The sequence below is a fragment of the Streptomyces sp. NPDC039423 genome (assembly GCF_055598725.1).
The window spans coordinates 731,079-786,363 of sequence record NZ_JBVKAH010000003.1 but is presented as its reverse complement, the minus strand read 5'-3'; the positions used below and the strand labels follow the sequence as shown (position 1 = coordinate 786,363).

The window sequence follows — 55,285 nt, the reverse complement described above, 5'->3', positions numbered from 1 at the left end:
AGGCCGCGGAAACCGCTCGGAGGGTTCGCTGAGGCGCTGCGGGACGGGGACCGGCAGGGGAAGACACGGGGCGAGAGCGGGAAGCCACTCGTGCTCCTTGCGCAGCAGCGCGTCCGCGGACTGCGTCGCCCAGGGCAGCCGGACAGCGAGGTCGTCGCCGAGCCGCCACAGCTGGTTGTCCCAGCCCCGCGCACCGAGCCTTACAGGGTGATCGGCCAGGTCGGGGTGCTGGTCGCGGAGCAGATCCCGGACCAACTCCGCGGTGATCTCGATCTCGGTGTGGGTCATGCGGAGCAACGGTAGCCGGGCGGCCCCGGCAAACCTCCCACCGTCGCTGAACGCCCCAGATCGGCAGCCGGCTCACTCGGCCCGGTTCTCAACGCAGTGGTGCTCGCGGACCGTCAACGCCCTCAAGAACTCCCGCCCCCCCCGTGACCGTCGCAGCGATCCGCCACCGGCTTCGGGGAGTAGATCCATTGTCCCCGCGCGGGGACGTGCCTGTCACCGTTCTCCGGAATGATCTTTCCGCCTGATTTACGCCTTTAGGCTTGCCGGTATCGGGCACAACACACCGATCTGAAAAAGGAGTTGAGAGTGGCGCACGACGTTGCCGCGCTGGCCGTGGAACTCGCGGAGATGGCCGCGGCGGATCACCGGTCAGCAGTCCGCGCGAACAGCGACGACCCCGCCGAACAGTTGGCCTGGCGGCGGCTGGCCGCACGGCACGGTGACCGGCTCGGCGAGATCATGGACGAGTACGGCTGGCCGACGGAGGAACTGGTCGGCGAGGAGGCCGCGCGCGCAGCGTGGCTGATCGCCCAGCACGCCGACCGGCAGCTCGACATTCAGCGACGCGCCCTGAAGCTGATGCAGCAGGCGGTGTCGGCAGGCTCGGCCGGCCCGCGCGAGCTGGCCTTCTTGCGCGACCGCACGCTGGTGAATGAGGGCCGCAAGCAGATCTACGGCACTCAGATCGCCGGCGTGAAGGACGGGGCACCGGTTCCCTGGCCCTGTGAAGAGCCGCAGCGCATGGACGAACTCCGTGCGGAAGTCGGCATCGAGCCCTTCGACGAATACGTCGCCAAGTTCGCGAAGGCCTGACCACCACCGGAGGTGCCGGGGCGGCCACGCGCAGGAGCTCGGCGAGCCGGGCACCTTGAGTGCCGGCGCCCCGCCGGATTCCTCATGACCCTGGGCCCTCTACCAGCGGTGCCGCACGAGAGCGCCGGTTCGGCGTCGTGGCCGAGCTCTCGCGGTGGGTATCCGCGGCGGGAACGCCAGGGGCGGGGAGGCACTCCATGAGCAGCCGGCTCCCCTGCCGGCTCACCGGATGGAACCCCGCCTTCGCCCAGGCTCGGACGGCGTGGCTGTTGGACGCTTCCGGGTCGACGGTCACCCGCGTCCAGCCCAGCACTGTCTGAAGGTGCCGGACAAGGGCGCGGGCGGCGTCGGGGCCGAGGCCGCTGCCTTGAGCCTGTGGCAGGAGGACCATGTCGATGCCGCCCTGGTCCGGGCCCGCGGGTACGTACTGCACATAGCCGACCGGGATGGCCTGGGCGAGGATCAGGAAGGACTCCACGCGTGGGCGGCGCCTTCCCGTGTACTTCGCGGCGACTTCCTCGCGGGTGAGAGGCTGCCCGCCCCAGTTCCGTACGAATTCGGGATCGGCGAACCAGCAGGCCAGCAGAGGCAGATGTGCTTCGGTCGCCGGGATGAGACAGGTCAAATTGCCTGCTATGACCCCGCCATCCGGCTTTCCGCGCATTGCCGTGCCTCTCCCGGTGGTGGTCTTCCGGGTTCATCGTCCCGGGAAGAGGGTGGCTGGGTGGCTCGGCAGCGGTACGACTCGGCGCCGTACCGGATCAGGGCGCACCGGAAGGGCATCCCGGCCGCCTCCCGCCGGACACGCTCGCAAGGCGCTTCTCGCCCGGGTCGGTGCCCACCCTGCGGATACCTCTGACGCGGACGGTGCGCCCGGCCCGGGGCACACGGCCGACCGACGGCGGCGCGGTCGCGCCCCCGGCCCCACCCCGATGAGGTGCGTCACAATGCCTTCCGGCGTGGCGACCCCCCTGGTAGAGGTGGCTGGGACCAGTGACTTCCCGTGTGAAGGTGCTCCGCGCATGAACGACAGCCCCGGCCACGACCCTGTGGCCTTCTCGCTCGACCTCACCCTGGAGGAGTCCCGCCGACGCGCCGCGGTGGTGGCCGCCCTCGGTGACGAGTGGGACCCCTTGGCCGTGCTCCGCTCGGAGGAGCAGGCGCAGCGCCTGCTCTACTCGGGTCTGGACGCGGAGCAGGAGCGGACGTACGCCATGCTGGTGGAGGCCGGCGTGCTGCCCGGACGGGACACGGGCGATGCGGCTTCCCATTGACCCGCAGGCGGACCGGGCCCGGCGGGCGTGGGTCCCGTGCCCGGGATGCGACGACGCCCGGGACTGCGTGACCTGTGCGCAACGGCGCAACTGCTCGGACCACTGGCGTTACCTCATAGCGAACGAGGGCGCGCGGGTGCACCTCCAGTGCCCCGGCTGCACCCATACCTGGACGCTGGACACGCGCCCCGGCAGGCGGGGCCTGACCGCCTGAACCCGCGGACGCGCGGGTTCAGGCGAAGGCGGGCACGGGCCGCTGGTCGGCGAGGCACCGATGAGGCCGGGCCCGGCGGGCGAGCACCGGTCAGCAGATCCGCGGGAGCTGCTCCCCGAGCGGCATGTCCACCACCCGCGTCCCGCCCAGGCCCGTCCGGGCCACGACCATCCCCGGGTGCTCGGCCACCGCCTCACCGACGACCGCCGACTCGGCGCCCAGAGGGTGCGCCCGCATCGCGGCGAGGACCGCGTCGGCGTGGTCCCGCGGCACGAACGCCACCAGCTTGCCCTCATTGGCCACGTACATCGGGTCGAGGCCCAGGACCGCGCAGGCGCTGGCCACCGGCGCGGGGACCGGGACGGCACGCTCCTGGACGACGACCCCGGTGCCCGAGGCCGCCGCGATCTCGTTGAGCGACGCGGCCAGACCCCCTCGGGTCGGGTCGCGCAGCACATGGAGATCCGGTGTGACGGCGAGCATCGCCTCGACCAGGCCGCCGAGCGCCGCGCAGTCGCTCTCGATGTCGACCTCGAACCGCAGATTCTCCCGCTCGCTCAGGATGGCCACACCATGGAGCCCGATCGCCCCGCTGACGATCACCACGTCACCGGGCACGACCCGCTCCGGACGCAGGTCGACCCCGGGCGGGACCAGTCCGATGCCCGAGGTGTTGATGTAGACGCCGTCGCCGTGACCGGCCTCCACCACCTTGGTGTCGCCCGTCACCACCCGCACACCGGCAGTACGGGCGGCGGCGCCCATAGCCTCGGCCACCCGGCCCACGGTGGCGATCTCGACGCCCTCCTCCAGGATGACGCCGCACGACAGGTAGGCGGCCCGGGCCCCGCTCATCGCCAGGTCGTTGACCGTGCCGTTGACGGCGAGGTCACCGATGCTGCCACCGGGGAAGAACAAGGGCCGCACCACGAACGAGTCGGTGGAGAACGCGAGCCGCGCCCCGCCGAGCTCGACGGTGGCCGAGTCGGTCAGCCCGCCGGGCGCCGGGCCCGCCAGGGCGGGGAGGAAGACCTGCTCCACCAGCTCGGCGGACAGCACGCCGCCTCCGCCGTGGCCCATCACCACCCGCGGCCGGTCCCGCAGCGGGGCGGGACAGGTCCAGGACAGGACGTCCGGCCCTGTGTACGTGTCAGACAACGGGGCTGCCCTCCAGGGTCTGGGCGGTGGTCGCCGGGGCCGTGACCGGCACCGGGCGGGCCGGCAGGTCGAGCCGCCGGTACAGGTAGTAGGCGGCGCACGCGCCCTCGCTGGAGACCATGGTGGCCCCGAGCGGGGTGCGCGGCGTGCACGTGGTGCCGAACGCCTCGCACTCGTGCGGCTTCAGCAGTCCTTGCAGCACCTCTCCGCTGCGGCACTCGGCCGGCTCACGGGTGGCGATGTCACCCACCTGGAAGCGGTGCTCGGCGTCGTGGTCCCGGTAGCGCGCGGACAGCCGCCACCCACTGGCGGGGATGACGCCGATGCCGCGCCAGGCCCGGTCGGTCACCTCGAAGACGTCGTCCAGCATCGCGCGCGCGGCAGGGTTGCCCTCCGGTCGGACGGCACGCTCGTAGGCGTTCTCCACCGTGTGCTCGCCCCGCTCGAGCTGGCGCACGGTGCGCCGTACGCCTTCGAGGATGTCGAGCGGCTCGAAACCGGTGACCACGATGGGCACCCCGAACCGTTCCGCGAGCCCGGGGTACTCCTCCGTCCCCATCACGCTGCACACGTGCCCGGCCGCGAGGAAGCCCTGGACACGGCAGTCCGGTGACTGCATGATCGCCTCGATCGCGGGCGGGACCCGGACGTGCGACACCAGCAGGCTGAAGTTGCCGATGCCGCGCTTGCGGGCCTGGTGGACGGCCATCGCGTTGGGCGGCGCGGTCGTCTCGAAGCCGATGCCGAAGAAGACGACCTCCCGGTCCGGGTTCTCCTCCGCGATCCGCAGCGCGTCCAGCGGCGAGTACACCACCCGGACGTCGCCGCCCTCCCCGCGTACCTGGAACAGGTCACGGCCGGTACCGGGCACCCGCAGCATGTCGCCGAAGGAGCAGAAGATCACGTCGGGACGCGAGGCGATCTCCAGGGCCTTGTCGATCACCTCCAGCGGGGTCACGCACACCGGACAGCCGGGCCCGTGGATCAACTCCACCTCGTCGGGCAGGAGTTGGTCGATGCCGTGGCGGATGATGGTGTGCGTCTGACCGCCGCACACCTCCATCAGCGCCCAGGGCCTGGTCACGGTGGCCCTGATCTCGTCGAGCAGCCGTGCCGCGAGCTCAGGATTCTGGAACTCGTCGATGTACTTCACCGCAGCACCTCCCCGGCCGTGGCGGCGCCGTCCGGCCCGTGTCCGTTCCCGCCCGCCTCCGCGGCGGCCTGCTCCCACGGGTCCCCGAACTCCTCCTGGAGCAAGCCGAGGTTCTCGAACAGCTCCAGCGTCCGGCGGGCCGACTCCTCGTCCAGCCGTTGCAGGGCGAAACCGACGTGGACGATCGCGTACTCGCCGACCTGAAGGTCCGGCAGGTACTCCAGGCACACCTCCTTGACCACACCGCCGAAGTCGACGCTGGCCATGCGGGTGCCGTTCCGTTCCTCGACCCCCAGTACCTTCCCTGGTACCGCCAGGCACATATGTGTCTCCTCACTCTCGCGCCACGGAATCCGTGGCCGATTCCGTGGCCGACTCCGTGGCCGTGGCCGTCGATTCCGCTCGGGCCGTGGCGCGGGCGGCCACCACGAGCTGACCGAGGGCCAGCCCCCCGTCGTTGGGCGGGACACGGCGGTGACGCAGTACGGTGAAACCGTCCGCCCGCAGCCCGCGTGCGCAGGCCGACGACAGCAGCGTGTTGGAGAAGACCCCACCGGTCAGCGCGGCCGTCTCCAGTCCGGTCGCCTCGCGGGCCAGCACGCAGACCGTCCGCACCATCCGGGCCACGGCCGCGTGGAACCGTGCCGCGACGACCGGGGCGGGAACACCCCGCCGTACGTCCTCGACGACCGCGGCCAGCAACGGCGCCGGATCGGCGGTCACCGGAGACGCACCGGCCGGGCCCCGCCCGGTCAGGCGGAAGACGTAGCGCGGATCCTCGTCGCAGGCCCAGGCGGCGACCGCGGCAGCCTCCAGCTCGATCGCGGCCCGGGCCTCGTACTCGGCGTGATGGCAGACGCCCGCAAGGGACGAGACGGCGTCGAAGAGCCGCCCCATACTGGACGTGGGCACGCAGTTCAGCCCCCGCTCCAACTGCCGGCCCAGCACCGCCCGTTCCTCCGGCGGGCAGGCGGCGACGCACGGCAGGTCCGCGTCCGGCGCGATGCCCGCCGCCCACAGGTGCGCCAGCGCCATGCGGTAGGGCCGCCGGACGGCCGCGTCACCCCCGGGCAGCGGTACGTAGGCCAAGTGCGCGAACCGTTGGTAACCCTCGTAGCCCGCGAGCAGGAGCTCCCCGCCCCACACCGCCCCGTCGTCCCCGTGGCCCGTGCCGTCGAACGCGACCCCGATCACCCGGTCGCCCTCGGCCACGCCGTGCTCGGCCATGACGGCGGCGACATGCGCGTGATGGTGCTGGACCCGCGCCACCGGGCGCCCCGCGGCGTGCCGCCGTGCCCACGCGCCCGAGCGGTACCCGGGGTGCGTGTCGGTGACGAGCAGCTCGGGGCGTACGCCCGTGATGGACTCCAGTTGCCGTTCGGCGCGGCCGAACGCGCGCTGGGTGGCGAGGTCGTCCATGTCCCCGACGTGGGCGGACAGCCATGCCCTGTCGCCCTCGGCGAGGCAGAAGACGTTCTTCAGATCACCGCCGACCGCGAGGGCGGGAACCACCGGTACCGGCAGCGTCAGCGGCAGCGGGGCGTAACCCCGGGAACGGCGCAGCACCAGCGGCTCACCGTCGCAGACGCGCACCACCGAGTCGTCGCACGGTACGTGGACGGGCCGGTCGTGCGTGAGCCAGGCGTCGGCCAGACCGGCCAGCCGGTCGAGGGCCTCGTCGTCGTCGGTGACGATGGGTTCGCCGGAGAGGTTGCCACTGGTCATCACCAGCAGCCGGGGCCCGCCCGCGCCTAGGTCGTGTCCGCAATGTCTCGCCTGGCCCGCGGTGTCCTGCACGCGCGCTCGCGGCGTTGTCGTCGGTCGCCATGACTCCGCCATGACTCCCTCCTCCGCCTTGCGATCGCACGCACCGGACACCGCGGCCCCCGCCCCCCGGGCGGACGCCGATACTTTCCGGACACTCCCGAGCAGCAGATGGTGCAACGGCGTGTAGGGCAGCATCACCCCGAGGTCGGGACTGCCGGGCGCGACCGCGTCGGCCGGCGCGAGGGCCCCCGGTGCGTCCGTGGCGCCGGTGCGCCGCCGCAACAGCACGACGGGGCGGACACGGCCGGTGAGCAACTCCCGCTCGGCGGGGCCGATGTGCACGAGGTGCGCCACATCGGCCACGTCCCGGGCCATCACCGCGAAGGGCTTGCCACCGCGTGCCTTGCGGCGGCGCAGCTCACCGACCGCCCGGCCGTCGGTGGCATCACACGCGAGGTGGTACCCGCCGATGCCCTTGACGGCGACGATCGCCCCCGCGGCGAGCAGCGCGCGCGCCCCGTCGACGGGGTCCTCGCCCTCCGGCCGCACGTGCGCGGCGGCCGTGACGAGCCGCAGGCGCGGGCCGCACGCGGGGCACGCCACGGGCTGCGCGTGGAAACGCCGGTCGGCGGGATCGTGGTACTCGCGATCACAGGCGGGGCACAGCGGGAAACCCGCCATCGTGGTGTGCTCGCGGTCGTAGGGCAGGCCGGTGACGATGGTGAACCGCGGCCCGCAGTGCGTACAGGTGATGAAGGGGTGGCGGTGGCGGCGGTCGGCGGGATCGGCGAGCTCGGCCAGGCAGTCGTCACAGGTGGCGGTGTCGGGGGCGACCAGCGTGCGCACGGGTCCCGACGTGCGGGAGGGGACGATGGCGAAACCGGTGCCCCCGGTGGGGGGCAGGTCGGTGGTGTCCACGGCCTCCACGACGGCCAGCGGCGGGGCCTCGGGCGCGATGCGCGCGCAGAACCGGTCGACGAGCGCCGCCTCGCCCTCGACCTCCACGACCACGCCCTCGCCGGTGTTGGTCACATGGCCGGCGAGCCGCAGCTCCGAGGCCAGGGCGTACAGATACGGCCGGAACCCGACCCCCTGCACCACCCCGCGCACGACGGCCCGGACGCGCCGCACCGGCGGAGCCACCACCTGCCGCGGCGCGGCCGCCTCGGGCGTCGCGTTCACGCCCCGGCCCGTGCCATCACCGGGGCGTGCACCTTCGCCCCCTCGGCCGCCGCCAGCGCCCGCTCCACCAGCAGACCGGCGCCCCGGGCACTCCGTACGGAGCTGAGGACGATCTCCACACCGGGGTTGACCTGCTGCACGTTGGCCCGGAAGGCGGCCTCGTCGAACTCGGCGGGACCGGCGAGATCGGCCTTGGTGACGATCACCAGGTGCGCGAGGCCGAACGCGGTGGGGTACTTCAGCGGCTTGTCCTCGCCCTCGGTCACCGAGGCGAGGACGACCCGCAGCGTCTCTCCGAGGTCGTACGACGCCGGGCACACGAGGTTGCCGACGTTCTCCACGAACAGCAGACGGGTGTCCTCGGGCAGCCAGTTGTGCAGGTGCCCCGCGAGCATGTCCGCCTCCAGATGGCACAGCCCGTCCGTGAGGACCTGCTTGACCGGCACGCCGGAACGGCCCAGGCGCACCGCGTCGTTCTCCGTCGCGAGGTCCGCCGTCAGCGCGGCGGCCGGGACGCCGCGTTCCCGGGCGATCGTCAGCTCCCGCTCCAGCAGGGCCGTCTTGCCGCTGCCGGGACTGGACAGGAGGTTCACCACGGTCGTGCCCCTGGCCGTCAGTTCACTGCGCAGGACGCCGGCCGCCATCGTGTTCTTGGCGAGCACCGCCTGCTGGAGGTCGACCACACGGCACATCGTCAGCTCTCCTCGAGGATGGTTGCGGGGGTTGCGCCGGGGGAGCCGGGAGCGGGGGTGCCCGCGGCCCAGCGCACTTCGGTGATGCGCAGTTCGCGGCCCGCCACCAGCTCGGTGGCGGCCGCGCGGCAGTGGGGGCAGAGCATGTCCGGGGGCATCCCGGTGTCCCAGGTCCGCCCGCACGGAGCGCACCGCGCGCTGCCGGGGACGGAACGGGTGACGAGCTCGGCACCCTCCAGGACGGTCCCGGCGCAGGCGAGTCCGAAGCAGAAGCGGAGCGAGTCGGAGACCACTCCGGCCAGCTCGCCGATCTCGAGGTGCACATGCTGGACGCCCCGCGCGCCGCGGGACCGTGCCGCCTGCTCGACCTGGTCCACCACGGACAGGGCGACGGACATCTCGTGCATGGGTCTCCGTCCGGGCCCGGGGATGTCGCTCCGGCCCCATTACACGGCCGTGACCCGGCGGCGCGCCGACCGGCGCGCCGGGGTCACACGGCTGCGTGGGCCGTTCGGCCCAGCCGGGTCCGCCGGGCCGGCGACGGGCGCCGGCCGGTGGGTCACATCCGGCGGATGCGCAGGTAGCGCCGGACGTCGGGCAGGACGTTCACGACGATGGCCGCGAGCGCGGCGGCGGTGGCGGTGGCGGCGGCCGCACCGCCGATGAGGCGCTTGTTCATGGTGCTCTCCGTGAAGGTCGGTGTGGGGGTGTCGCGCGGGCGGGTCGGTCTCCGGCGACGGCTTCGCCGCGGAGCGGTTCGGTGACCTGTTCCGTGACCAGTTCGGTCACCAGGCGTACCGCCTCCGGGAGGGCGGCGGCCACGGGCGGGCTGAGCCCGATGCCCTCCTCGACGGTGGCGGGCTCGCAGCCCACGACCAGGGTGCGTCCCGGTGGGGTGGCACCGGTACCCGCGCACAGGCTGTCCAGCAGCGCCAGTACGGCGTCGGGGGACATGCGGTGGCCGTCGAGGGGGACGCCTTCGGCCGGCTGCCGGGAGCCCGGCTCGGCGGCGTCGATCACGTACAGCGTCCCCGGCTCACCGCCCCGCGCCGTCGCGTCCAGGAGGACGAGGGTGTCGTACCCGTCGAGCAACTGGTACGCCAGGTGGACGCCGCGGATGCCGATGTCGGCGACCTCCACACCGGCGGGCAGATCCTGACGGGCCAGCACGCGTGCCGTCTCGACGCCGAAGCCGTCGTCGCCGAGGAAGATGTTCCCCGCCCCGGCGACCAGCGTGCGCGGACGGGGCCGGGTGGGGGCCATCACGTGTCCTCCGCGACATCGACCTCGTCGGGCTGGAAGTAGAGGAAGCGGCCCTGCTCACGGCGGATGTCGGCGCCCGGGTCGTCGTCGACGGTGACCGCGATGTGCACGCCGCCGTCCACGTCGTGCAGGACCGCTTCCACCAGGGCGAGCCGGCCGCTGAGGAACAGGTCCTGGGCGTCGCTGTGGCGCAGCCGGGGACGCAGCACGACGCGGCTGCCGGCCCGTACCGGCCGTCCGCCGACGAGGACGTGGTCGGTGGCCGGGTCCACGGACGCGTCCGCGCCCGGGTCCCACCAGGGGGTGTCCGGCCGCGTGACCCCGCTCTGCCCGAAGGGGTCGGACGGTACGGAGACGTTCGCCGCGACGGCCGGCGCGGTCACCTCGCGGAGGCCGCGCACGGCGCCGTGCAGGCGCTCCAGGACCTCCGGTGGCATGGAGTCGGCCAGCTCGATGACGGCCGCCGCCCGCACGTCCGTACCCCGGGCCTCGCGCTTCTCCTCGTCGGTCAGGGCGGCGGTGCGCAGCGCCAGGATCTCGTCGATCTCCGTCGCGTCGTACAGCGCGCCGGGGCTCTCGGGCGCGATCGCCGGGTGGTCCTCCAGAATGATCGGCGAGGAGAGCACCAGGTCGCCGCCGCCCGGCTCGCCGGCCAGCACCGGCCAGGTGTGCAGGTTGCGGCACGCGGCGGTGGCTCCCCGCGCCCACTCCGGCGGGTCCGTCATCGACAGGAAACGCCCCGAGTCCAGGCACAGCAGCGTATGACTGGCGACCAGGGACCGGGGCAGCGCCGCGTCGCGGTCCGCGTCGCCGTCCGGCGTCCAGTCGCTGGTGTTCTCCACGACCAGGCTCAGGCGGTGCGTGCGGTACGGGCCTTCCAGCTCGCTCGTCGACATCCGCAGCGCACCGGTGACCTCCTCGCGACGGCGCACGAGCCGGCCCACCACCTGCCCGGTGGAGTCCGGGACCGGTTCGGTCTCCTCGGACGCCGGGCGGGTGAACGGGATGACGATGCCCTCGCCCACCAGGCCGTCCACCGGAACGGTGAGCCGGACGACCTGCTCATGACCCTCGTCCCACGGGACGATCACCTGGTCGTCCAGGCGCAGTTCGCCCACCGTCTCGAAGGTGCCGTCCGGGCGCACCCGTTGCACGGTGCGCCGTTGCGTGTGCAGGAAGCGGACCTCGACGGCGAGCGTGGCTCCCCGTCGGGGTTCCATGAGCAGTTCGGTGTGCTGGAAGTCGTGTTCGTCGGCCCGCGCCGTCCAGGCCGGTGGCACGAGCACCCCGAACTGCCAGCGCAGGCGGTTCTTGGCGGCCGACGCGCGGTACGGGTAGAGCACGTACCCCTCGAAGAGCACGGCGTCGGCGACCTGGCGTGCCACGGCCAGCCGTGCCTCGGTCCCCGGGGAGAACGTGGTCGTGGTCGTGATCGTCGTCATGGTGTCCTCTCCCCGGCCGCGTCGAGGAGCGCCTCGACGGTCGCCTCCCAGGAGGGCAGGGCGCGCCGCGACCGGTGGGCGAGCAGCGCGTCCATGGTGTCCCGGGGCAGCCGGATCCAGCCGGATCCCGGGAAGTGCTGGTCGACCATCTCCCGCCAGGTCTTCACCGGCATGCGGAAAGCGGCCTCCTTGTCCCAGGGGACGGGCTCGACGCGGAAGCCGCCGGCGCCGGTGAAGGCGGTGCCGGAGAACAGCATCAGCAGCGGCACCTCCCCTTCCTCCAGGGCGTGGAAGTAACGGGTGGAGGCGATGTCCATGTCGTAGGTGCACGGCACCACCAGGTCGGTCTCGACGTCCCCGGTGAAGCCGGGAACCATCACCGAGACCTGGGCGAACTGCACCGGGTTCAGACTGCTGCCCCAGCGCGACCGCTCACCGAACAGGTCCGTCAGCCGCGTGGCCTCGGCGTCGCCGTAGCCGCGCCGGACGGGCTCGATGCGGATCTGGCAGCGCAGGGCCAGCGCGTGGACGCGGGCCCGCTCGGACGCGGTGACGCGCAGCCGGAACACCAGGGTGGGGCCCGCCGCGTACGGGTCGGCGCGCACCTCGGTGCAGGTGAAGGTGAAGTCGGTCATGACCCGCTCCCTCGGACGTCACGGGCACGGTCGCGTACGTGGGCGAAGAAGGCGTCCAGGTCGGCACGGGCCTCCGCGCCACCGTCGAAGCCCTGCCACCGCAGGCGCATGCGGCCCACCAGCTCGTAACAGATGTCGACGGGCACCAGGAAGCACTCCACCGAGCCCTCGTGGCGGCGCAGCAGCAGCGCCTCCACGTCGGGTTCGAGGAGTCCCGCCAGCGGCGAACCGGCCAGGACGGCCTGCCAGGAGGCCGGGTCCAGCTCGCTCTCGGTCGCCCCGGCCGGGCTCGGGTAGAGCGCGACGAGCCGGTCGAGCGCCGAGTTGCGGAAGAAGAACGCGACGCCGACGGGGATGCGCAGGTGCTCCCAGGACTGCTCGTCGATGCCGTGCCCCGGGTCGCTCAGGTAGCGGCCGGGGACCGCCCGGAAGCGGCCCCCCGCCCCGCCGGAGCCGTCCAGCAACTGGGCGCAGGGGGCACAGACACAGGCCAGCGCCCGCTTCTCGGTGTCGACGAGGTGCCGGTGACGCTCGCCGGTCAGAGGCACGGCGCACAGCTCGCACCGCTCCTCACGGGGCGGGGGCGGGCCCACGAAACGCCGCAGCCCCCGCGATCCGGGCCCCCGCGCCGCCCGCGCCGCGCCGACCGGGTGCGTGCCCCGGAGGGCCGCGGTGTCTGCGTCGGGTGGGCTCGCGGGGGCCGCGGTGCTTGCGGCGGGTGGGCCCGGGTGGGGTGCCGTGCTGGCGGCGGGTGGGCCCGGGTGGGGTGCCGTGTCCGGCCGGTGCGGGCTCTTGCGGGCCGTCCCGGCTCCGGGCGCGCTCACGGGGCCGTGGCCGGTGAGCGGCCGCCGCCGACGGCGTGTGGCGGGCCGGCGCCGATCTGGAGGAGCGCGGGCTCCCGGGCGGCCTCCTGGAGTTCCACCGCCGTCACTTCGGGCGCGAAGCACGCGACGGTGTCCCGCGCCGCCTGCTCGATGCCCTCCCGGGTGCTGGCGCAACCGCAGCCCGCCGACCCGGTGAGCCGCAGGCGCAGCACGCCGGTCGCGGCGTCGAAGCCGACGGTCTCGACCGGGTGGGGGAGGCCGTCGAGGGCGCGGTCGATGCGGCGGCGCACGTCGTCCGGGTGCAGCCCGTGCAGGACCAGCAGACCCGCGACGAGTTCATCGCCGAGGAGGGCGGCGAGGGTGTCGCGGGCCGTGGCGTCGGGGTGACGTCCGACCAGCTCGACCGCGCGGGCGAGCCCGGCCCCGTAGAACTCCATGAGGACCCGTACGAGTTCCTCGGCGGCCTCGCACGCCGCGCGGTCGCCGGACTCCGCCAGCCGGTCGAGGACCTCCTCGACCAGCCGGCCGGCCGTCTCCGCGTTCATCGCGCCGGACGCGGGCGGCGCGGCGGACACCGAGGGCGCGGCGCCCACGCCGGGGGCGCCGCTCATCCGGCCAGGCCGCTCAGGCCGGTGGGGACGTGCATGGACTTCACGGTCCTGCCGTCACCGACGTACATGTGCACACCGCAGGGCAGACACGGGTCGAAGCTGCGCACGGCACGCATGATGTCGATGCCCTTGAAGTTCTCGGGCGGGTTCTCCTCGAAGATGGGCGTGTTCTGCACGGCGTCCTCGTACGGTCCGGGCGTTCCGTAGGTGTCGCGGGTGGAGGCGTTCCACGGGGTCGGCGGGTACGGGTGGTAGTTGGCGATCTTGCCGTCCCGGATGACCATGTGGTGCGACAGGACCCCGCGTACCGCCTCGGTGAAACCGACACCGATGGACTCGTCCGGCACCTCGAACTTCTCCCAGGTCTGGGTGCGCCCGGCGCGCACCTCCGCGAGGCCCATCTCGGCGGAGTGCAGCGCGACGGCAGCGGCGTATGCCTGGAAGTAGGTGCGGGCGCGGTTGCGCTCCAGGGCGTTGCTCCAGCGGGGGATCTTCCACTCGAAGGTGGTCTCCGGCTTGGTGAGCGTACGGGGGAGGTTGATGACGACGCTGTGGCCGGTGGCCTTGACGTACCCGATGTCGACGAGTCCGGACAGCGCGGTCGACCACAGGCGGGCGAGGGGGCCGCCGCCCGTGTCCAGTGGCAGGTAGTCCTTGCCGTCGAACCAGCGCGGGGACATCACCCAGCTGTACTTGTCGTTGAAGTCCCGCTTCTGCGGGGCGGGGATGGTGTGCTGGTTCCACGGGTGCCGCGGGTCGACCGGGTTGCCGAGCGGGTCGTGGGTGACGAACTGCTCCTGACCGGCCCAGTCCTCGTAGTAGGAGCTGCCGAGCAGGATCCGGATGCCGAGGTTGATCTCGGTGAGGTCGTTGGTGACCAGCTTGCCGTCCACGATCACCCCGGGGGTGACGAGCATCCGCCGGCCCCAGTCCGTCATGTTGGCGTAGCTGAAGTCGCAGTACTCGGGGTCGTTGAACGCCCCCCAGCAGCCGAGCAGCACACGCCGGCGGCCGACCTCCTCGTAGCCGGGCAGCGCCTCGTAGAAGAAGTCGAACAGGTCGTCGTGCAGGGGCACGACGCGCTTCATGAACTCCACGTACCGCATCAGCCGGGACATGTAGTCCGTGAAGAGCTGTACGGACCCGATGGTGCCGACACCGCCCGGGTACAGGGTGGAGGGGTGCACATGGCGGCCCTCCATCAGGCAGAACATCTCCCGCGTGTACCGGCTGACCTGGAGCGCCTCGCGGTAGAACTCGCCCTCCAGGGGGTTGAGCGAGCGCATGATGTCGGCGATCGTGCGGTAGCCGTGGTCGGCGGCGTGCGGTGCCTCGGTGCGCTCGGCGAGTTCGAGCACTCCCGGGTTGGTCTCGCGGACCATCTTCTCGCAGTAGTCGACCCCGACCAGGTTCTCCTGGAAGATGTTGTGGTCGAACATGAACTCCGCGGACTCGCCGCAGTTGATGATCCACTCGGCGAGGTGGGGCGGCTTCACCCCGTACGCCATGTTCTGCGCGTACACCGAGCAGGTGGCGTGGTTGTCACCGCAGATGCCGCAGATGCGGCTGGTGATGAAGTGCGCGTCGCGCGGGTCCTTGCCCCGCATGAAGACGCTGTAGCCGCGGAAGACCGACGAGGTGCTGTAGCACTCGGCGACCCGCTTCTGCTTGAAGTCGATTTTCGTGTGGATGCCGAGGCTGCCCACGATCCGCGTGATCGGGTCCCACGCCATCTCCACCAGGCCGGTGCCGTCACCGGACGTCGTCGAGGTCGCCATTGTGTCTGTGATGCCCTTCGGTCAGCGCTGTGAGCGGGGGAGGGGGCCGGGAAGTGAGCCGGGGAGGGAACGGGGGCGTGGAGCGGATGCCGTGCCGGGCGCGATCACCACGGAGGCCGGTAGCCGGTGGTGATCTCCCGGCCCGTGTGCCGCCACTTGGGCTCCTTGTCCACGGTCCGGGCGGTGATCGTCCGGAGGCGGCGGATCACCGCGCCGTAGGCTCCGCTGGCGGTGCTGGAGAACTTTCCGCCAGGAGGTTCGTCCATGAACGGCATGAACTTGTCGGGGAAGCCGGGCATGGTGCACGCGATGCAGATGCCGCCCACGTTCGGACAGCCGCCGATGCCGGCCATCCAGCCACGCTTGGGCACGTTGCACTTGACGACGGGGCCCCAGCAGCCCAGCTTCACCAGGCACTTGGGCGAGTCGTACTCCATCGCGAACTGGCCCTGCTCGTAGTAGCCGGCCCGGTCGCAGCCCTCGTGGACCGTGGCTCCGAACAGCCAGGTGGGGCGCAGCTTGTCGTCGAGCGGGATCATCGGTGCCGACCCCGCCGCCTGGTAGAGCAGGTAGGTCAGGGTCTCGGCGAAGTTGTCCGGCTGGATGGGGCAGCCCGGTACGCAGACGATGGGGATGCCCGCCTTCGACTTCCAGTCCCAGCCCAGGTAGTCGGGCACGCCCATGGCGCCCGTGGGGTTTCCGGCCATGGCGTGGATGCCGCCGTAGGTGGCACAGGTGCCGATCGCCACCACGGCGAGAGCCTTGGGGGCCAGGCGGTCGATCCACTCGCTGGTGGTGATGGGCTGGCCGGTGTCCGGGTTGTCACCGAATCCGCACCAGTAACCCTCCTGCTTGATCGCCTCGTTCGGGATGGACCCCTCGATCACCAGGACGAACGGGTCGATCTCGCCCCGCTCACCCTTGAAGAACCACTCGATGAACGTGTCCGCCCCGTTCACCGGCCCGCACTCGAAGTCGATCAGCGGCCAGTGCACGGCGATCTTGGGCAGGCCGGGCAGGGCTCCGAGGGCGATCTCCTCGATGCTGGGCTGCATGGCGGCCGTGAGGGCGACCGAGTCACCGTCGCAGCTCAGCCCGGCGTTGATCCAGAGGATGTGGATCGGTTTCTCCTCGGCATCGGGCGCTCCGGAAGTGCCCGACTGTTCGACCGTGGTCGGCGACGCTGTGTTCATCGAAGCCCTCCTTGGGGAGGCAAACGGCAAAACCGCTCGAGTAAGCCTTTACCGGGCTAAGAGTCCGCCAGCGGTGCGCTCCTCGCACCCGCGGCGGTCCGTTCGGCGGCGCCCGGCTCCTTGCGGACGAAGGCCCTGCGCAGCGCGTGGTAGGGGGCGGCGGGGTTCTGGAAGATGTCCCGCATGCGTGCCAATTCCCGCTTCCGGATGTCCGCCAATGGGGTGACGGCCTCCCGGTGCTCGCTCTCCTCCTTCTTCGCGGCGAGGAGCGTCTGGGCGCGTGCGGAGGCGGCGAGGTGGGAGGCCAGCCCGGTGACCTCCGCGGTGAAGCGCGAAGGGGCGCACCCGACCACGCGGTCGATCAGGCCGATGTCCTGGGCGCGGACGGCGGTGACCGGGAGCGCCTCCTGGGTGAGCTGCTCGGCCATGGCGGCGCCCACCCGGCGGGGCAGGCTGTAGGTCCAGTACTCCGAGCCGAACAGCCCCATACGCCGGTAGTGCGGGTTGAGCACCGACCCCGAGCGGCACCACACCTCGTCGGCGGCCAGGGCGAGCATGACGCCCCCGGCGGCGGCGTTGCCGCCGATCGCGCTGACGACGAGGCGGTCGGTGGTGGCGAGGATCGCCTCGACGAGGTCGTCCATGGCATTGATGTTGGCCCACGACTCGGCCGCCGGATCGGCCGCGGCCTCGATGACGCCCAGGTGGATGCCGTTGGAGAAGAAGTCCCGGCCGCCGCCCAGGACCAGCACGGTGGTGGGCCGGGCGCACGCCGCCCGGTAGGCGTCCAGCAGACGCCGGCAGTGCCCGGTGGACATCGCGCCGCCCGGGAACGAGAACGACAGGACGCCCACCGGGCCGTCCTCCCGGTACCGGATGTCCGACCAGGTGCTGTCGTGGTCGGCGGGCGGGAGTGCGGGGGAGGGCAGCTCGGGCAGGTCCGGCAGTCCCGGGCAGTCCCTCAGGGCGAGGGTGGCGGGCAGCTTGCAGGCGCGCGGTGCACCGGGGCCGGTGCGCGCCCGCAGCTCGGGAATCCACACCGCCCCGTCGGCGGTGGCCCGGCAGATCGCGCCCGCCCGGGTCGCCAGCAGCTCGCCGGGGCGACCGCGCAGCCCGTGCTCGGGGTGGCCGCCGTGGAGGAACCACTCGCCGCCGAGGAGGTCGTCCAGGACACCTGGCTGGGAGTCGGCGGCACGCAGGGTGCGCAGCACCGTGTCGGTGGTGTCGTCGGTCCATGCGATACGCCGGTCCGCCTGGCGCATCGGGGGCCTGGTGCGCGCGCCCGCCGCCTTGGGGAGGGTGCTCTGGTCGAGAGGAACGTACTGGCCGGAGGCGAAGCGTCCGACCGCCAGGAGCACCGCTTCGACGGCCGCGTCGGCGAGTTCGTTGCGGTACAGATCGCTCTTGCCCACCGGCGGGGCGGCGAACGTCGCGGTCGCCCACACGGGCCCGGCGTCCATCTCCTCCTCCGCCTGGAGCACGGTGACGCCCCACTCGCCGGCGCCCTCGCGGACGGCCCAGTCCAGGGAGGACGGCCCCCGGTCGCCCACGGGCCCCGGGTGCACGATCAGGCACGTCCGGGCCGTCCACACGTCACGCGGTACTACCGCCTTCAGCATGGGCGCCACCACCAGCTCGGGCACGTGCCGGTCGACGGCGGCCCGTACGTCACCGCTGTTCGGTGTCACCTCGACGGCGACGGTGTGCCCCCGCTCGCGCAGCTCGGCGTGCAGGCGCTGGGTGAGACTGTTGTAGGCGCTGGCGACGAGCAGGATGCGCATGGCGACCCCTCCCAGGGTGCGGCGGTCGGTGGTGACGCGAACCGGCTGCCTGAGATGCTCCGCCACGGGCTCGACCGGACGTCGACACGAATCCCGTGCATCACTCGTACGGGTCGCGGGTTCGTGCCACATGGTCGGCATGGGCCGCCCCGTGACCGGCCGTCCCTCCGAATGCGGTCGATATGCCGTTTTTGTGGAGGAGTGGAAGAATCCTTACTGCCCTGGCACGGGAGACGTGCCTCCACCGCAGCGGACAGGCAGGTCGGCGCATGCCCAAGGAACAGAAGCCATCGAAGCCGTCACGCGACCAGGGGCCGAGCCGGCACCAGGGGACCGAGCACCACGGCTGGTCCCCCGATGTCGACGAGACCCGACAGCAGGAGAACCCCAGCGCTCGTCGCTCCTTCCACGCGGAGGACGCCCCGCCACCCGGCGCGGGCCGTAAGAGGTCCAAGGAGGAGCGCGCCTCGGTGCCCGGCGACAAGGCCGAGAGCGGCACCGCGCGGGGTGAGGAGTACGGGGAGAAGTCGGAGAAGGGCATGCGGGACACCGGCCGCAAGGGCCGCTCCGGACGCCCCTCCGGTACGAAGGACGACACCGCGTTCACCGGTGTCGACCCCAACGACACCGAGAGCGGCCCCCGCCCGGGCTGACGTTCCGGCGCGCCGGGTACCCCGGAGCCGGCCGGCCCGCACAGGCGGGAAGCCTCCTCGTCAGAGGGAAGCGATGTTCCTCACAGTCTTCGAGTCGGGTGCGTGCCAGTTGTAGGATGAAGGACGCCCTTGACCTGCACAAAGCAGGCAGGGAGCCGTCTTTCAGGAGTTCAACATGCTGCGCACCATGTTCAAGTCCAAGATCCACCGCGCCACCGTCACCCAGGCGGACCTCCATTACGTCGGGTCCGTCACCGTCGACGCCGAGCTGATGGAGGCGGCCGACCTGCTGCCGGGCGAGCTCGTGCACATCGTCGACATCGACAACGGGGCGCGTCTGGAGACGTACGTCATCGAGGGCGAGCGGGGGTCCGGTGTCATCGGGATCAACGGCGCCGCCGCGCACCTCGTGCACCCCGGTGACCTGGTGATCCTGATCAGCTACGCCCAGGTCGACGACGCCGAGGCGCGGGCGCTGGTGCCGCGGGTGGTGCACGTGGACGGGGCGAACAGGATCGTGCAGCTCGGGTCGGACGCCTCGGAGCCGGTTCCCGGGAGCGGCACCGCGCGGAGCCCGCAGGCCGTTCCGGCTGCGCGCGGCTGACGCGCGGGCGTTCCGGCGGCGCGCTGCTGATACGCGGGCGAGGGGCCGGCGCGGGTCGCGTTCACCCTGGTGCCGGGGCGGGTGGTCCTGATGAGTGATCCCGTCGGGCGGGGGAACGCGCAGCGGGAGAACCTGGAAGGTGCACGGTCGAACCGTCGAGGGAGCCCGTCATGACCAGCCCGAACCCGTACCCGCCCGACCCCGTACCGCCCGCGCCGACACCGCCGCCCGGCCCGCCGGACCCGGTGCCGCCGACGCCCGTGCCCCAGCCCGGCCCGCCGGGTCCCGAACCGGGCCCCGCCCCCGGGCCGGTGCCTCCGGCGCCGCCGCACCCCGGGCCCCCGCCGCCCGGACCGGCCCCGGACCCGGTGCCCAAGCCGCCCGGTCCCGACCCGGTGCCCGGCCCGGAACCGGAGCCCGGCCCCGCGAGCTGACCCCGCCGACCCGCACGGGCGCCGCCCGGCGGGCCCCGCACCGGGCCCGCCGGGGTCGCTCCGCCGAGGCGCGAGGCCTCAGCCCCCCGCCACCTCCCTGCGGTCGGCGTCGCCCCAGAGGGTGTGGAACGAGCCGTCCCGGTCGGTCCGCCGGTACGTGTGGGCGCCGAAGAAGTCCCGCTGGCCCTGGATCAGGGCGGCGGGCAGCCTCGGCGCCCGGAGCGCGTCGTAGTAGGCGAGCGCCGCCGAGAACCCCGGCGTCGGCACGCCCCGCCGCGCCGCCGTCGCCACCACCTCGCGCCAGTCGTCCTGGGCCTCCCCGACCTCCTCCGCGAAGCCCCTGTCGGCCAGCAGGCTCACCATCCCGGGCCGGGCGGCGAACGCGCCCCGGATCCGGTCCAGGAACGCCGCCCGGATGATGCACCCGGCCCGCCACAGCGACGCCACCGCCGCCAGGTCCACCTCCCACCCGTACGTCTCGCTGCCCGCCCGCACCTGGTGGAAGCCCTGCGTGTAGGAGACGACCTTCGAGGCGTACAGCGCCTGTTCCACCCGCGCGGCGAAGCGCTCCGCCTCCGCCACGTCCAGCGGTTCCGCCGCCGGGCCGGGCAGGCCCCGTGACGCCTCCCGCAGCTCCGCGTGCCCGGACAGCGAACGGGCGAACACCGCCTCCGCGATGCCCGGCACCGGCACTCCCAGGTCCAGCGCGATCTGCACCGTCCAGCGTCCCGTTCCCTTCTGCTCGGCACGGTCGGCCACGACGTCGACGAACGGCCGGCCGGTCGCCGCGTCCGCGTGCGCGAGGACCTCCGCCGTGATCTCCATCAGGTACGAGTCCAGCCGTCCCGCGTTCCAGCCGCGGAAGACGTCGGCGATCTTCGCGGGCGCGTACCCCGCCACCTCGCGCAGCAACTGGTACGCCTCCGCGATCAGCTGCATGTCGGCGTACTCGATGCCGTTGTGCACCATCTTGACGAAGTGCCCGGCACCGTCCGGGCCGACGTGCGCCACGCACGGAGTGCCGTCCGGGGCCCGGGCGGCGATCCGTTCCAGCAGCGGACCCAGCGACGCGTACGACTCGGCCGGCCCGCCCGGCATGATGCTCGGCCCGTGCAGCGCGCCCTCCTCACCGCCCGAGATGCCCGCCCCGACGAAGTGGACGCCCCGCTCGCGCAGCGCGCTCTCCCGGCGCCGGGTGTCGGCGAAGTGCGCGTTCCCGCCGTCGATGATGACGTCCCCCGGCTCCAGCAGCGGCGCGAACTCCTCGATCACCGCGTCCGTCGGCCCGCCCGCCTTCACCATGACGACCAGCCGCCGCGGCCGTTCCAGCGCCGCGACGAACTCCTCGGCGCTCCTCGCGGCCACGAAGGAGCCCTCGTCCCCGAACTCGGCCACCAGCGCCTCCGTCCGCGCGGGCGTCCGGTTGTGCACGGCGACGGTGAGGCCGTTGCGGGCGAGGTTCCGCGCGAGGTTGCGGCCCATGACCGCGAGCCCGGTGACGCCGATCTGGGCAGTGCCACTCATGTGCGTACTCCTGGTTTCCGGCGCGGACTTTCGTGCCCGCGTACGCCTGCATACGTGCCGTGCGAGCTGGACGTTCACCGGCCGACCCCCAACGCCCGGCGCCGAACGGGCATTTGACGAAACACGCGCCCCCTTGTCACCGCCTGTCAGGTACCTCTAGCTTGGGCCGCTGCTGACGTGTGCAAGGGGGGACCGACCCATGGCCGTACGCGGACGACACCGCCGGTACCAGCCGAGTCGCATCAACCGGGCATCGCTCACCGTCACGGCGAGCGGCGCCGGAATGGCGCTGCCCCTGATAGGAGCGGGCGCCGCCCACGCGGCCTCGGTGGACGTCTGGGAGAAGGTCGCGGCCTGCGAGTCGACCAACAACTGGAAGGTCAACACCGGCAACGGCTATTACGGCGGGCTCCAGTTCACCCAGTCGACCTGGGAGGCGTACGGCGGTACGCGCTACGCGCCGCGCGCCGACCTCGCGACCAAGGACCAGCAGATCGCCATCGCCGAGAAGGTGCTCAAGGGGCAGGGTCCGCGCGCCTGGCCCGCCTGCTCGGTCAAGGCGGGCCTCACCCGCGGCGGCGACGCGCCCGACATCGCGCCCCGCGGCGGCGGACCGGCGGCCGAAAGGTCACGGGCCGGGACCGAGCCCCGGGCGACCAGGACACCGCCCGCCACGCCCACCACCGTCCCCGGCAAGCGCGAGAGCTACACCGTGGCCCGCGGCGACTCGCTGTCCGGCATCGCCGAGGCGAAGAGGGTCAGGGGCGGCTGGCAGCGGCTGTACGAGGACAACCGCACGGTCATCGGCAGCGACCCCGACATCATCATGCCCGGGCAGAGACTCACGCTGCGCACCGCCGCCCCCCGGCCCGGCACCACCAGACCCGTGCCCGCCAAGCCGCCGACCGCGGCCCCGAAGCCGCCGACCGCGAGACCGGCCGCTCCCCGGCCCGCGCCCGCGAAACCCGCCACCGCCAAGCCCGCGCCCAAGCCCGCCACCGCCAAGCCCGCGACCGCGAGGCCGGCCGCGCCCAGGCCCCGGACCGCCGGCTTCAGCGCCCCCGTCGACGCGGGGCCCAGCACCGCCTACCGCAAGGCCGGATCCTCCTGGTCCAGCGGCTACCACACCGGCGTGGACTTCCCGGTCCCGACCGGCACCGCCGTGAAGGCCGTGGCGTCCGGCCGGGTCGTCTCGGCCGGCTGGGGCGGCGCGTACGGGTACCAGGTCGTCATCCGCCACGAGGACGGCAAGTACAGCCAGTACGCCCACCTCTCCGCGCTCACCGTCCGCGAGGGGCAGCGGGTCACCGGCGGCCAGCGGATCGCCCGGTCAGGGTCGACCGGCAACAGCACCGGGCCGCACCTCCACTTCGAGGTGCGCACGGGGCCGGGGTACGGCTCCGACATCGACCCGCTCGCCTACCTGCGAGCCGGCGGCGTCCGGCTGTGACGGCGGCGGCACGGCGCTGAGCAGGACCAGCCCGCCCGCCGCCACCACACCGCACCCCAGCGCGAGGACGGTGCCGGTCACCCCGTACCGGAACTGCTCGCCGAGCAGGGTGACGCCGACGGCGGCGGCCGCCACCGGGTTGACGACGGTCACGGTCGCCAGGGGCGCCGCCAGTCCGGCGCCCCGGTAGGCCGCCTGGGACAGCAGCAGCCCGGTGGCCGCCAGCGCAACGACCGCCACCAGATCCGGCCACCGGTCCGGCCACCGCGCCGGCGGCACCCCGGCCGCGAGGTCCGCCGCGACCGCCTTGGTGAACACCGACCCGATCCCGAACGCCCCGCCGGCCGCCGCCGCCAGCAGCACGCCGCGCACCACCGGGCGGCGCACGCCCCGGGCCGTCAGCGCCAGCGCCGCCACCGCCCCGGTCACCGCCACCACCAGCACCGGCCGGTCGCCACCGTCCAGCGGCCGGCCGCCGCCGCTCCCGGCCAGCGCCAGCAGCCCCGCGAGCCCGCCCGTCGCCATGACCGCGCCGCGCCACGCGGCGGCCCCGGCCCGCCGCCCGGCCAGGAGCGCGGCCAGCGGCAGGGCGAACACGACCGTCGACGCCCCCAGCGGCTGCACCAGGCTCAGCGGGCCGTACGCCAGGGCCACCACGTGCAGCGCGGCACCCCCGCCGTTCAGCGCGACGGCCGCCCACCAGGTGGCGGAGGACGCCGCGGGCACGGCGGCCGCGGCGACGCGCTCCTGCGCGATCGCCCCGGCCGCGTACGCGACCGCCGAGGCCAGCGACAGCAGGACGGACAGCGCGAGCGAGGTCATGGGGCAACGATGTCGGGCGGCACCGTCCCGCGTCGTCGTCCCTGGGCACCCTCTCGCTCCTACTGCCGTCGTAGTACGGGAGTACAAGGCCGCCCCCGCCCCCGGCGGACGGCCGTTTGGCGGGCGGGCCCCCCGCTGACGTAAAGTTCTGCTTTTGAAAAGTAAACGTGGCATACGAGTGATCGAGGAACGGCAGCGGCCATGACGGTGACTGAAGAGAACCAGGCGTACGGGCCGGGAATCGACCCCGAGCGCCTGGCCGTCTGCCTGAGCGTCCTCGAGGAGCTCGACACGATCGACGTCGACCACCCGGACGCCATCGCCGTCCGCCGGGCCACCGCCGGCGTCTACCGCACGGTGAAGCAGCGCCGCCGCCAGGAGCGCCGGGCCGCGAAGACCGCCCACGACAAGGCGGTCACCGAGGCCACCGCGACCGGTTCGGCCGAGCGGATCGACGACGAGACGCAGGGCCTGCTGCCGTCCTCCTCCGTCGTCGGCGAGATCGCGGGCGTGCTCCAGCGCCCCCGCTCCTGCTACATCTGCAAGACCCGGTACGTCGAGGTCGACGCCTTCTACCACCAGCTCTGCCAGAAGTGCGCCGCCGAGAACCGGGCCCGGCGCGACGCCCGCACCGACCTGACGGGCCGGCGCGCCCTGCTCACCGGCGGCCGCGCCAAGATCGGCATGTACATCGCGCTGCGGCTGCTGCGTGACGGTGCCCACACCACCATCACCACCCGCTTCCCCAACGACGCGATCCGCCGCTTCAAGGCGATGCCGGACAGCGACGAGTGGATCCACCGCCTGAAGATCGTGGGCATCGACCTCCGCGACCCGGCGCAGGTGGTCGCCCTCGCCGACTCGGTGGCCGCCGAGGGCCCCCTGGACATCCTGATCAACAACGCGGCCCAGACCGTACGCCGCTCCCCGCAGGCGTACAGCGAGCTGGTCGCCGCCGAGTCCGCCCCGCTGCCCGCGGGCGAGCTGCCGCCCGCCCAGGTCATCGGCACCTTCGGCAGCGGCGCCGTGGAGACCATGGCCGCGCTGCCCTCGCCCCGGAGCGGGGACGGGCTGACCGCGCAGGACGTCACCGAGCTCGCCCTGGTGAGCGGCTCGGCGTCGCTCGAGCGCATCGCCGCCGGCACCGCGATCGACGCGGGCGGCCTGGTGCCGGACCTGCACGACACCAACAGCTGGATCCAGACCGTTTCCGAGGTCGATCCGGTCGAACTTCTCGAAGTCCAGCTCTGCAACTCCACGGCCCCGTTCATCCTCATCAGCCGGCTCCGCCGGTCGATGGCCGCCTCCTCCGCGCGGCGCACGTACGTGGTGAACGTGTCCGCCATGGAGGGCGTCTTCAGCCGCGGCTACAAGGGCGCCGGCCACCCGCACACCAACATGGCCAAGGCCGCCCTCAACATGCTCACGCGCACCAGCGCCCAGGAGATGTTCGAGAGCGACCGCATCCTGATGACCGCGGTCGACACCGGGTGGATCACCGACGAGCGGCCGCACCCGGACAAGATGCGGCTCGCCGAGGCGGGTTTCCACGCCCCGCTGGACCTCGTCGACGGCGCGGCCCGGGTGTACGACCCGATCGTGCGCGGCGAGATGGGCGAGGACCTGTACGGCTGCTTCCTGAAGGACTACGCGCCCGCCAAGTGGTGAAGGCCACAGGGTCCGGCGCGCCGTGTCCGGAAGCGGGCAGCGTGTCCGGATCCTGTCCATGTGACGCGTTCCATCGAGCGGAAGCACGCTCATTTGGTTAACCTGAGGCGAACGGCCCGCCGCCAGGGATCCACGAAACCCCCTCAGGCGGGCCTCGGGGACAGGCCTGCACCAAGGCCGCGTTTCCGCCCGAGTACCGGCGCCACCGCGACCGAACGGCAGTACATGTCCTCATAGGTTCGCGACACGAAGGAGTGCGCGGTGACACCAGAACTCATGAAGCAGGAGCAGCGGCCGACGGAACGCGGAGACAGGTCCGCCGGCCCCGACACCCTCGGAAGCCTCGAAGTGTGGGCCCGTTCGGCCCCGATCCGGCTGGCCGGTTACGAGGAGGACCTCGCCGAGCCGCACATCCTGCCCGGCATCGACTGACGGCCGGGGGCCGCGCCGCGTGATGCGCGCGCCGGTTCCCACCGTGCACCCCGTGCCCCCCGCCCCCACAGGGCGGGGGGCACGCGTGCGTGCTCCCCGCCGTACCGGGCCGCACCGGGCCGCACCGGGGTCAGGACAACCGGGTGGGCGGCAGGAAGTCCCGCACGTACATCCGGTGCCACCAGGCGCCCGTCTCCCGCAGTTCCCGCCAGGTCGTGAACCGGTAGCGGTACAGCCGGGCCCGGATCCGTACGGGAGGGGCGTCCGGGAAGGGGTTGTGGCGCAGCAGCCGCAGCGTGTCGCGGTCCCCTTCGAGCAGCCGCTCCACGAAGGGCCCGAACCAGCCGTGCGCGTACGCGGGGGAGAGCGCCGCGAACCACATCATCCAGTCCAGGCGCAGGTGGTACGGGGCGAACTGGCGCGGCAGCCGTCGTACCCCGCCCGGTTTGCCCTTGAACTCGTACTCGCGCCACACGGTGCCGGGGTGGACGGTCGGCTCGTCGGTGCCCTCGATCACGATCTCGTGCCGGATCCTGCCCACCGTCCCGAACGCCCCGTAGGTGTTGACCAGGTGCAGCGGGTCGAAGGAGCGGTTCATGGCCTGGCGGCGGGACAGCAGGTTGCGCACCGGTCGCCGGCTGAGGAACAGCACCAGGGCGGTGACGCCGATGACCAGGATCCCGTACCAGAGCGGGGGGCGGGGGAGCGCGGGCGCGTCCGTCACCAGGGACCCGTCCACGGCCGACAGGGCGAGCACGATCGTGATCCAGTTCAGCCAGGAGAAGTTGCCCGACAGCACCAGCCACAACTGGGTCAGGACGATCAGGCCGGCCGCCGCGCTCGCGACCGGCTGGGGGGTGAAGAGCAGCACCGGGACGACGAGCTGCGTGACGTGGTTGGCCGCCGTCTCCACCTTGTGCAGGGGCTTGGGGAGGTGGTGGAAGAACCAGCTCAGCGGCCCCGGCATCGGCTGGGTCTCGTGGTGGTAGTACAGGCAGGTCAGGTCGCGCCAGCAGGCGTCGCCGCGCAGCTTGATCAGGCCGGCCCCGAACTCCACCCGGAACAGCAGCCACCGCAGCAGGAACAGCACCAGCACCGGTGGGGCCGTGTCCTCGTTGCCGAGGAAGACGGCGAGGAAGCCCGTCTCCAGGAGCAGTGACTCCCAGCCGAAGCCGTACCAGGTCTGCCCCACGTTGACGATCGACAGGTACAGCCCCCACAGCACCGCCCACATCAGCATGGCGACCGCGAGCGGCACGGCGTCCCCCGCCCCGGCGATGAGCGCGGCCGACAGCGCCGCGCCCGCCCAGGCGCAGAGCGCGAAGAACCGGTCGGAGTAGTGCAGGTGGAAGACGCTGGGCGCCGCCCGGGGCGGGACGCGGCGCAGGTACGCGGGCACCGGGAGCATGCCCCGCGCGCCGATCAGCGCCCTGAATTGGAGGGCGGCGCAGAGGAAGGCGACCAGATAGACCCCGGCGAGCGCCCGCTGGAAGACCAGCCGGCTCAGCCAGTAGTCGGACGAGGTGAACCAGAACCACTCCATCGGTTCCAGTATCGGCCGGTGCCCACCCCGTGGCGATCTTTCGCGGCGCCTCCGGTCGCGGCGCTTCCGGTTGCGGCGCCTCCGGTTGCGGGCCGGCCCGGCATCCGGCAGACAGGAACCACTGGAGAGGGAGGATCGCGTGCGTTCACCGATACGTCGTCGCCGCCCGCACGCCGCGCCCGCGGTCGTGCCCGTCACCGTGCCCGCCACCGTGCCCGCCGTCATGCTGCTGGCCGCCGTGCTGCTGCTCACGGGCTGCGGTGGCTCCGGGGGCGGCGGCGGGGGCGCGGCGACCGGCACCCGGGTGGTGGCGGACGCGCGGGACGTACGCCTCCAGCCGGCCGGCGACCGCGGGCCGCACCCCTTCACCGCGTCGACGGCGCGCCGCCCCCCGCGTGGTGCCTCGGCCCCGCATGCCCGCCGGGCGGCGGACGGCGGCGGCCCGCGTGCCGTGACCGGCTCCACGCCCGGCCTCTACGGCGGCGTCCCCTCCGCCCCAAGCTGCGACGTCGAGCGTCAGGTCCGCCTGCTGACCGAGGACGACACCAAGGTCCACGCCTTCGCACAGGCGGCCGGCATCGGGCCGGCGCGTACCGCTTCCTGGCTGCGCGGCCTGACCCCCGTGGTGCTGAGCGCCGACACCCGTGTCACCGCCCACGGCTACCGCGACGGCTCCGCCCTACCCTTCCCGTCCGTCCTCCAGGCCGGCACCGCCGTGCTGGTCGACCAGTACGGGGCGCCGCGCGTCCGCTGTGCGTCGGGGGCCCCGCTGCGGTCGCCGGTCCTCGCCCGCGAGGCCGCCGGGGCGCCCGGGTCCGCCGCGGCCGCCGTCGGCAGGGGCAGGGTCTGGGCCGGCTACGACCCCGGGCGGGTCGTGATGATCAGCCCCACCGAGCAGGTGGTCCACAGCCTGCTCCTCGTGAACCTTCTGGACCACACCTGGCTCGAACGCCTCACCGGCACCGGCGGGAACCGGGACCGGAAGCCCGAGGCGCCGCCGCCCTACGCCCCCGGTGAGCGCGACTTCCCGGCGCTCCCCGCGCCGACGGAGCCCCGGCAGCCCGTTCCCGTCGCACCGGCCGACTGCCCGACCTCGACCGACGGCGGCCGCACGGTCCCGCACGGCTGCCCCACGCCGCCGCCCCCGCCGCCACCGCCGGTCGTGCCGGACGCCCCGGACGGCCGGGACGCCCCGAACGGTCCAGGCGGCCCCGGCGGCTCCGGCGGCGAACCGCCCGCACCCGACGCACCCGGCACGCCCGACGCACCCGGCACGCCCGACGCGCCCGGCACGTCCGACGCACCCGGCGTACCCGACGGTCCCGGCGTACCGGACGGGGGAGGAGACCCCGGAGAGCAGCCCTCCGGCCCCGGCGGGCCGCCCGACGCGCCCATCGAGGTGCCGGCCGACGTGCCCGCCGAGCCGGAGCTCTACGAGGGCTGATGACTCCCCGACCGGTCGAAAAACCCGACAAATGATGGCAGAGTGGCTCCATGGTTGATCCGGCAGCGGATGCCCTGTCGCTCCCCGAGGACTGGCCCGCCCACCCGGATCAGAGCCTGGCACTCAACCGGATGGGCAGCTTCGACTGGGACCTCGACACAGGGCTCATGCACATGGACGGCACCGCCCTCGCCGTGTTCCAGGTGGACGCCACCGAGTACGACGGGCGGCCCGAGAGCCTCGCCCCCCGGGTGCCGCCCAGCGAGTCCGTCCGCCTCGACGGGATGGTGGCGCAGGCGCTCAAGAGCGGCGGCACGCACTACGGCACCTACTTCCGCATCCGCACCCGCGACGGCGGTCTGCGCTGGACGCACACCCAGGGGTTCATCCGGCGCGACGAGACGGGCCGCCCGCGCCGCATCATCGGCATCGTCCGCGACGCCACCCAGGAACTCGCCGAATCCACCGCGCGCCGCGAGGTCGACGAGGAGCGCCGCCGCCAGACCAGCGTCGTCGAATCGACCACCGCCGCCCTGGCCCACGCCCGCACCGTCCAGGACGTCATCGACGTGCTCAAGGACTCGCACGGCCTGGAACACCTCGGCGCCACCAGTCTGGTGATGGGGCTGCTGGAGGCGGGCCGCATCCACCTGGTCGCCGACGGCCCCGAAGGATCCTTCGTCCCCGGCACCCGCTACACCCGGGTGGACGAGCAGTACCCGATGAGTGAGGTGGTCCGCACCCTCGCGCCCCGCTTCATCGAGTCGCCCGAGGACTTCGCCGCCTCCTATCCCATCCTGTGGCCGAACATCAGCGGGCTGGGCATCACCTCCGCCGCCTACCTGCCGCTGATCGCCCAGGCCCGGCCCATCGGCGCCCTCGGCCTGCTCTACAACGACAAGAACGGCTTCTCGCCCGAGGACCGCAACGTCCTCGTCGCTCTCGGCAGCAGCATCGCCCAGAGCCTCCAGCGCGCCATGCTCTTCGAGCAGGAGCACGACCTCGCCGAGGGGCTCCAGCAGGCCATGCTCCCGCGCCGGATCCCCGACATCCCCGGCGCGCAGATCGCCGTCCGCTACCGCGCCGCCCGCCTCGGCCGGGACATCGGCGGCGACTGGTACGACATCATCCCGCTGCCCGGCGGGCGGGTCGGCGCCGTCATCGGGGACGTCCAGGGACACGACACCCACGCCGCCGCCGTGATGGGCCAGCTCCGCATCGTCCTCCGGGCGTACGCGGCGGAGGGGCACACGCCCGCCACCGTGATGGCGCGGGCCTCCTCCTTCCTGCATGAACTCGACACCGACCGGTTCGCCACCTGCACGTACCTGGAGGCCGACCTGGCGACGGGCGTCGTGCAGGTCGTACGGGCCGGCCACGTCGACCCGCTGCTGCGGGACACCGACGGGAGCTGCCGCCGGCTGCCCGTGCCGGGCGGGATGCCGCTCGGCCTGTCGGCGGAGTTCGGGCGGCTCGACTACCCCGTCGCCATCCTGGAACTGGACCCGGGACAGGCCCTGGTGCTGTACACCGACGGACTGGTCGAGCAGCCGGGCGCCGACCTGGACGAGGGCATGCAGTGGCTCGCCGCCCTCGTGCACGACGGGCCGGACGACCTCCAGGAGCTCGCCGACCTCATGTGCGACGTGGTCGACGAGCGCGGCGGGGACGACGACGTCGCCGTCCTGCTGCTGCGCCGCAGGGGCGGCTACACCCCGCAGGCCGGCGGACGGCTCCAGCAGCACGTGGCCCAGAGCGACCCCGAGGCACTCACTGCGGCCCGCCACATGATCAGGGCGGCGGTACGGGCCTGGGGCGCGGAGGAGCGGGCCGACGAGATCGAGCTGGTCGCGGACGAACTCATCACAAATGCCTTGCTCCACACCGACGGGGGCGCGATCGTCACCCTCCGGATGCTCGCCGGGCACGAGCGCCGCCTCAGGGCCGAGGTCGAGGACCGGTCCAGTGCCCTGCCGCGCCGCCGCGAGGCCGGCCTCTCGGGCGTCTCCGGCCGGGGCCTGCTGCTCGTCGACCGGCTGGCCGACGTGTGGGGCGTGGAATCGCGCGGCAGCGGCAAGTGCGTCTGGTGCGAGTTCACGGTCCCGGACCGGCCCGAAACCCGGACGACACGGGATGTTGACGGTGAGTGAGGTGTTCGTCCTTGACCGTGACCGACCGGAGGCGATTGACTGACGGCCTTCCCGGAGCCCTCAGGCACGTCCCGACGGCCCTCCGCGCCACCCGGCACTCCACGACATGGGGACCCCTTGAGCAGTGAGCCGCTGGCACCTCTCGACCTGGCCTTCTGGCACCTGGAGACGGCGGGGCACCCCATGCACCTGGGCGCCCTCGCCCGCTTCGACCCCGGCCCGGACGGTCCCGACGGGCCGGGCACCGTGCTGGACCTGCTCGCCGAGCGCGCCGCCGCCGTCCCCCGGCTCAGGATGCGCGTCCGTGACGTCCTGCTGCCCGTCGGGGGTGCCGTCTGGAGCGCCGACAAGACCTTCGACGTACGCCGGCACGTCCGGCACCTCCCCCTGCCGGACGGCGACGACCCCGGCGGCTTCACCGACCGGGCCACCCGGCTCGCCGGGGAGCTGATGGAACGTCCCCTCGAACGAGGACTGCCGCCCTGGGAGATGTACCTGCTGACCGGCGCCCCGGGCGGGCCCTTCGCCGTGCTCGTCAAGCTGCACCACGCGCTCGCCGACGGGATGCGGGCGGTCGCCATCGGTGCCGGGATCTTCGACCAGATCGCCGGCGCCCGGCCGCCCCGCCGCCGCCCCCGGCCCGTGCCGCCCCGCTCCTGGCTGCCCGGCCCGCTGACCGTCGCGGGCGCCGCACGCGGCCGCGTCGAGGAACTCGGCCGCGCCCTGGGCGTCGGCGCCTCCGTCGTACGGGCCGGCCGCCTCGACCCCCGCGGCACGCCCGCGCTTACCGCCGGCCCCAGCGGGACCCGGCGCCTGGCCACCGTCGACCTGGACCTGGCGGAGGTGCGCCGGGTCCGCCGCGCCGTGGGCGGCACCGCCAACGACGTCCTGCTCGCCGTGACCGCCGGGGCCCTGCGCCAGTGGATGGCGCAGCGGGGCGAGCCGCTGCCCACCGCCGACCCGCGCGCCCTCGTGCCGGTCTCCCGGCGGCGCCCCGGCGGCGCGCACGGCCCCGGCAACACCTTCTCCGCCTACCTCCTGGACCTCCCGGTCGCCGACCCCGACCCGCTGGGCAGGCTCGGCTCCGTACGCCGCGGCATGGACCGCAACAAGGCGGCCGGGCCGACCCGCGGGGCCGGGGCGGTCGCCGTCCTCGCCGACCAGCTCCCGCCGCTCGCCCACCGGTTCGGGGCGCCGCTGGCCTCGGGCGCGGCGCGGATGCTCTTCGACGTCCTCGTCACCAACGTGCCGCTGCCCCGCTCCACCCTCTCCCTCGGCGGCCACCCGCTGCGCTCCCTGCACCCCATGGCCCCGCTCGCCCGCGGCCACGCGCTGGCCGTGGCGATGTCCCCCTACGGCGGCCGCGTCCACACCGGGATCGTCGCCGACGGCAGGGCCGTGCCCGACGCTGACCGGCTCGCCGCCGCCATGGCCGACGAACTCACCGCGCTCGTCAAGGCCACCGACGGGCCGGAGCGACCGGACTACTGACCCGCCGGGCCCGGCCGGGGCGGCGCGCCGGGCCGCGCTGCGGCAGGCTGGAACCATGCCCGAACTGCCCGAGGTCGAAGCCCTCCGCGAGTTCCTCGACGAGAACCTGGTGGGCAAGGAGATCGCCCGCGCCCTCCCCGTCGCCATCAGCGTGCTCAAGACGTACGACCCGCCGCTGTCGGCGCTCGACGGCACCACCGTCACCGGCGTCGGCCGGTACGGCAAGTTCCTCGGCATCGAAGCGGGCGGGCTCCACCTCCTGATCCACCTGGCCCGGGCCGGCTGGCTCCAGTGGCGGGACGTCCTGCCGTCCGGACCGCCCCGGCCCGGCAAGGGCCCGCTCGCGCTGCGCGTCGCCCTCACCGGCGGCGACGGGTTCGACCTCACCGAGGCGGGCACCACCAAGCGCCTCGCCGTCCACCTCGTCCACGACCCGGCCGACGTCCCGGGCGTCGCCCGCCTCGGCCCCGACCCGCTCGCGCCCGGCTTCGACCGCGACGCCTTCGCCGCCCTGCTCGCCGACGAACGGCGCCAGGTCAAGGGCGCGCTGCGCGACCAGGGCCTGATCGCCGGCATCGGCAACGCGTACAGCGACGAGATCCTGCACGCCGCCCGGATGTCCCCCTTCAAAACCGTGCGCAATCTCAGCGACGAGGAGATCACCACGCTGTACGAGGCGATGCGCACCACACTGGGCGAGGCGGTGGAGCGGTCGCACGGGGTCGCGGCGGGCCGGCTCAAGGCCGAGAAGAAGAGCGGGCTGCGCGTCCACGGCCGCACCGGTGAGCCGTGCCCGGTCTGCGGTGACACGATCCGGGAGGTGTCCTTCAGCGATTCGTCGCTCCAGTACTGCCCGACGTGCCAGACCGGCGGCAAACCGCTCGCCGACCGCCGCCTGTCGCGCCTGCTGAAGTGACGCCGGTCCGACCAGTGGACCCGACCGGAGGGTCCGGACCGGCAGGCCCGGACCGGGCCGCGTGAGCCCGCGGGCCCCCCGCGTCCGCCTCCCGCCCCCGCGTTCGCCGCCGTCACCCGTCCCGCGCCCACCGCCCTCAGGGCCGTACCGACACCAGCCGCTCACCGCCCGCGGTCCGCACCTCCAGCCGCTCGATCTCACCGAGCCGCAGCGCGATACCGCCCTCCATCAGCGGCTTCTCGCCGTCGTCCGTCGCCCACGTCATCACCGGCCACGCCGTACCGTCCCTCCCCACCACGACCAGCTCGCACACATGGGGCCCCCGCACCCCGGCCACCCGCAGCGCGACCTCCGTGCCCCACTCACGCTCCCGCAGCGCGACCGACGCCGACGCCCCGGTCGCCGTGTCCGTCGCCGCCGCCCGCCGCACCCCCGGTTCGTCCCCGCCGGGCCCCGAACCGGCCAGCACCACGGCGCCCGGCACCGCGACCGCCAGCGCCGCCGCCACCCCCACGACCCGCGACCGCCACCGCCGCCCCGGCGGGCGGCGCGAACGACGGGCCCGCCTGCGCCCCGCCGGCGCCGCCGCCCCGCGCACCGGCCCCGGCGGACGCAGCGGCTCCCGCTCCGCGAGCTGCGCCAGCGCCGACGTGGCGAAGACGAAGTCCGGCAGGCAGGCCGCGCAGTCCGGGCACCGGGCCAGATGCTCCTCGCAGCTGAGGGCGTCCGCCGGTTCCAGCACGCCCAGCGCATAGGCGGCGACATCGTGATGCCGCTCCCGCAGACTCATGGGCGTGCCTCATTCCCGCGTACGCGTCCGTGTGCCGAATGCTCCCGGGACGCCGTGCCGACGCCCCGCCGAAGCCCTACGCCGAGGAGTACGCATCCGAGCCGTTTCTCGCTCAATCGACCCACCCCTACACTCCGCACCATGGTGCGCGTACTGGCCGTCGACGACGAGAAGCCCGCTCTGGAGGAACTGCTCTACCTCCTCCGCTCCGACCCGCGGGTGCGCAGCGCCGAAGGGGCCACCGACGCGACCGAGGCGCTCCGCCGCATCGGCCGCGCCCTGGACGCGGGCCCCGACGGCGAGGACGCCATCGACGTCGTCTTCCTCGACATCCACATGGCCGGCCTCACCGGCCTCGACATCGCCCGGCTGATAGCCGGGTTCGCCAGGCCGCCGCTGGTCGTGTTCGTCACCGCCCACGAGGGCTTCGCCCTCCAGGCGTTCGACCTCAAGGCCGTCGACTACCTCCTCAAGCCCGTACGCAAGGAACGCCTCGCCGAGGCGGTGCGGCGCGTCCGCGACCTCGCCGAACCCGCCGTCGCGGCCGGCGCGCCCGAGCAGATCCCCGTCGAACTGGGCGGCGTCACCCGCTTCGTGGCCGTCGACGACATCGCGTACGTCGAGGCGCGGGGCGACTACGCGCGGCTGCACACCGACGGAGGCAGCCACCTGGTGCGCATCCCGCTGTCCACACTGGAGGAGCGCTGGGCCGGGCACGGCTTCGTCCGCATCCACCGCAGCCACCTGGTCGCCCTGCGCCGCATCGACGAACTGCGCCTGGACGCCGGCACGACCACCGTCCGGGTGGGCAGCGCCGAGCTCGCCGTCAGCCGCCGGCACGCCCGGCAGCTACGGGACCTGCTGATGCGCCAGCCGCGCGGCTGACCCCGGCCCGGGACGGCGGCGGAACAGGGGTCTACCTTCGGTAATGGCTTCTGCGTAGACTCCACCCTCCCAGCCAGCCGCACCCGCCAGCCCACCCCGGACGCCGATGCCCGCAGAGCACGAACCCGCGCGCCGCCCGCGCCGTGAGACCGTCACCGGTGTGCCGCGCTCCGCCCGCCGCCCGCCCGGCCACGCGCCCGCCCGGTCCGAGATCAGCGAGCAGACCACCCTCGGCCACACCTACGTACGGTCCCTGATGCGCAGCCAGCTCCGTGCCGCCCTCTCCGCGCTCGCCGCCCTGGCGCTCCTCATCGGCTCGCTGCCCCTGTTGTTCACCCTCCCCGCCGCCCTGGGCCGCGGCACCGCCCAGCCGTTCGTGTGGGCCGCCCTGGGCGTCGGCGCCCACCCGGTCATGTGGCTCGTCGCCCGCTGGTACGTCCGCCGGGCCGAGCGCAACGAACGCGACTTCACCGGACTCGTGGAAGGCCGCTGAGCCCGTATGGAGCGGCCGTGAACCAGACCTACGCGGTGGCCGCGGTCACCGCCGTCGTTCTCGCCACCGTGCTCGTCGGCGCGCTCGGGCTGCGGGTCTCCCGCACCACCTCCGACTTCCTGGTCGCGTCCCGCACCGTGGGCCCCCGCCTCAACGCCGCGGCCATCAGCGGCGAGTACCTGTCCGCCGCCTCCTTCCTCGGCATCGCCGGACTCGTCCTCCTCCAGGGCCCCGACATGCTCTGGTACCCGGTCGGCTACACCGCCGGGTACCTGGTGCTGCTGGTCCTGGTCGCCGCCCCGCTGCGCCGCTCCGGCGCCTACACGCTCCCCGACTTCGCCGAGGCCCGCCTGGAGTCGCCCGAGGCCCGCCGGCTGGCCAGCCTCCTCGTCGTCGGCATCGGCTGGCTGTACCTGCTGCCGCAGCTCCAGGGCGCCGGCCTGACCCTGGAGATCCTGACCGGCGCGCCCGGCTGGGTCGGCGGACTCGTCGTCGCCGTCGTGGTGACGGGCGCGGTCGCGGCGGGCGGGATGCGCAGCATCACCTTCGTCCAGGCCTTCCAGTACTGGCTGAAGCTCACCGCGCTGCTCGTGCCCGCGCTGTTCCTGGTCACCGCCTGGTGGGGCGACGACGCCCCGCGCGCCCGGTTCGACGCGCCCGCGGTCCTCCGGGAGCACACCGCCGTCACCGTCGACGACACGGTACGCGTCGAGGTGGACGCCCCGCTGACCCTGACCGTCTCCGGGCGCGTCGACTCCACCGTGTACGACGGGGACCGCGTCACCCTCGACGAGGGCGCCCACCGGGTCGAGGCCGGCACCACGCTGCGCTTCCCGGCCGGGGCGGCCGTCCCCGAGCGGGCACCCACCGGCGGCGAACTCCCCCCGGCCCCGGGCCGCTGGTCGCAGCCGCTGGCCGGCGGACACGACGGCCACCAGCTCTACGCCACCTACGGGCTGATCCTCGCCACCTTCCTCGGCACCATGGGGCTGCCGCACGTCGCCGTCCGCTTCTACACCAGCCCCGACGGCCGCACCGCCCGCCGCACCACCCTGGTCGTCCTCGGCCTGGTGGGCGCCTTCTACCTGCTGCCTCCGGTGTACGGGGCGCTCGGCCGGATCTACGCGCCCGAACTCACCCTCACCGGCGCGGCGGACGCCGCCGTGCTCGTCCTGCCCGACCGGGTCCTGGGCGGTCCGGCCGGCGAGCTGCTGGGCGCGCTGCTGGCGGGCGGGGCGTTCGCCGCCTTCCTGTCGACCGCGTCGGGGCTGACCATGTCGGTCGCGGGGGTGCTCGGCCAGGACGTGCTGCCCTCGCGCGGGGTGCGGCACTTCCGGCTGGCGACCCTGCTCGCCATGGCCGTGCCGCTGGCCGCGAGCCTGGTGGCGACGAACGTGCCGGTCGCCGACGCCGTGGGGCTGGCGTTCGCCGTGTCGGCGTCCTCCTTCTGCCCGCTGCTGGTGCTCGGCATCTGGTGGCGGCGGCTCACCCCGCCCGGCGCCATGGCCGGACTCCTGGCGGGCGGCGGGGCCGCGCTCACCGCCGTGCTGGCGACCCGCGCGGGGCTCGCCCCGGAGGGCTGGCCGCACACCCTGATGGCCTGGCCGGCGGTCTGGTCGGTGCCGCTCGGGTTCCTCACCATGGTGGCCGTCTCCCTGGCCACGCCCCGGCGGGTACCGGCCGGGACCCCGGCCATCCTGGCCCGGCTCCACCTGCCCGAGGACCTGGCCGGGCGCCCCGGGCCCGGGCAGCCGGAAGGGGCCGGCCGGTGAGCGGGGCCACGGGCGTCGCCCTCGCGGCCCTCGCCGCGGCCGGGGCCGTCCTCCTCGCCGCCGGGTTCGCGCTCGGGCGCCTCAGCGCCCGCCGGGCCGGCAAGGACGTCCTGGACCTCGGCACCCCCGTCGAGCGGGCCACCTTCCACACCCTGCACACCGCGTCGCTCGCCGCCCCGCCGCTGCGCGCCGGGCTCACCGAGGACACCGCCCGCAAGGCCGCCCGCCGGCTGCGCCCCCTGCTCGGCACGGAGGCGCTGTGCCTGACCGACCGCACGGCGGTGCTCGCGTGGGACGGTCCCGGCGGCGACCACCACCGGGGTCAGGTGATGGAGCGGGTGGCCGAGGTGCTCGGCTCGGGGCGGGGCCAGAGCGTGCGCGCCGAGTGCGGCGTGCCGGACTGCCCGCTGCGCTGGGCGGTGATCGCGCCGCTGACCGGCGAGGAAGGGGTGCTCGGGGCGCTGGTGGCGTACGGCTCGCGCGAGTCGGCGGTGCTGGCCCGGGCGGCGACGGAGGTGGCCCGCTGGGTCTCCGTACAACTGGAGCTGGCCGAGCTGGACCGCTCCCGCACCCGGGCGATCGAGGCCGAGATCCGGGCCCTGCGCGCCCAGATCTCACCGCACTTCATCTTCAACTCGCTGGCCGCCATCGCCTCGTTCGTCCGCACCGACCCGGAGCGGGCGCGCGAACTGCTGCTGGAGTTCGCCGACTTCACCCGCTACTCGTTCCGGCGGCACGGCGAGTTCACCCAGCTCGCCGACGAACTGCGCTCCATCGAGCAGTACCTGGCGCTCGCGGGGGCCAGGTTCGGCGACCGGCTCCAGGTGACCCTCCAGGTGGCGCCCGAGGTGCTGCCGGTGACGCTGCCGTTCCTCTGCCTCCAGCCGCTGGTGGAGAACGCCGTCAAGCACGGCCTGGAGGACTCGCGCACCACCTGCCGGGTGACCATCGCCGCCCGGGACGCGGGCGCCGAGGCGGTCGTCACCGTCGAGGACGACGGCGTGGGCATGGACCCGGACGTGCTGCGCGCCGTCCTGGCGGGGGAGCGGCCGGGCTCGTCCGGCATCGGTCTGTGCAACGTCGACGAACGGCTGCGCCAGGTGTACGGGGACGCGTATGGGCTCGTCGCCGAGACGGCTGTCGGCGCGGGCATGAAGGTCACGGTGCGTGTCCCCAAGTACCGCGCGGGTGTCCACCGCGATCCCCCGGTGTCCGTTCAGGAATGAAAGGTCCCGGTTTGGGGACGCGGGTGCGTGGCGGTGAACGCGACCGGGAGGCAGCCATGCGCATACACGATCACTACGAACTGGACTTCGGGCGGGAGGACGTCGTGCTGGTGCACCGCACCGAGCGGACCGGCGCCGGCGGGCACCCCGTCTACTCGGACGACACCGGCATCGTCCTGGCCGAGATCAGCGACCGGGGCGAGGTCCGGATGCTCGCCAGCGGTGGTCAGCAGGACCTGCCGGCCAGGGTCCGGGCGCGTCCCGTCCAGCCGCACTGAACGCACTCCGTCCAGCCGCACCGAACCCCCGGCCGCGCGGAGCGGCGGAAGGACCCGTCCCGGGGAGCGGCCGTACGGGTCTCAGTACAGCCGCAGTGCCAGGTGCCCGAGCGGGAGGCCGAGGCGCCACGAGGGGAGCCACACCGCCTCCGACTCGTCGACCGTGAAGCCCGCGGCCGGCCCGGCCGACAGTGCCCCCAGGTCGGTGGCGAGCAGGTGGGTGCCCTCCAGGTGGCGCCAGGTCTCGCGGGCGAGGGCGAGGCCCTCGTCGTCGTCGCCGACGCGCTCCCGCCGGGCCGCCAGCCGCTCCCGTACCCAGTCCTCCCAGGGGTGGCCGTGCGCGGTACGGGTCAGCCACTCGTCCAGCCGGTCCTCGGCGCCCGCCCCCGGGTCGCCGTCGGTGCCATCGCCCAGGTAGACGGTGAGCGCGAGCGTCCGGCGGCCCGCCTGGTACTCCAGCGAGCCGGGTTCGACCAGGCCGCCGGCTCTCAGCAGTTCATCGGCGATGTACTCGGCACACAGCCAGGCCATCGGGACGGCCAGCCCGCCGCCCCCGCCGGTGCCGTTCGTGCTCTCGGGCCGCAACGTTCCCACCTTCTCCCGGACGTCCTGCGTGTGCGTGTGGTCCTCGACGACGAGCCTCTACCGTCAGGCACGGCCCGGGGCCGCTCTTTGCTCAACTCGGCGGTGTGGTTTCGCCTACATTTCGTCCGGGGCCGTGACACGCGGGTGGTGGCGTGTCCGAGGGTGAGGGTGGGGCGGGAGGGATCAGGCCGGAACCGATCCGGAGAGGGTCCGGCTGTACCCGGGGAGGCACCTGCCGAGCGCCCTGAGCGCGTAGTGCGACCGCGACTTGACCGTCCCGGCCGGTATGCCGAGGTCCGCGGCGGCCTCCTTCACGCTGAGCCCGTCGAAGTAGATCCGCACCAGCACCGCCCGGTGCTCGGGGCTCAGTTCCCGTACCGCCGCCCGGACGTCCAGCGCGGCGACGGCGGACTCGGTGACGTCCGACGGGTCGGGGGTGCCGGCGAGCACCCCGTCCCCGATCTCGGTGGGCCGGGCCATCCGGGACCGCCGGGCGTCGATCGCGAGGCGCCGGGCGACCGTGAAGAGCCAGGGACGCATCGACGCGTACGGGGCCTCGAAGGCCTCGGGGTGCTGCCAGGCGCGCAGCAGCGTCTCCTGGAGCAGGTCCTCGGCGCGCTGCCGGTCGCCGTAGGTGAGGCCGAGCAGGAAGGTCAGCAGCGCGGGCCCGTGGTCCCGCTGGAGTTCCGCCAAGGCCCGCTCGTCGGTGGTCGCCGTCGTCATCGTCACACCCTTCCGCGCCGTACTCACGCCCTCGAGGCGTATCCGAGCGCATCCCGGCCCGGAGGGACAGGCGCCGCACCGGGACGTGCGACGAGCGGTCGCACCGAGCGGCGAACGGTGCGGCGAACGGTCACCCGGAGCGGTCGGTCCTCTATCACTGCGTTTGTATGATTTTGTGTATTTAAGGATTGCCTGACCGGTTTTTCCCGTAGGGATCCAGGGAGCGGCCCACCCCCTTCCACGCCCCCGAAGCCCCACGGAGCCCCGCTGATGACCACCTCACCCATGCGACGGACCACGGTGGCGGTGGCCACCCTCCTCCTCTCCGCCGCCGCGGGCTGCGCGGGCGCGCGGCCCGAGCCGTCCGGTGCCGCCCCGGCGGACCGGCCGCGGCAGGCCACCCCCCGTTCCGCCGCCTCGTCGGCGGGCGGCGCCGCGGCCGCCCCGGAGCGCGGCTTCACCCTCGTGGCCAGCGGCGACGTCCTGCCGCACGCCTCGATCATCCGGCAGGCCCAGGCGGACGCGGGCGGCACCGGCTACGACTTCCGCCCCATGCTGTCCGGGGCGAAGCCCGTCGTGTCCGCCGCCGACCTGGCGATCTGTCACATGGAGACGGTGTACGGCAAGGAGGGCGGCCCCTACACCGGCTACCCGTCCTTCAAGTCGCCGCCCGAGGTCGCCACCGCCCTCGCCGCCACCGGCTACGACTCCTGCTCCACCGCCTCCAACCACACGCTGGACGACGGCGCCGCCGGCCTCGGCCGCACCCTGGACGCCCTCGACGCGGCGGGCGTGCGCCACGCCGGCTCCGCCCGCACCGCCGCCGAGTCCACCCGGCCCACCCTGCTGAAGGCGCGGGGCGCCACGGTCGCCCATCTGGCCTACACCTACGGCACCAACGGCATCCCGCTGCCCCAGGGCCGCCCCTGGGCGGTCAACCTCATCGACGAGAACAAGATCCTCGCCGACGCCCGGGCGGCCCGCGGCGCCGGTGCCGACGTCGTCGTGGTCAGCCTGCACTGGGGCAGCGAGTGGCAGACCGAGCCCGACCGGCAGCAGCTCGACCTCGGCCGGAGCCTCACCGGCTCCGCCACCGGCGGCCGCCCCGACATCGACCTGATCCTCGGCACCCACGCCCACGTCCCGCAGGCGTACGAGAAGGTCAACGGCACCTGGATCATCTACGGCATGGGCGACCAGATCGCCGGCGACATGATCAACCACAGCGGTTCCTTCGACCCGCGCGGCAACCAGGGCACCATCGGCCGCTTCACCTTCACGCCGCCCGCCCGGCCCGGCGGCAGATGGGCCGTGGCCAAGGCGGAGTTCCTCCCGCAGTGGTTCAACACCGGTACGGGACGCGTGGTCAACCTCAACGCCGCGATCAAGAACGGCGAGAACCTCACCGAGGTGCGCGACCGCATCCAGCGGGTCGTCCTCGGCCGGGGTGCGGCCGGGGACGGCCTGCTCATGGGGGAGTGACCGCCGGGGTGGCGGCGCCCTCCGTCAGGGCGCGGAGGGCCCGTCCGTCCCCGCCCGGTCGCGGGCCTCCGCCCTGGCGAGATTCGACTTGCGGTACGAGTAGCCGAAGTAGACCACCAGCCCGACCAGGAACCACACCGCGAACCGGACCCAGGTCTGCCACTGGAGGAACGTGATCAGCCAGATGGAGAAGACCACGCCGATCGCCGGCACCACCGGCATCCCCGGTGTGCGGAACGTCCGCGGCAGCTCGGGCCGCTTGTAGCGGAGCACGATCACCGCGACGCACACCACGACGAACGCCAGCAGGATGCCGATGTTGGTCAGCTCGGCCGCCTCGCCGATCGGCAGGAACCCCGCGATGAGCGCCGACGCGGCGCCGACGATCCAGGTCACCCGGGTCGGCACGTGCCGCGTCGGGTGCGTCTTGGCGAACCAGTGCGGCAGCAGGCCGTCCCGGGACATGGAGAACCACACGCGGGTGCAGCCCAGCATGAAGGTGAACATCACCGTGAGGATGCCGATGATCGCGCCCACCGCGATGACGTCCGCCAGCGCGTCCAGCCCCACCGACTTGAACGCGGTGGAGAAGCCGCTCTCCGGGTCGATCTCCGTGTAGTTCTGCATCCCGGTGAGGACCAGGCAGGCCAGCACGTAGAGCACCATCGAGATGGCCAGCGAGTACAGGATCGCCTTGGGCATGTGCCGCTGGGCGTCCTTGGACTCCTCGGCCGCCGTCGACATCGCGTCGTAGCCGAACACGGCGAAGAACACCGTCGCGGCACCGGTGAACGCGCCGCTGATCCCGAAGGGGAAGAAGGGCGTGTAGTTGTCGGTGGTGATGTGGAAGAAGCCGACCACGATCACCAGCAGTACCACCAGCACCTTCAGTACCACGACGACCGTCTCGAAGCGGGCCGCGTTCTTGATGCCGAGCGTCAGCAGGTAGGCGATCAGCAGGCACAGCAGCGCCGCGAACAGGTCCACCGTGTGGCCCTCGCCCGTTCCCGGAGCGCCGAGCATCCAGGCGGGCAGTTCGGCCCCCACCTCGCCGAGCAGGAAGTTGAAGTAGCCGGAGATGCCGATGGCGACGACCGCGACGATGGCGGTGTACTCCAGCAGCAGGTCCCAGCCGATGAACCATCCCACGAGCTCGCCGAGCACGGCGTAGCCGTAGGTGTACGCCGATCCCGCCTTGGGGATCAGCCCCGCGAACTCGGCGTAGCTGAACGCGGCGGCCGCGCTGGCCACCCCCGCGATCAGGAACGAGATCAGTACGGCGGGCCCCGCCGTACCGTTGGCGACCGTCCCGGCGAGGGTGAAGATGCCCGCGCCGATGATGCCGCCGACGCCGATGGCGGTGAGCTGCCACAGTCCCAGCGTCCTGGTGAGCCGCTCCTCCTCGGGGCCCTCGTCGATCAGTGCGATGGGTTTGCGGCGCAGAATTCCCTGCCCCGCGCGGATTCGGGCCACGAGCGTCACCTCTTTGCAGACGGCATCGGCTGACGGCGGATCATGATGGCCCACCGGCGGTCCCGGGGGAAGACGACACACACCGCCGCCGGCGGCCGGTCGAGGACCGCCCGTCCGCTGGTCCCATCGGGTGCAATCGCCCGCCCGGCCGGTGTGGGTCAGGGGCGCGGGACATCCGCCATGCGAGTCATAAGTCATGAAAAACGATCAACTGCCCACGGGGCGGCGGATGGTGCTGCGCATCGCCGCCGCGCTCGGGGCCACCACGACCTTCGGGCTCTTCGCCCTGGAACGCGCGGGCACACCGCCATCGGCCGCCCCTCCCGCACCGCCCACCGTCCCCCCGCCGCCCGTACGGTCCGGCGCCGCCGGCGCCGCCGGGGCCCAGGGGGGCGCCCGGCCGGCCGGCCCGCGCCTGGCGGCCTCCTCGTACCGGCTCCAGCCGATGACCGCCCACACCCCGCCCCGATACCGGCGCGCCCTGCCGCCGGTACGGCAGCGGCCCTTCCTCCGGGTCTCCGGCGCCGGCCGGACGATGGTCCTCTCCTTCGACGACGGACCCGACCCCCGCTACACCCCGGCCGTCCTCCGGATCCTGCGCGAGCACGGCGTACGCGCCATGTTCTTCGTCTGCGGCGAGATGGCGGCCGCCCGCCCCGACCTCCTCCGGGAGATGGCCGACGACGGCCACGTGGTGGGCAACCACTCCTGGTCCCACCCGCTGATCCCCCGCCTCAAGCCCTCCCGCATCCGCGACGAACTGGGCCGCACCAGCGACCTCGTCGCGCGGACCGTCGGCTCCCCGCCCCTGTGGTACCGGGCCCCCTACGGCGCCTGGAACCGGCACTCGTTCGAGATCGGCGCCGAACTGGGCATGGAACCGCTCGCCTGGACCGTGGACTCCCTGGACTGGAAGGAACCCGGAGCCCCCCTGATCGTGCGCCGCGTGCTGGACGGCGCCGCACCCGGTGTCGTCGTCCTCTCCCACGACTCGGGCGGCGACCGCTCCCAGAGCGTCACCGCCCTGCGCGCCTACCTGCCGGAACTGCTGGCCGCCGGCTACCACCTCACCGTGCCGCGCCGGTGACGCGCCGCACGGGAACCGCCGGGCGGGCCGGGCCGGGGCCCGCTCAGCGTGTGGCCACCATCCGGGCGAACACCACCACGTTGCCGTCGTACCCGTGGGCCTTGGAGTAGCCGCCGCCGCAGGTGATCACCCGCAGCTCCGGGTGCCCGGTGTCGCCGTACACCCGCACACCGGGGAAGTCCTCCTTGGAGAAGACCTCGATGCCGTACACCTCGAAGACGGCCACCCGCCCGTCGTAGCGCGTCACCTCCACCCGGCTGCCCTTCTTGAGCGAGCCCAGACCGTAGAAGACCGCCGGGCCCGCCTCGTTGTCGACGTGACCGACGATCACCGACGTACCGCGCTGCCCCGGGGAGATGCCGTTCTGGTACCAGCCCGCCATGTTCGGGTCCTGGGCGGGCGGCGCGTCGATCCAGCCGTCGCGGTCCAGCCCGACGTCCATCACCGGTGCGTCCACGTCGATCGACTCGATCCGGATCCGCGACGCCGGTGCGTACGCCAGCGGCAGCAGCCCGACGGGCGCGACGGGCGCGGCGCCGGCGCGGCGGCCCTCCGAGACGGCGGCGGGAGCCGGCTGGGGCGGGCCGGGCCGGTCGTCGACGCCGTTCCGCATCATCGCGAGACCGGTGAGCATCACGAGAGCCAGCGCTCCCCACGGCGAGCGGTTCCTCAGCGCGAAGCCACTGCGGTCCAGGCCCCTGCCCATGCTTCTCCCTTCGCGGCGTAGTACGCACGCTAAGCGCGCCGGACCGCACCGGCGATCAGGAGAGGGGCGAACGGGTGGCGCCCGCCAGGGGTGATGACCCATCCGAGTCATCGTCGCGCGGAACCTCCCGAGCCGTCTCTGACGGTCCGTGACCTGGGACTCCGTCAGGTACGGGGGTGCGACGACGGCGTGTCGGCTCACCGGGGTGGACGAGTGCCGAAATGCGGTAATACGAACGGCTTGTGAAGGTTCGTCGTGGAAGGCGTACTCGTCGAATCTCCCGGAGCGCCGCTCCGGGGCGTCTTCCACTGGAGGTTCAACGATGCGTGCTTCACGCGCCCTCGCGGTGGCCGCCACCGCCGGCGCGGCCATCGGGCTCTTCGCCCCCGTGGCCGTCGCCAACAACGGTCCCACCAACGTCACCGTCTCCCCGAGCCGCGTCCACCAGGGCGGACAGCTCGCCGTCAGCGCCATGGGGTGCGGCCACGGCGGCACGGTCACGTCCAACGCCTTCCCCAAGACGGCCCTGACCGTCAACGCGTCCGGCCACTCGGCCGCCACCCCCCGGATCTACGACCACGCCACGCCGGGGCAGTACAACCTGGCGGTCAAGTGCAGCGACAACCCGATGGTGGTCACCCGGACCTTCACCGTCACCCGCGGCCACGGCGCACGCGGCGGCCTCGGGGGCTCCATGGCCCCGACCTCCACCGAGATGGCCGTCGGCGGCGCCCTGGTCGCCACGGCGGCCGTCGGCGGCGGCCTCTTCATCGCCCGCCGTCGCCGTATGAGCGGCGGAACGGTCTGACCGGCCGAACCTCCCGGTCGGCCGCACACGCCCGTCGCCCCGAGTCCTGGTCGGTCAGGACTCGGGGCGACGGGCGTGCGGGGGGCCGGACCGTCAGTGGCGCCGGCTCTCGGCCCGGCGGCGCAGCAGGTAGACCACCCCGGTGGCGGCGGCCACCACCAGACCCGTCCCGGCCGCGAGCTCCCCGGTGTCGAGGCCGCCGATGCTGCCGCCCTGGCCGCCGCGTACGCCCTGGCTGGGCGCCGCGGTCGTCACCGTCCGGGTGGCGGTCACCGTGGGCACGGCGGTGGAGCTGGTGGTCGGGGTGACGGTGGCACGCAAGATGGTGAGGTCGACGGTGCCCGGGGTGCCCCCCGCGCACGTGAAGGACACCGTGTAGACCGCGCCCTGCCGGGCGTCCCGGTCGACGGTGGCCGTCACCGAGCGGCCGGCCGGGATGGTGACCGTGTCGAAGACGCCCGAGGAGGCCATCGCGGTACCGGAGCAGCCGGGGGCCGTGAGCACCACCCGGCCCCCCGGCAGGACGGCCGAGGGACCGATCGCGAAGTCACCGGGGGCGAATTTTCCGGAAGCCACCGCCGGAGCGGGGGCGGTCAGGGCGAGAGCGGCCGCTCCGAGCAGAGCGGCGGAGGCGGCACCTATCGCGCGCATCGTCAATCCTCCGGGTCCCGAGGGGCAGCTGCGGAACGGATTTCCACAAAGCGTCTGATATGCACCTCGATGCCGGAAACGCTAGGAGCGCCTTACCACAACCGCGATCGGAGAAGGGCGAATGGGGCACCGAGGTCCCCCGGACGGCGGACGCCGAGCCCCGCCCCCGGTCAGTCCCCCAGGGCCTCGATGTGCGGGAAGAGGTTCAGGAAGGGGTCCGGGGTCGCGGAGATGCCACGGCCGAACGGCGCGTCGAAGGCCCAGATCAGGAACAGCAGGAAGGCGATCAGCGCGCTGAAGAGCCCGGCCAGCAGCAGCTCCCGGAACGTACGCCGGATCTGGAGCGTGAAGATCAGCCCCACCGTGATCAGCGCACCGGTGATCAGGCCGAACCAGACCACACCCGGCATGGTGGCGCCCGCGTTCTCCCCGCGCGAGCTGCGGGCGTCGTCCGCGACCGCCACCTGGTCCACCATCGGCTGGTACGCCTCGCCCTCGTGGGGGTCGGCCGGCCGGTAGTCCGACACGCTGCGGCGCACCCGCTCCAGCAGCGCGGTGCCCTCCTCGGTCAGCTCGCCCCGGTCGGCCATCGACCGCCACTCGGTGTCGACGACGTGCGTGACATAGGCGTCCACGTCGGCACGGATGCGGGCACGGACCCCGGCGGGCCAGACCTCCGCCCGGGCCGACACCTCGTGCAGCGCCTGGGCCTCCTGACGGACGCTCTCCTGCGCGGCGCTGCGCCCCTCCCAGACGCCGGCGATCGCCAGGCCCAGCACGATGGCGTACACCACGCCGATCATCATCGTCATGTACTCGAGGACGTCCGGGGTCTCGGACGGGTCGTCGTCGTCGCCGATCCGGCGGTTGTTGATGACGACGATGGTCAGGACGACCGCGCAGGCGGCGGCCATCGCGATGGACAGGACAAGCCATTCCGACAAGGTGTTCTCCGGGGCGGTCGGTACCGAGGTGGGCGTGCTGGGGGTGTGTCGTCGATCGGGCCGGGCTCGCGGCGTCCGGCACCCCTAGGGGAGTGTCCGGAAAGCATCGGCGTCCGGCACACCGCGGGCCGGGCGAGACTTTGCGGACACGACCTAGCGGGACGAACGGGGGCGCAGGATCGCCGCGCCGAACACCGCGGGCGCCATGATCAGGAGCATCACGGTGACGGTGGACGGCCCGCTCGTCCGCTCGGCGCGCCGCGCCCGCTGGTAGGCCGGCAGCGGCACCGGGGCGGGCGGGCCCGGGTGGGGCCGCGCCGAGCGGGTGGGCGACGGGGCCGGCGGGGAAGGCGGGGCGGGGGCCCGGGGCGGCGCCGGGAGTGCCGGTTCCGGCGCGGGTGGTACGGCCGCGGGCGGCGGGGCCGGCGCGGGGGGTGGCGGGGGAGCGGGGGGTCGCGGCGGGGCCGGCGGCTCGGCCTCCTCGGGCGGCGGCGTGGGCGCCGGTGGCGGAGGCGGCGGCGGCGGAGGAGCCGGTGGCGGGGGCGGCTGCGGCGGGGGCGGGGGCTTCGGGGTGGGCGACGGGCTCGTCGTGCAGCCCCCGCCGCCCGCGACCGACACCACCGGGGCGCCGGTGCCGGTGTGGGCGACCGCGCAACTGTCGGCCGCCGCGGGCAGGGGGGCGGTCAGCAGCCAGCCGAGCGCGGTGGCCGCCAGGAGACGCGCGACGTGGGTTCCGTACACGCGCAAGAGCATGATCGCTTCCAGCGCCCGGGGGGCCGGAAACCGCCGTAATTCCCCTGATGGTGGGGTTTTCCGGCGACCGCCGTGACCACCGCCGTGACCACCGGCGGAGAAAATTTCCCGGAGCGTTGAACACCCGCCGCCCCGCCACCCGTACATAGGGCCATGAACGGCGCACCTGGGCGTCGCCAAAGTACCTCAATACAACGGGAGTTGACATGAAGACCTGGCGGAACGCCTCGCTCGCGCTGTCCGCGGCGGCCGTGCTCGCGCTGACGACGGCGTGCGGTCAGGACAAGGGCGACCAGACGCCCGCCGGATCGGTCGGCGCCGCCGCGCCGGCCGGCGCACCCGCCGACAACGGCGCCGGTTACGGCTCCGGCGCGGGCTACGGATCGGGTGCGGGTTCCGGGGGAGGGGCGGCCGCCGCCGCCAAGCCGGCCGGCCAGCTCGCGATCTGGGACAGCAAGGAACTCGGCAAGGTCGTCACCGACAGCGAGGGGCTCACGCTCTACCGCTTCGACAAGGACACCCCCAACCCGCCCAAGTCCAACTGCGAGGGCGACTGCGCGAAGGCCTGGCCGGTGGTGTCCGCCGAGGGCGCCAAGCCCCCGGCCGGTGTCGACGCCTCCCTGATGGGCGAGGTCACCCGCGAGGACGGCACCAAGCAACTCACCATCGACGGCTGGCCGATGTACCGGTACGCCAAGGACAGCAAGCCGGGTGACACCAACGGCCAGGGTGTGGGCGGCACCTGGTTCGCTGCGGCCCCCGACGGCAAGAAGGCGGCCCTGTCGGGCGGCGGCGACGAGGGGGCCGCCGAGGACGAGGGAACCGGCGAGGAGGAGGGTGCGGCCGAGGACCAGGGCGGGGCGGCCGCCGATCTGGCCGGCCTGTCCGTCCGCAAGGACCCCAAGCTCGGTGAGATCGTGGTGGACAAGAACGGCATGACGGTCTACCGGTTCGAGAAGGACTCGGCGTGGCCGATGAAGACCGCCTGCACCGGCGACTGCCTGAAGAAGTGGCCGGTCGTCGCCCCGGTCGACAAGAACGACACCGAGGGCATCAGCACCAAGGGGTACGTCACCTTCAACCGCCCCGACGGCCTCAAGCAGCAGACCATCGACTGCTGGCCGCTCTACACCTTCGCGGGCGACAAGAAGCCCGGTGACACCAACGGTCAGGGCGTCGGCGGCACCTGGTACGCCATCTCGCCCGCCGGGAAGATGGTCGGGGCGTCCAAGTAGAGTCCCCACGCAACGCCCCGACTCCGGGGGTCCGGCCCGGCCGGCCCGGACCTCCCGACGGCCCGCCGCCCCACGCGCCCCGCGTGGGCGGCGGGCCGCTCGCACGTGCCCCGGGGAGCCGTGGGCGACGCCGTCCGGAGCCCGCGACGTGTGACCAAGAACGGATCGATTATTTCCGTTTCCCCTCGCCCTCCCGGCGGGCGATCAGTAGCCTCGGCTCGAACACCGGCCATGAACATGGCCGCTTACCGTGGCGACTTGTTGGAGACATCGATGGAGCGTCCCGCCTGGGCCCCGCCGGGCATCGACATTTCGGTGCCGAGCGTGTCCCGCATCTACGACTACTACCTGGGCGGCTCGCACAACTTCGAAGTGGACCGGGAGGCGGCCCGCAAGGCGATGGAGTTCGTGCCCGGCCTGCCCAAGGTCATGCAGGCCAACCGCGCCTTCATGCGGCGCGCGGTGCGGTACGCGGTCGGTGAGGGCGTCGACCAGTTCCTCGACATAGGCTCGGGCATCCCCACCTTCGGCAACGTGCACGAAGTGGCGCAGGGGGCCGACCCGGACGCGCGTGTCCTGTACGTCGACCACGACCCCGTCGCCGTCGCCCACAGCCAGGCCGTGCTGGAGGGCAACGAGAACGCCGGGGTGACCGCCGCCGACCTGCGCAAGCCGCACGACGTCCTGGCCGCCCCCGAGGCCGCCCGCCTGCTGGACCTCGACCGGCCGGTGGCCCTGCTGCTGGTCTCCGTCCTGCACTTCGTCGAGGACACGGACGAGCCGCACCGCGCCGTCGCCGAGCTGCGCGACGCCCTGCCGTCCGGCAGCCTGCTGATCATCAGCCACGCCGCGTACGAGTGCATGCCGCTGCCGCAGGAACGGGTGGGCGGCGCCGTGGGCGTCTACCGCGACATCCGCAACCCGCTGGTGATGCGGACGCGCGCGGAGATCGCGCGCTTCTTCGACGGGTTCGACATGGTGGAACCGGGGCTCGTCAAGATGCCGGAGTGGCGGCCGGAGAACCCGGTCGACCAGGAGGATCCATATGCCTTCTCGGGCTTCGCAGGGGTGGGGCGCAAGGCGTGAGCATGCCGGCGCAGGCCCCCGGTTCCGCCGCGGAACCGGACGGTCTGGAGGACAGACTCCAGCGGTTCGCGACCATCTGGAGCCGGGCCGTCTTCCCCGTCACGGCCACCTCGCTGACCCGTTCCGAGATAGAGCGGCACCTGCTGCCGCTGGCGCGTGACCTGAGCGACGCCCTGCACGCGCGGCCCTTCGACCCGGCGCCCGCGCACCGCGTGGGCGCCGCTCTGGTGGCCGCCCACTGCACCGACCCGGACACCCTCGGCCGCACCCTCGGCGTGGTCGACTCCTACCTGGTGCTGTACTGCGGGGGCGCCGGGCAGAGCGCCGCCGCCGAGGAGCTGCGGGCCCGCTGCGCCCGGCTCCAGCACGCCCTGGCGACCGGTTTCGCCCAGGCGCTGCGCGAACGGACCCTCACCGAGCAGGAGGCCATCGCCCGCTCGGCGCTGAACGCCCGTACGTACGCCGAACAGGCCCTGCACGCCACCGAGGCCCGCTTCCGCGCCGTCTTCGAGGACGCCGCCATCGGCATCGGCATCGCCGACCTCGACGGCAACGTCCTGGAGGTCAACGACGCCCTCACCCGCATGTTCGGCGGTCTGGAGCACCATGTGCGCGGCCGCAGGGTCAGCGAGTGGGTGCACCCGGAGGACGCGCCGCAGGTCTGGAAGCTGTACGAGGAACTGGTGAGCGGCGAGCGCGACCACTTCCAGGTGGAGAAGCCCTTCTACCGGGGTGACGGCACCGTCCTGTGGACCAACCTGACGGTCTCCCTGCTGCGGGACGCCGAGGGCAACCCGCAGTACCAGCTGGCGCTGATGGAGGACACCACCGAGCGCCGGCTGCTCAACCTGCGGCTGCGGTACGAGGCGACGCACGACGCGCTGACCGGTCTGCCCAACCGGACCCTGTTCTTCGAACGGCTCGACAAGGTGCTGTCCTCGCCCGACGGCACCCGGTTCGGGCTGTGCTACCTGGACCTGGACGGCTTCAAGGCCATCAACGACAGCCTCGGCCACGCGGCCGGCGACCGGCTGCTCGTCGAGGTCGCCGACCGGCTCCAGAGCGTCGCCACCCGGCCGGGCGAGATGGTGGCCCGGCTCGGCGGCGACGAGTTCGTGGCGCTCACCACCGGCACGGACACCGAGCAACAGGCCGACGAGCTCGCCCACCGCATCCTGGCCGCCCTGGCCACCCCCGTCCGGCTGGACGGCCGCGAGCTGACCGTGCGCGGCAGCGTCGGCATCGTCGAGGGGCCGGCCGGCGAGCGCGGGCCGGCGGAGGTGCTGCGCAGCGCCGATATCACCATGTACCGGGCCAAAGCGGCGGGCGGCAACCGCTTCGAGCGGGCGGACCCCGAGGCCGACGCCCGGGCCATCACCCGCCACGGCCTGACGACCGCGCTCCCCGCCGCCCTGGACCGGGGCGAGTTCTTCATCGAGTACCAGCCGCTGGTGCACCTCGGCGACGGCAGCGTGCACGGCGCGGAGGCGCTGGTGCGCTGGTGCCATCCGCAGCACGGCGTCCTCGGCCCCGACCGGTTCATCCCGCTCGCCGAGCACACCGGGCTGATCGTGCCGCTCGGCCGCTGGGTGCTCCAGGAGGCGGTGCGCCAGGCCCGGTTCTGGAACCGGAGCCACGCGGACGGCGGCCCCCTGCGCATCAACGTCAACCTGTCGCCGACGCAACTGCACCACCCCAACCTGGTCGCCGACACCGTCGACGTCCTGGAGCGCTCCGGTCTCGACCCGGGCGCGCTGTGCCTGGAGGTGACCGAGTCCGCGCTGATCGGCGCCGACGAGGACCTGCTCAAGCCGCTGCGGCAGCTTGCCGAGATGGGCGTGGACATAGCCCTGGACGACTTCGGCACCGGCTACTCCAACCTGGCCAACCTGCGGCGGCTCCCGGTCAGCGTGCTGAAGCTGGACCGCTCCTTCACCCAGAGCATGCAGCGGCACCCGATCGACCCGGTCGACCTGAAGATCGTCGAAGGCATCGTGTCGCTCGCCCACAGCCTGGAGCTCGCGGTGACGGTGGAGGGCGTGGAGACGGGCGCGCAGGCGGAACAGCTCCGTGAGCTGGGCTGCGACACGGCCCAGGGCTGGTACTACGCCCGGCCCGGCGCCCCGGACCGGATCCACTCCCTGGTGCTGGCCGACGCGGTGTGACGGACGGCCCGGTCAGGACCACGGGGGAGGGGCCCGGGGGGAGAAGCCCGGGGGGGAGAAGCCACGGGGGGAGAGAAGCCACGGGGGAGGGGCCCCGGCTCAGGGCCGCCCCCGGTGGGCCAGCAGGAGCCGCTGGAGCTCCCGGGCCGCCCGGGGCGGCGCCACGTCGCTGCGGTGGGCCAGCGCGATCGTCCGGCGCAGTCCCGGCCGGGCCAGGGCCGTGACCCGCACGTCGCGGCCCGCCCGCGCGGCGACCATCGCGGGCACCACCGCCAGGCCCAGCCCCGCCCGGACGAACCCGAGCACCGCGTCCATCTCGCCGCCCTCCACCGTGAACGACGGCTCGAAGCCCTCCGCCCGGCACGCGGCCACCGTCAGCTCCCGCAGGTCGTAGCCGTGCCGGAACATCACCAGCGGCTGCCCCTCCAGGTCCGCGATCCGCACCGGCCGGCGCGGGGCGGGGGACGCCGCCGAGGAGACCACCACGAGGTCCTCCTGGAGCAGCTCGACGGTGGTGAGCGCCGGTGACGGGGCCGGCAGCGGCAGCACCACCAGGGCCAGGTCGAGCGCCCCGCGGGCCAGCTCGCGCACGAGGTCGTGGGAGCCGCTCTCCTCGATCAGCAGCCGGATCCCCGGGTGCAGGTCGTGGAAGGTGCGCAGCACGTCGGGCAGCAGCCCGGTGCACAGGCTCGGGGTCGCCCCCAGCCGCACCCGCCCGCGCCGCAGCTGGGCCAGCTCCTGGACCTCGTGCCGCGCGGTGTCGGTGTCCGCCAGGATGCGGCGGGCCAGCGGCAGCAGTGCCTCCCCCGCGTCCGTCAGCGCGATGTTCCCGCGCGCCCGGCTGAAGAGCTCGGCGCCCAGCTCCTTCTCCAGCGCCCTGATCTGCTGCGACAGCGAGGGCTGGGAGACGTGCACGCGCTCGGCGGCCCGGGTGAAGTGACGGGTCTCGGCCACCGCCACGAAGTACTGGAGCTGCTGGAACTGCATGGCACCAGCCTAGCCCCGGCCATAGGCGCTGCCTATGGATATCAGCCGCACCATGTCTTGGACCTCTGGGCCGGCCCCCGCCTACCGTCGATCCCATGGCTCTGGCAACGCGGACGGATCGCAAGCCGTCCCTCCCGCGCACGTTCTGGCGGTCGACCGTCGGCAAGAAGACGGTCATGGCCGTCAGCGGCCTGATCATGATCGGCTACCTCGTCGCCCATGTGATGGGCAACCTGAAGGTCTTCTTCGGCCCCGGCGAGTTCAACGCGTACGGTCACTGGCTGCGCACCATGGGCGAGCCGGTCCTGCACTACGAGTGGGGCCTGTGGATCGCCCGGGTGCTGCTGCTCACGGCCGTGATCGCGCACGGCGTCTCCGCGTACCAGCTCAGCCGGCGCGACCTCGCGGCCCGCCCCACCGCGTACGTGCACAAGCGCCGCCGCGCGAGCTACGCGACCCGCACCATGCGCTGGGGCGGGGTGATCGTCGCGCTGTTCATCGTCTGGCACCTCCTGGACCTGACGACCCTGACCGTGAACCCCCACGCCCAGCCGGGCCACCCCTACGAGAACGTCGTCGCCACCTTCTCCACCTGGTACGGCAACGTCGTCTACATCGTCGCCATGCTCGCCGTCGGGCTGCACGTGCGCCACGGCTTCTGGTCCGCCGCCCAGACCCTCGGCGTGGGCAACGCGCGGCGCGACCGCGCGCTCAAGGCCCTCGCGAACGTCCTCGCGCTCGCCCTGACCGCGGGCTTCGTCTCCGTACCCGTCGCCGTCATGACCGGAGTGGTGAGCTGACATGAGCTACCTGGATTACGAGACCGGCGCCCCGCTCGCCGACGACAAGGCCCCCGGGGGCCCGATCGCCGAGCGCTGGGACAAGCGCCGCTTCGAGGCGAAGCTGGTCAACCCGGCCAACCGCCGCAAGCACACGGTCATCGTGGTCGGCACCGGCCTTGCGGGCGGGTCCGCCGGCGCGACCCTCGCGGAGCAGGGCTACCACGTCGTCCAGTTCTGCTACCAGGACTCGCCGCGCCGCGCCCACTCCATCGCCGCGCAGGGCGGCATCAACGCCGCGAAGAACTACCGCAACGACGGCGACTCCGTCCACCGGCTCTTCTACGACACCGTCAAGGGCGGCGACTTCCGGGCCCGCGAGTCCAACGTCCACCGGCTCGCGCAGATCTCCGTCGAGATCATCGACCAGTGCGTGGCGCAGGGCGTGCCCTTCGCCCGCGAGTACGGCGGTCTGCTCGACACCCGCTCCTTCGGCGGCGTCCAGGTGTCCCGCACCTTCTACGCCCGCGGCCAGACGGGCCAGCAACTGCTGCTCGGCGCCTACCAGGCGCTGTCCCGGCAGATCGCGGCGGGCAACGTGGAGATGCACCCGCGCACCGAGATGCTCGACCTGGTCGTGATCGACGGACGGGCGCGCGGCATCGTCGCCCGCGACCTGATCACCGGGAAGGTCTCCACCCACGTCGCGGACGCGGTGGTCCTGGCGACCGGCGGCTACGGCAACGTCTTCTACCTCTCGACGAACGCCATGAACTCCAACGCCACCGCGGTGTGGCGGGCGCACCGGCGCGGCGCGTACTTCGCCAACCCCTGCTTCACCCAGATCCACCCCACGTGCATCCCGCGCACCGGCGACCACCAGTCCAAGCTGACCCTGATGAGCGAGTCGCTGCGCAACGACGGCCGCATCTGGGTGCCCAAGGCGCGCGGCGACCGGCGCCCGCCGCACGAGATCCCCGAGGACGAGCGCGACTACTACCTGGAGCGGATCTACCCCTCCTTCGGCAACCTCGTCCCGCGCGACATCGCCTCCCGCGCCGCCAAGAACGTCTGCGACGAGGGCCGCGGGGTCGGCCCCGGCGGCCAGGGCGTCTACCTGGACTTCGCCGACGCCATCCGGCGCATGGGCAGGGACCGGGTCGAGGAGAAGTACGGCA

The 55,285-nt window shown here is 73.5% G+C and carries 54 protein-coding genes (2 of these 54 only partly in view); 25 read left to right on the top strand and 29 right to left on the bottom strand.

Features of this window, described 5'->3' with window-relative positions; translation table 11 throughout:
• Nucleotides 1-288, bottom strand: the 5' portion of a protein-coding gene (locus tag ACZ7LK_RS14195; protein WP_471140589.1) for an aminoglycoside phosphotransferase family protein. Its footprint begins 630 nt before the window's first position; only the first 288 of its 918 coding nucleotides appear in the window; it begins with the start codon at nt 286-288; its stop codon lies off the left edge, out of view.
• Between the two features lie 306 nt (nt 289-594).
• On the opposite strand from ACZ7LK_RS14195, the gene ACZ7LK_RS14190 reads away from it, so the two are divergent.
• On the top strand, nt 595-1,101 hold the full coding sequence (locus ACZ7LK_RS14190) for a DUF6624 domain-containing protein (RefSeq protein ID WP_471140586.1): 507 nt from the start codon (nt 595-597) through the stop codon (nt 1,099-1,101).
• An 82-nt stretch (nt 1,102-1,183) separates the two neighbouring features.
• Here ACZ7LK_RS14190 and ACZ7LK_RS14185 read toward each other — a convergent pair whose 3' ends face one another.
• Nucleotides 1,184-1,765 (bottom strand): GNAT family N-acetyltransferase, encoded by a 582-nt coding sequence (locus tag ACZ7LK_RS14185; RefSeq protein WP_471140583.1) that lies wholly within the window; start codon nt 1,763-1,765, stop codon nt 1,184-1,186.
• Between the two features lie 358 nt (nt 1,766-2,123).
• On the opposite strand from ACZ7LK_RS14185, the gene ACZ7LK_RS14180 reads away from it, so the two are divergent.
• Nucleotides 2,124-2,375 carry a DUF6400 family protein gene (locus tag ACZ7LK_RS14180; RefSeq protein ID WP_469461670.1) on the top strand — a complete coding sequence of 84 codons (252 nt, stop codon included), beginning with the start codon at nt 2,124-2,126 and terminating at the stop codon, nt 2,373-2,375.
• On the top strand, nt 2,359-2,589 hold the full coding sequence (locus ACZ7LK_RS14175) for a hypothetical protein (RefSeq protein ID WP_392277327.1): 231 nt from the start codon (nt 2,359-2,361) through the stop codon (nt 2,587-2,589). The genes ACZ7LK_RS14180 and ACZ7LK_RS14175 overlap by 17 nt, the downstream gene beginning before the upstream one ends.
• A 90-nt stretch (nt 2,590-2,679) precedes the next feature.
• Here the strand turns inward: ACZ7LK_RS14175 and hypE are convergent, their stop codons facing one another.
• The 15 genes from hypE to ACZ7LK_RS14100 form a co-directional block, all read right to left on the bottom strand.
• On the bottom strand, nt 2,680-3,669 hold the full coding sequence (hypE, locus tag ACZ7LK_RS14170) for a hydrogenase expression/formation protein HypE (protein ID WP_392277423.1): 990 nt from the start codon (nt 3,667-3,669) through the stop codon (nt 2,680-2,682).
• A gap of 70 nt (nt 3,670-3,739) precedes the next feature.
• The gene (hypD, locus tag ACZ7LK_RS14165; protein WP_392277328.1) at nt 3,740-4,900 is read right to left on the bottom strand and encodes a hydrogenase formation protein HypD; all 1,161 of its coding nucleotides are present in this window, start codon (nt 4,898-4,900) and stop codon (nt 3,740-3,742) included.
• Nucleotides 4,897-5,223: a HypC/HybG/HupF family hydrogenase formation chaperone gene (locus tag ACZ7LK_RS14160; RefSeq protein WP_392277329.1), complete on the bottom strand. Its 327-nt coding sequence runs from the start codon at nt 5,221-5,223 to the stop codon at nt 4,897-4,899. Before ACZ7LK_RS14160 ends, hypD begins: the two co-directional genes overlap by 4 nt.
• Nucleotides 5,224-5,233: 10 nt before the next feature.
• Nucleotides 5,234-7,849 (bottom strand): carbamoyltransferase HypF, encoded by a 2,616-nt coding sequence (locus ACZ7LK_RS14155; protein WP_471140579.1) that lies wholly within the window; start codon nt 7,847-7,849, stop codon nt 5,234-5,236.
• On the bottom strand, nt 7,846-8,541 hold the full coding sequence (gene hypB / locus ACZ7LK_RS14150; protein WP_471140576.1) for a hydrogenase nickel incorporation protein HypB: 696 nt from the start codon (nt 8,539-8,541) through the stop codon (nt 7,846-7,848). Before hypB ends, ACZ7LK_RS14155 begins: the two co-directional genes overlap by 4 nt.
• Nucleotides 8,542-8,543: 2 nt before the next feature.
• Nucleotides 8,544-8,948: a hydrogenase maturation nickel metallochaperone HypA gene (gene hypA, locus ACZ7LK_RS14145; protein WP_392277332.1), complete on the bottom strand. Its 405-nt coding sequence runs from the start codon at nt 8,946-8,948 to the stop codon at nt 8,544-8,546.
• A gap of 152 nt (nt 8,949-9,100) precedes the next feature.
• Nucleotides 9,101-9,220, bottom strand: a complete 120-nt coding sequence (locus ACZ7LK_RS14140) for a DUF6893 family small protein (RefSeq protein ID WP_392277333.1) — start codon at nt 9,218-9,220, stop codon at nt 9,101-9,103.
• Entirely contained in the window at nt 9,217-9,804 is a 588-nt protein-coding gene (locus tag ACZ7LK_RS14135; protein WP_469461678.1) for a hydrogenase maturation protease, read from the bottom strand. The genes ACZ7LK_RS14140 and ACZ7LK_RS14135 overlap by 4 nt, the downstream gene beginning before the upstream one ends.
• Nucleotides 9,804-11,246 carry a hypothetical protein gene (locus ACZ7LK_RS14130; RefSeq protein WP_392277335.1) on the bottom strand — a complete coding sequence of 481 codons (1,443 nt, stop codon included), beginning with the start codon at nt 11,244-11,246 and terminating at the stop codon, nt 9,804-9,806. Before ACZ7LK_RS14130 ends, ACZ7LK_RS14135 begins: the two co-directional genes overlap by 1 nt.
• Entirely contained in the window at nt 11,243-11,881 is a 639-nt protein-coding gene (locus ACZ7LK_RS14125; RefSeq protein WP_471140572.1) for a DUF6084 family protein, read from the bottom strand. Before ACZ7LK_RS14125 ends, ACZ7LK_RS14130 begins: the two co-directional genes overlap by 4 nt.
• Nucleotides 11,878-12,486 (bottom strand): DUF5947 family protein, encoded by a 609-nt coding sequence (locus tag ACZ7LK_RS14120; RefSeq protein WP_469461939.1) that lies wholly within the window; start codon nt 12,484-12,486, stop codon nt 11,878-11,880. Before ACZ7LK_RS14120 ends, ACZ7LK_RS14125 begins: the two co-directional genes overlap by 4 nt.
• A 215-nt stretch (nt 12,487-12,701) precedes the next feature.
• Nucleotides 12,702-13,316, bottom strand: a complete 615-nt coding sequence (locus tag ACZ7LK_RS14115; protein WP_471140569.1) for a hypothetical protein — start codon at nt 13,314-13,316, stop codon at nt 12,702-12,704.
• Nucleotides 13,313-15,094, bottom strand: a complete 1,782-nt coding sequence (locus ACZ7LK_RS14110; protein ID WP_392277338.1) for a nickel-dependent hydrogenase large subunit — start codon at nt 15,092-15,094, stop codon at nt 13,313-13,315. The genes ACZ7LK_RS14115 and ACZ7LK_RS14110 overlap by 4 nt, the downstream gene beginning before the upstream one ends.
• Nucleotides 15,095-15,198: 104 nt before the next feature.
• Nucleotides 15,199-16,287 carry an NADH-quinone oxidoreductase subunit B family protein gene (locus tag ACZ7LK_RS14105; protein WP_392277339.1) on the bottom strand — a complete coding sequence of 363 codons (1,089 nt, stop codon included), beginning with the start codon at nt 16,285-16,287 and terminating at the stop codon, nt 15,199-15,201.
• 56 nt (nt 16,288-16,343) lie between these two features.
• Nucleotides 16,344-18,068, bottom strand: a complete 1,725-nt coding sequence (locus ACZ7LK_RS14100) for a hydrogenase maturation protein (RefSeq protein WP_471140661.1) — start codon at nt 18,066-18,068, stop codon at nt 16,344-16,346.
• 269 nt (nt 18,069-18,337) lie between these two features.
• On the opposite strand from ACZ7LK_RS14100, the gene ACZ7LK_RS14095 reads away from it, so the two are divergent.
• Nucleotides 18,338-18,721 (top strand): hypothetical protein, encoded by a 384-nt coding sequence (locus ACZ7LK_RS14095; RefSeq protein ID WP_469461683.1) that lies wholly within the window; start codon nt 18,338-18,340, stop codon nt 18,719-18,721.
• A gap of 175 nt (nt 18,722-18,896) precedes the next feature.
• Nucleotides 18,897-19,325 (top strand): aspartate 1-decarboxylase, encoded by a 429-nt coding sequence (gene panD, locus ACZ7LK_RS14090; RefSeq protein WP_392277341.1) that lies wholly within the window; start codon nt 18,897-18,899, stop codon nt 19,323-19,325.
• Nucleotides 19,326-19,837: 512 nt separating this feature from the next.
• Here panD and gndA read toward each other — a convergent pair.
• Nucleotides 19,838-21,283: an NADP-dependent phosphogluconate dehydrogenase gene (gene gndA, locus ACZ7LK_RS14085; RefSeq protein WP_471140565.1), complete on the bottom strand. Its 1,446-nt coding sequence runs from the start codon at nt 21,281-21,283 to the stop codon at nt 19,838-19,840.
• Nucleotides 21,284-21,482: 199 nt separating this feature from the next.
• Here gndA and ACZ7LK_RS14080 point away from each other — a divergent pair, with 199 nt between their 5' ends.
• Nucleotides 21,483-22,733, top strand: a complete 1,251-nt coding sequence (locus ACZ7LK_RS14080) for a transglycosylase family protein (protein WP_471140562.1) — start codon at nt 21,483-21,485, stop codon at nt 22,731-22,733.
• Here the strand turns inward: ACZ7LK_RS14080 and ACZ7LK_RS14075 are convergent.
• Nucleotides 22,614-23,555 (bottom strand): DMT family transporter, encoded by a 942-nt coding sequence (locus ACZ7LK_RS14075; protein ID WP_471140560.1) that lies wholly within the window; start codon nt 23,553-23,555, stop codon nt 22,614-22,616. The two genes, ACZ7LK_RS14080 and ACZ7LK_RS14075, sit on opposite strands and share 120 nt — an antisense overlap.
• Before the next feature lie 201 nt (nt 23,556-23,756).
• On the opposite strand from ACZ7LK_RS14075, the gene ACZ7LK_RS14070 reads away from it, so the two are divergent.
• Together ACZ7LK_RS14070 and ACZ7LK_RS14065 are read left to right on the top strand one after the other, a co-directional pair.
• Nucleotides 23,757-25,223, top strand: a complete 1,467-nt coding sequence (locus ACZ7LK_RS14070) for an SDR family NAD(P)-dependent oxidoreductase (protein ID WP_392277345.1) — start codon at nt 23,757-23,759, stop codon at nt 25,221-25,223.
• Nucleotides 25,224-25,484: 261 nt separating this feature from the next.
• A complete protein-coding gene (locus ACZ7LK_RS14065; RefSeq protein ID WP_392277346.1) occupies nt 25,485-25,655 on the top strand; it encodes a hypothetical protein in 171 nt (56 codons plus the stop codon).
• 130 nt (nt 25,656-25,785) lie between these two features.
• Here ACZ7LK_RS14065 and ACZ7LK_RS14060 read toward each other — a convergent pair whose 3' ends face one another.
• Entirely contained in the window at nt 25,786-27,198 is a 1,413-nt protein-coding gene (locus tag ACZ7LK_RS14060) for a lipase maturation factor family protein (RefSeq protein WP_471140556.1), read from the bottom strand.
• Between the two features lie 139 nt (nt 27,199-27,337).
• On the opposite strand from ACZ7LK_RS14060, the gene ACZ7LK_RS14055 reads away from it, so the two are divergent.
• The 4 genes from ACZ7LK_RS14055 to ACZ7LK_RS14040 all read left to right on the top strand — a co-directional run bounded on the left by ACZ7LK_RS14055 (nt 27,338) and on the right by ACZ7LK_RS14040 (nt 33,199).
• Nucleotides 27,338-28,642, top strand: coding sequence for a DUF6777 domain-containing protein (locus ACZ7LK_RS14055; protein ID WP_471140553.1), 1,305 nt, complete (start codon nt 27,338-27,340; stop codon nt 28,640-28,642).
• Nucleotides 28,643-28,692: 50 nt separating this feature from the next.
• Nucleotides 28,693-30,792, top strand: a complete 2,100-nt coding sequence (locus ACZ7LK_RS14050) for a SpoIIE family protein phosphatase (protein WP_392277349.1) — start codon at nt 28,693-28,695, stop codon at nt 30,790-30,792.
• Between the two features lie 117 nt (nt 30,793-30,909).
• Complete coding sequence (locus ACZ7LK_RS14045) at nt 30,910-32,283, top strand: wax ester/triacylglycerol synthase family O-acyltransferase (RefSeq protein WP_392277350.1); 1,374 nt, start codon at nt 30,910-30,912, stop codon at nt 32,281-32,283.
• 55 nt (nt 32,284-32,338) lie between these two features.
• On the top strand, nt 32,339-33,199 hold the full coding sequence (locus ACZ7LK_RS14040; protein WP_471140549.1) for an Fpg/Nei family DNA glycosylase: 861 nt from the start codon (nt 32,339-32,341) through the stop codon (nt 33,197-33,199).
• Between the two features lie 136 nt (nt 33,200-33,335).
• On the opposite strand, the gene ACZ7LK_RS14035 is transcribed toward ACZ7LK_RS14040, so the two are convergent.
• Nucleotides 33,336-33,989 (bottom strand): anti-sigma factor family protein, encoded by a 654-nt coding sequence (locus ACZ7LK_RS14035; protein WP_392277352.1) that lies wholly within the window; start codon nt 33,987-33,989, stop codon nt 33,336-33,338.
• 141 nt (nt 33,990-34,130) lie between these two features.
• Between ACZ7LK_RS14035 and ACZ7LK_RS14030 the strand changes: the two genes are divergently transcribed.
• The 5 genes from ACZ7LK_RS14030 to ACZ7LK_RS14010 all read left to right on the top strand — a co-directional run bounded on the left by ACZ7LK_RS14030 (nt 34,131) and on the right by ACZ7LK_RS14010 (nt 38,643).
• Nucleotides 34,131-34,874, top strand: coding sequence for a LytR/AlgR family response regulator transcription factor (locus tag ACZ7LK_RS14030; RefSeq protein WP_471140545.1), 744 nt, complete (start codon nt 34,131-34,133; stop codon nt 34,872-34,874).
• Between the two features lie 106 nt (nt 34,875-34,980).
• Nucleotides 34,981-35,367 (top strand): hypothetical protein, encoded by a 387-nt coding sequence (locus tag ACZ7LK_RS14025; RefSeq protein ID WP_392277354.1) that lies wholly within the window; start codon nt 34,981-34,983, stop codon nt 35,365-35,367.
• A 17-nt stretch (nt 35,368-35,384) separates the two neighbouring features.
• The gene (locus ACZ7LK_RS14020; RefSeq protein ID WP_392277355.1) at nt 35,385-37,139 is read left to right on the top strand and encodes a sodium/solute symporter; all 1,755 of its coding nucleotides are present in this window, start codon (nt 35,385-35,387) and stop codon (nt 37,137-37,139) included.
• Complete coding sequence (locus ACZ7LK_RS14015; RefSeq protein ID WP_392277356.1) at nt 37,136-38,365, top strand: sensor histidine kinase; 1,230 nt, start codon at nt 37,136-37,138, stop codon at nt 38,363-38,365. Before ACZ7LK_RS14020 ends, ACZ7LK_RS14015 begins: the two co-directional genes overlap by 4 nt.
• Nucleotides 38,366-38,421: 56 nt before the next feature.
• Nucleotides 38,422-38,643, top strand: a complete 222-nt coding sequence (locus ACZ7LK_RS14010; protein ID WP_392277357.1) for a DUF6296 family protein — start codon at nt 38,422-38,424, stop codon at nt 38,641-38,643.
• An 81-nt stretch (nt 38,644-38,724) separates the two neighbouring features.
• On the opposite strand, the gene ACZ7LK_RS14005 is transcribed toward ACZ7LK_RS14010, so the two are convergent.
• Nucleotides 38,725-39,228, bottom strand: coding sequence for a hypothetical protein (locus tag ACZ7LK_RS14005; RefSeq protein WP_392277358.1), 504 nt, complete (start codon nt 39,226-39,228; stop codon nt 38,725-38,727).
• 183 nt (nt 39,229-39,411) lie between these two features.
• Nucleotides 39,412-39,951: a sigma-70 family RNA polymerase sigma factor gene (locus ACZ7LK_RS14000; RefSeq protein WP_392277359.1), complete on the bottom strand. Its 540-nt coding sequence runs from the start codon at nt 39,949-39,951 to the stop codon at nt 39,412-39,414.
• Nucleotides 39,952-40,221: 270 nt separating this feature from the next.
• Between ACZ7LK_RS14000 and ACZ7LK_RS13995 the strand changes: the two genes are divergently transcribed.
• The gene (locus tag ACZ7LK_RS13995) at nt 40,222-41,433 is read left to right on the top strand and encodes a CapA family protein (RefSeq protein ID WP_392277360.1); all 1,212 of its coding nucleotides are present in this window, start codon (nt 40,222-40,224) and stop codon (nt 41,431-41,433) included.
• Nucleotides 41,434-41,457: 24 nt separating this feature from the next.
• Here ACZ7LK_RS13995 and ACZ7LK_RS13990 read toward each other — a convergent pair whose 3' ends face one another.
• Entirely contained in the window at nt 41,458-42,906 is a 1,449-nt protein-coding gene (locus tag ACZ7LK_RS13990; protein ID WP_469461813.1) for an amino acid permease, read from the bottom strand.
• 196 nt (nt 42,907-43,102) lie between these two features.
• Between ACZ7LK_RS13990 and ACZ7LK_RS13985 the strand changes: the two genes are divergently transcribed.
• Nucleotides 43,103-43,993, top strand: coding sequence for a polysaccharide deacetylase family protein (locus ACZ7LK_RS13985; protein ID WP_392277362.1), 891 nt, complete (start codon nt 43,103-43,105; stop codon nt 43,991-43,993).
• A 43-nt stretch (nt 43,994-44,036) separates the two neighbouring features.
• Here the strand turns inward: ACZ7LK_RS13985 and ACZ7LK_RS13980 are convergent, their stop codons facing one another.
• Entirely contained in the window at nt 44,037-44,699 is a 663-nt protein-coding gene (locus ACZ7LK_RS13980) for a class F sortase (RefSeq protein WP_392277363.1), read from the bottom strand.
• 322 nt (nt 44,700-45,021) lie between these two features.
• Between ACZ7LK_RS13980 and ACZ7LK_RS13975 the strand changes: the two genes are divergently transcribed.
• Nucleotides 45,022-45,507 carry a hypothetical protein gene (locus ACZ7LK_RS13975; RefSeq protein ID WP_392277364.1) on the top strand — a complete coding sequence of 162 codons (486 nt, stop codon included), beginning with the start codon at nt 45,022-45,024 and terminating at the stop codon, nt 45,505-45,507.
• 93 nt (nt 45,508-45,600) lie between these two features.
• Here the strand turns inward: ACZ7LK_RS13975 and ACZ7LK_RS13970 are convergent, their stop codons facing one another.
• The 3 genes from ACZ7LK_RS13970 to ACZ7LK_RS13960 all read right to left on the bottom strand — a co-directional run bounded on the left by ACZ7LK_RS13970 (nt 45,601) and on the right by ACZ7LK_RS13960 (nt 47,843).
• A complete protein-coding gene (locus ACZ7LK_RS13970) occupies nt 45,601-46,158 on the bottom strand; it encodes a hypothetical protein (RefSeq protein WP_392277365.1) in 558 nt (185 codons plus the stop codon).
• A gap of 170 nt (nt 46,159-46,328) precedes the next feature.
• On the bottom strand, nt 46,329-47,102 hold the full coding sequence (locus tag ACZ7LK_RS13965) for a bestrophin-like domain (RefSeq protein ID WP_392277366.1): 774 nt from the start codon (nt 47,100-47,102) through the stop codon (nt 46,329-46,331).
• Between the two features lie 153 nt (nt 47,103-47,255).
• The gene (locus ACZ7LK_RS13960; RefSeq protein ID WP_471140537.1) at nt 47,256-47,843 is read right to left on the bottom strand and encodes a hypothetical protein; all 588 of its coding nucleotides are present in this window, start codon (nt 47,841-47,843) and stop codon (nt 47,256-47,258) included.
• A 218-nt stretch (nt 47,844-48,061) separates the two neighbouring features.
• On the opposite strand from ACZ7LK_RS13960, the gene ACZ7LK_RS13955 reads away from it, so the two are divergent.
• The 3 genes from ACZ7LK_RS13955 (at nt 48,062) to ACZ7LK_RS13945 (ending at nt 52,341) form a co-directional block, all read left to right on the top strand.
• Nucleotides 48,062-49,090: an SCO0930 family lipoprotein gene (locus ACZ7LK_RS13955; RefSeq protein WP_392277368.1), complete on the top strand. Its 1,029-nt coding sequence runs from the start codon at nt 48,062-48,064 to the stop codon at nt 49,088-49,090.
• Between the two features lie 273 nt (nt 49,091-49,363).
• A complete protein-coding gene (locus ACZ7LK_RS13950) occupies nt 49,364-50,176 on the top strand; it encodes an SAM-dependent methyltransferase (protein ID WP_392277426.1) in 813 nt (270 codons plus the stop codon).
• Nucleotides 50,173-52,341: a putative bifunctional diguanylate cyclase/phosphodiesterase gene (locus tag ACZ7LK_RS13945; RefSeq protein ID WP_471140533.1), complete on the top strand. Its 2,169-nt coding sequence runs from the start codon at nt 50,173-50,175 to the stop codon at nt 52,339-52,341. Before ACZ7LK_RS13950 ends, ACZ7LK_RS13945 begins: the two co-directional genes overlap by 4 nt.
• A 99-nt stretch (nt 52,342-52,440) precedes the next feature.
• On the opposite strand, the gene ACZ7LK_RS13940 is transcribed toward ACZ7LK_RS13945, so the two are convergent.
• The gene (locus ACZ7LK_RS13940; RefSeq protein WP_392277370.1) at nt 52,441-53,328 is read right to left on the bottom strand and encodes a LysR family transcriptional regulator; all 888 of its coding nucleotides are present in this window, start codon (nt 53,326-53,328) and stop codon (nt 52,441-52,443) included.
• Between the two features lie 95 nt (nt 53,329-53,423).
• Here ACZ7LK_RS13940 and ACZ7LK_RS13935 point away from each other — a divergent pair, with 95 nt between their 5' ends.
• Together ACZ7LK_RS13935 and ACZ7LK_RS13930 are read left to right on the top strand one after the other, a co-directional pair.
• Complete coding sequence (locus tag ACZ7LK_RS13935) at nt 53,424-54,128, top strand: succinate dehydrogenase cytochrome b subunit (RefSeq protein WP_471140530.1); 705 nt, start codon at nt 53,424-53,426, stop codon at nt 54,126-54,128.
• 1 nt (nt 54,129) lies between these two features.
• A protein-coding gene (locus ACZ7LK_RS13930; RefSeq protein ID WP_392277372.1) for a fumarate reductase/succinate dehydrogenase flavoprotein subunit crosses the window boundary here: on the top strand, nt 54,130-55,285 show its 5' portion. The gene runs 785 nt beyond the window's last position; the window shows 1,156 of its 1,941 coding nt (coding positions 1-1,156); its start codon is at nt 54,130-54,132; the stop codon falls past the right edge of the window.

What these genes read in the sequence shown, in the direction of transcription:
- ACZ7LK_RS14185 (WP_471140583.1), bottom strand. Translation starts at nt 1,765, where the DNA reads ATGCGCGGAAAGCCGGATGGCGGGGTCATAGCAGGCAATTTGACCTGT.
- ACZ7LK_RS14180 (WP_469461670.1), top strand. Translation starts at nt 2,124, where the DNA reads ATGAACGACAGCCCCGGCCACGACCCTGTGGCCTTCTCGCTCGACCTC.
- ACZ7LK_RS14175 (WP_392277327.1), top strand. Translation starts at nt 2,359, where the DNA reads ATGCGGCTTCCCATTGACCCGCAGGCGGACCGGGCCCGGCGGGCGTGG.
- hypE (WP_392277423.1), bottom strand. Translation starts at nt 3,669, where the DNA reads ATGGGCCACGGCGGAGGCGGCGTGCTGTCCGCCGAGCTGGTGGAGCAG.
- ACZ7LK_RS14160 (WP_392277329.1), bottom strand. Translation starts at nt 5,223, where the DNA reads ATGTGCCTGGCGGTACCAGGGAAGGTACTGGGGGTCGAGGAACGGAAC.
- hypB (WP_471140576.1), bottom strand. Translation starts at nt 8,541, where the DNA reads ATGTGCCGTGTGGTCGACCTCCAGCAGGCGGTGCTCGCCAAGAACACG.
- hypA (WP_392277332.1), bottom strand. Translation starts at nt 8,948, where the DNA reads ATGCACGAGATGTCCGTCGCCCTGTCCGTGGTGGACCAGGTCGAGCAG.
- ACZ7LK_RS14140 (WP_392277333.1), bottom strand. Translation starts at nt 9,220, where the DNA reads ATGAACAAGCGCCTCATCGGCGGTGCGGCCGCCGCCACCGCCACCGCC.
- ACZ7LK_RS14135 (WP_469461678.1), bottom strand. Translation starts at nt 9,804, where the DNA reads ATGGCCCCCACCCGGCCCCGTCCGCGCACGCTGGTCGCCGGGGCGGGG.
- ACZ7LK_RS14130 (WP_392277335.1), bottom strand. Translation starts at nt 11,246, where the DNA reads ATGACGACGATCACGACCACGACCACGTTCTCCCCGGGGACCGAGGCA.
- ACZ7LK_RS14125 (WP_471140572.1), bottom strand. Translation starts at nt 11,881, where the DNA reads ATGACCGACTTCACCTTCACCTGCACCGAGGTGCGCGCCGACCCGTAC.
- ACZ7LK_RS14115 (WP_471140569.1), bottom strand. Translation starts at nt 13,316, where the DNA reads ATGAGCGGCGCCCCCGGCGTGGGCGCCGCGCCCTCGGTGTCCGCCGCG.
- ACZ7LK_RS14110 (WP_392277338.1), bottom strand. Translation starts at nt 15,094, where the DNA reads ATGGCGACCTCGACGACGTCCGGTGACGGCACCGGCCTGGTGGAGATG.
- ACZ7LK_RS14105 (WP_392277339.1), bottom strand. Translation starts at nt 16,287, where the DNA reads ATGAACACAGCGTCGCCGACCACGGTCGAACAGTCGGGCACTTCCGGA.
- ACZ7LK_RS14100 (WP_471140661.1), bottom strand. Translation starts at nt 18,068, where the DNA reads ATGCGCATCCTGCTCGTCGCCAGCGCCTACAACAGTCTCACCCAGCGC.
- ACZ7LK_RS14095 (WP_469461683.1), top strand. Translation starts at nt 18,338, where the DNA reads ATGCCCAAGGAACAGAAGCCATCGAAGCCGTCACGCGACCAGGGGCCG.
- panD (WP_392277341.1), top strand. Translation starts at nt 18,897, where the DNA reads ATGCTGCGCACCATGTTCAAGTCCAAGATCCACCGCGCCACCGTCACC.
- gndA (WP_471140565.1), bottom strand. Translation starts at nt 21,283, where the DNA reads ATGAGTGGCACTGCCCAGATCGGCGTCACCGGGCTCGCGGTCATGGGC.
- ACZ7LK_RS14080 (WP_471140562.1), top strand. Translation starts at nt 21,483, where the DNA reads ATGGCCGTACGCGGACGACACCGCCGGTACCAGCCGAGTCGCATCAAC.
- ACZ7LK_RS14075 (WP_471140560.1), bottom strand. Translation starts at nt 23,555, where the DNA reads ATGACCTCGCTCGCGCTGTCCGTCCTGCTGTCGCTGGCCTCGGCGGTC.
- ACZ7LK_RS14070 (WP_392277345.1), top strand. Translation starts at nt 23,757, where the DNA reads ATGACGGTGACTGAAGAGAACCAGGCGTACGGGCCGGGAATCGACCCC.
- ACZ7LK_RS14060 (WP_471140556.1), bottom strand. Translation starts at nt 27,198, where the DNA reads ATGGAGTGGTTCTGGTTCACCTCGTCCGACTACTGGCTGAGCCGGCTG.
- ACZ7LK_RS14050 (WP_392277349.1), top strand. Translation starts at nt 28,693, where the DNA reads ATGGTTGATCCGGCAGCGGATGCCCTGTCGCTCCCCGAGGACTGGCCC.
- ACZ7LK_RS14040 (WP_471140549.1), top strand. Translation starts at nt 32,339, where the DNA reads ATGCCCGAACTGCCCGAGGTCGAAGCCCTCCGCGAGTTCCTCGACGAG.
- ACZ7LK_RS14035 (WP_392277352.1), bottom strand. Translation starts at nt 33,989, where the DNA reads ATGAGTCTGCGGGAGCGGCATCACGATGTCGCCGCCTATGCGCTGGGC.
- ACZ7LK_RS14030 (WP_471140545.1), top strand. Translation starts at nt 34,131, where the DNA reads ATGGTGCGCGTACTGGCCGTCGACGACGAGAAGCCCGCTCTGGAGGAA.
- ACZ7LK_RS14025 (WP_392277354.1), top strand. Translation starts at nt 34,981, where the DNA reads ATGCCCGCAGAGCACGAACCCGCGCGCCGCCCGCGCCGTGAGACCGTC.
- ACZ7LK_RS14010 (WP_392277357.1), top strand. Translation starts at nt 38,422, where the DNA reads ATGCGCATACACGATCACTACGAACTGGACTTCGGGCGGGAGGACGTC.
- ACZ7LK_RS14000 (WP_392277359.1), bottom strand. Translation starts at nt 39,951, where the DNA reads ATGACGACGGCGACCACCGACGAGCGGGCCTTGGCGGAACTCCAGCGG.
- ACZ7LK_RS13995 (WP_392277360.1), top strand. Translation starts at nt 40,222, where the DNA reads ATGACCACCTCACCCATGCGACGGACCACGGTGGCGGTGGCCACCCTC.
- ACZ7LK_RS13985 (WP_392277362.1), top strand. Translation starts at nt 43,103, where the DNA reads ATGAAAAACGATCAACTGCCCACGGGGCGGCGGATGGTGCTGCGCATC.
- ACZ7LK_RS13980 (WP_392277363.1), bottom strand. Translation starts at nt 44,699, where the DNA reads ATGGGCAGGGGCCTGGACCGCAGTGGCTTCGCGCTGAGGAACCGCTCG.
- ACZ7LK_RS13975 (WP_392277364.1), top strand. Translation starts at nt 45,022, where the DNA reads ATGCGTGCTTCACGCGCCCTCGCGGTGGCCGCCACCGCCGGCGCGGCC.
- ACZ7LK_RS13970 (WP_392277365.1), bottom strand. Translation starts at nt 46,158, where the DNA reads ATGCGCGCGATAGGTGCCGCCTCCGCCGCTCTGCTCGGAGCGGCCGCT.
- ACZ7LK_RS13955 (WP_392277368.1), top strand. Translation starts at nt 48,062, where the DNA reads ATGAAGACCTGGCGGAACGCCTCGCTCGCGCTGTCCGCGGCGGCCGTG.
- ACZ7LK_RS13950 (WP_392277426.1), top strand. Translation starts at nt 49,364, where the DNA reads ATGGAGCGTCCCGCCTGGGCCCCGCCGGGCATCGACATTTCGGTGCCG.
- ACZ7LK_RS13940 (WP_392277370.1), bottom strand. Translation starts at nt 53,328, where the DNA reads ATGCAGTTCCAGCAGCTCCAGTACTTCGTGGCGGTGGCCGAGACCCGT.
- ACZ7LK_RS13935 (WP_471140530.1), top strand. Translation starts at nt 53,424, where the DNA reads ATGGCTCTGGCAACGCGGACGGATCGCAAGCCGTCCCTCCCGCGCACG.